Here is a 57671-nt window from a genome sequence, read left to right as displayed (position 1 = left end):
ATACTTGTCCAGACTGAATCGAGGCATCTCGCAATAACTGGCGAGAGACAGTCGACAATTCGAGATGCCGCTTCCAGGCTTTCGATCAATCCACCGACGGAGACGTCATGGTGGTTTTTGCTACCGAATACCACGATGAAGGCCTGTGGCTGCTCTGTTCGGTTCAGCTTTCCTGCGCCTTCAGCCATCTCAGAACGATGGCCTCTTCGTCATCAAGACCGGGTATCGATCGCTTCCGCTTGTTCACATCCGCCATTTCGCTGAGCAGCCGTCCTTCGGACCAGGCTTCGAAAACTTGCGGGTGGATGTAACACCTGCGGCAGATGGCGCGCGTGTTGCCCAGCCGCTCGGCAACCTTGTCGATGACGCCGTTCATCACCCGCTTCTGTTGTGCCTGGCTTTCGGGTCGTTCGATTTGCGCAAACAGTGACGCAGCATGGATGGTGCCGCCCCAGGTTCGGAAATGCTTGGAGCTGAAATCGTCCCCTGCGTTCTCCCTGATGTAGCGGTTGACGTCGTCGGAGCGGATCGGTCGCCTGCTTCCATCCTCGTCGAGATACTGGAACAGCTTCTGGCCCGGCAAATCCTGCGCCCCGCGCACGATCCTGGCAATCCGGCGATCGACGAGCTTCAGCTTCCATTCCTTGCCGGACTTGCCTTTGAAAGCGAAACGCAGGCTCGAGCCATTGACGTCGACATGGCGGTCGCGCAGCGTGGTCAGCCCAAAGCTGTTGTTGTCGCGAGCGTAGGCGGCGTTGCCGACGCGGATCATTGTGTTGTCGAGCAGCCAGACCACAGCGGCGACAAGCCGCTCCAGCGGCAGGCCGTGACGGCGCAGATCGGCATCGATCTGGCGTCGCAGCTCAGGCAGGCTTTCTGCAAAGGCAACCAGGCTCGAATATTTGACGCCGTCACGCTCCTCCGCCCACAGCGCATGATACCGATATTGCTTGCGCCCGCGCTGATCCCGGCCCGTCGCCTGGATGTGACCGTCAGCATCCGGCGAGATCCACACATCCGTCCACGCCGGCGGTATGGCGAGCGCCTTGATGCGGGTCATAGTGTCGTCGTCGACACCCTGCCCGTCAGGTCCTTTGTATGAAAATCCCTTGCCAGTCCTAAAACGGCGGATACCGGGCTCAGCGTCAGTGATGTAGGTGAGTGAGGCTCGATCGGCAGAGGCTTGCGACCCATTTTTCGGCGCCCCGTTCTTTGGTGCAGCCTCCCTGGCAGCCGATTGGCCAGACGACGACCCGGATTTGTCCAGCATATCCTCTCCGCGAGAAATTTCCCGTAGATAAGCGACGGACCGGCCGCTGGTTCCGCCATGGCTTTCACAAACATGTCAGGCTGACCGCATGAGAACCCGTCTTCCGTCTATGTTCAGCGCTTACAAATCGATGCGGCATCGCCTGCCGTCATGCTTTCTCGAGCACGACCGGAATGACGTCGACAGCTTGCTCGCCGACCTGCCCTCCGGTCGTCTTCAGGATGCCGACGATCGGCGCGACATCCGAGTAGTCGCGGCCGTGGCCGACGGTGATGTGGTCGTTGCTTGCCCGCATGCCGTTGGTCGGATCGAACTCCTGCCATCCGGTGTCGCGCCCGCACCACACCTTCACCCAGGCATGCATGGCGTCGGCCCCTTCCAGCCGCGGTTTTCCGCGCGGCGGAATGGTGCGCAGGAACCCGCTGACATAGCCGGCGGGGACGCCCAAGCCGCGCAGGCCGGCGATCATGATATGCGAAAAGTCCTGGCAGACGCCCCGCTTCAGGTCGAAGGCATCGCTTGCCCGGGTCTGCACCGTAGTCGCCTCACCATCATAGGTGAAATCGCGGTAGATACGGCTGCACAGGTCCATGGCCGTGCTGACAGCGGAGTTGCAGGCACTGCTCCGCGCGTAACCCGTGATATCAGCATCGATGCCGGCATGGTCGCTGGCGGCCAGAAAGTGATGCGGTGTATCAGGCGACAGCGACCGCACCGCATCGAGTTCCTCCCGCAGCCGGCGAATGTCGGGCGACACGTCAAGCCCGGGTTCCGGCCGCGAAACCGCAACGCGCGCGCTCATCCTGATGTCGAGCGCATCGTGAACGTCGCGAAAGGCGATTGACGTGACATTGTTGCCAAAGAAATCGGAAAAATCCGAGCGTTCGCTCGGCGCCGGCGCGAAGGACAGCGAAGCGGCGATCACGCGCTGCATGCCCGATATCGTCGGCGGCAGCACGCGCACCTGATGACGGCCGCCGCCCGCCGCCGCATCGTAATCGTAGCGCAGATTGAGCCTGATATCGTAGAGCATGCCCCGCCTTTAACCGAACCCGCCCTTAGCCGAAATAGGCCTTGGCGAGGCTGTTGTAGAGGCCGCCGATCTCATTGGCGAGGTTGTCCAGGGCCTGCGCCGTCATGTCCGAGGGCTCCTTGATGGCGATTGCCGTGTTGAGCTGTAGGATCTTTTTCGCCGCCGGCGACATGTGCCCCTCGCCGCCGACAGCAGGCAACAGCGCGATTTCCGCCTTCAGCCGCTCGAGCTGGAACAGGATGGAGCGCGGGTTGAGCGGATCCAGCACCAGGAGGTCGACCACCGTACTTCGGCCGGCCTGCACCGGATACTGCCGCCGATGGGTCATGACGCTGTCGCCGATCTCCAGCATCATGTCGAGCGCCCCGTCCGGTGCCGCAGTCCTGGTCAACCGGGCGAGCGTGCGGGCGATCTGGATGCCGCGTTCCAACCGCCGGCCGATCTCCAGGAAGCGCCAGCCGGTGAAGCGGTACATATTCTCATGCAGCAGGCCGGAAAACCCGGCGAGCTTGCGCAGGATGACCGTCATCGCCCGCGTCGCATCATCGCCCGGCGCCACCGTTGTCGCGAATTGATGAATGGTCTTCGACAGATCCTTCAGCGCCAGCCAGCCATCGGGCGAGAAGCGGTCGCGAATCTGTCCGGCGCTGTAGACGGCGCTGTCCAAGGTGCCGATCAGCCCCGGCGGGATCGCGGTTTCGACGTCTGTGCCGAACGGTTCGAGATAGTCTCTGATATCGGCAAGCAGCGGCATATCCGGGTCGGAGGCCTCGGCCAGCCGCACGTGATAGGCGCGCAGGATGCGCACCGTGTCTTCCGATCGCTCGATATAGCGGCCGAGCCATGTCAGGTTTTCCGCCGCGCGGCTGGGCAGGCTGCCCGGCAAGGTACGGGTGAAGCTGTCATGCTCCTGCGGCAGCAGCGTCTCGCGCTCCACCGGTCTGTCGCTGACCACCCAAACATCCGCCGCCTGGCCGCCGCGCTGCATGGCGATGGCCGTCGGGTCGAGCGAAAAGCCGACGCGGGCAAAACCGCCGGGCATCACCGTCCAGCCTTCCGGCGTTCGCGCCAGATAGACGCGCAGGGCTGCTGGCCGCGGCTCCAGCCAGCCGCCGACATAGACCGGCGTGGTCGAAAGCGTCACCGCTTCCTGTCCGACAAAGTCGCCGCCGTTCTGCTCGATCAGAGCTATCAGTTCGGCCCGCTCCCCGGCAACCAGCGCCGAGCCAAGCCTGGTGCAATCGTCATCCTCGAAGGCAAGCCGTGTCGACAGCGCCGGGCCGATCACCATGCGGTCGAGGTTAGCCAGCACATGGTCACGTTCTGCGTCCCGCCCGCACCACCATGTCGCGACGCTCGGCAGCAGAAGCTCCTCGTTGCGCAATTCGCGCGAAATCTTCGGCAGGAAGGCGAACAGCGCCCGCGTCTCCATCAGCCCGGAGCCGAGCGCGTTGACGGCTGAAACAGCTCCCCGGCGGATCGCCTCGACCAGCCCTGGCGTGCCGATCTGCGAATCCGGCCGCAACTCCAGCGGATCGGCGAAGGCGGCGTCGAGCCGTCGCCAAAGCACGCTGACCGGCATCAACCCCGAAACGGTGCGCACCATAAGCCGGCCGCCGGAGACGGTCAGATCCTCGCCTTCGAGCAGCATGATGCCGAGATAGCGGGCGATATAGGCATGCTCGTAATAGGTTTCGTTGAGCGGCCCCGGCGTCAGGATGGCGACACGGCCGCCTGATACTTTGGCCATGCCGTTCAGCGCGTCGCGAAAGCGACGGAAGAAGCCGGCAAGGCGGTGCACATGCATCTCGCCATAGATGTCGGACAGCGCGCGCGTGGTGGCGACGCGGTTTTCCAGCGCAAAGCCGGCACCCGACGGCGCCTGCGTGCGGTCACCCAGCACCCACCAGCGGCCGTCCGGTCCACGGCCGAGCTCGAAAGCGCAGAAATGCAGGAAATGGCCGCTGGCCGGTCCGGTGCCGACGACGGGGCGCAAATATTCCGGGCTGGCCGCGATCAGCCCCGCCGGCAGGATGCCCTTCTCGACCAGGCGGTTCGGCCCGTAGATATCGGCAATCGTTTCCTCGAACAGCTCGGCCCGCTGAACCAGGCCGGCACTGATCGCGGCCCATTCCTGCTCCTCGATCAGCAGCGGCACATGCGCCAGCGGCCATTCGCGCTCATTGGCGCCGGCCTTGTCGTAGACGCGGTAATAGACGCCGGCGTCGCGCAGATACTGGTCGGCGCGGGCGAAGCGCTGGGCGAGCTTTTCGGGCCCCAGTTCTTCCAGTGCCTCGATGAACTCCTTCCAGACCGGGCGGGGATTGCCTGATGCATCGACCATCTCGTCGACGACGCCGTCGATCGGCTGGTAGTGCTCCAGCAGGTTGTGCGGCCTGCCGCGTATTTTCTTGTGATTCCCCTTTGCCATGGCTGATCAGAGTCTTGCAGGCCGCCGCAGGTCAAGGGTCATCGGGAAATCCTCAGAGGCTTGTTCGTCGTGCAGCAGGTAGCCGGACGGCGTATGGCCGCGCGGCTCGAAGCGGGCGAGCCGCCGCGCCTCCGCTTCGTTGCCGTTGACAGGGAAGGTGTCGTAGCTGCGCCCGCCGGGATGCGCGACATGGTAGACGCAACCGCCGACCGCCCGGCCCGACCACCGATCGTAGATGTCGAAGACCAGCGGCGTGTTGACCGGCAGCGCGGGATGCAGCCCCGATGCCGGCTGCCAGGCCTTGAAGCGAACCCCTGCCACCGCGATCTCTCTGGTGTCGGTCACCTTCATCGGCACGATGCGACCGTTGCAGACGACGGCGTGACGCTCGGGGTTGAGCCCTTCCGTCTTCACCTGCAGCCGCTCGACCGAGGAATCGACGAAGCGAACGGTTCCGCCGATGGCGCCCTGCTCGCCCATGACATGCCACGGCTCCAGCGCCTGCCGCAGTTCCAGCTTGATGCCGGCATGCTGGACCTCGCCGCAGAACGGGAAGCGGAATTCGAGCTGCGCGTCGAACCATTCGGGACGGAATTCAAAGCCGTTCAGCTTGAGGTCGTCCAGCACGTCGAGAAAGTCAGCCCAGACATAGTGCGGCAGCATGAAACGGTCATGCAGCGACGTGCCCCAGCGCACGAAGCGGCCATCGAGCGGGTTCTTCCAGGCGCGGGCGATAATGGCGCGCACCAGCAATTGCTGCGCGAGGCTCATGCGCGCATTGGGCGGCATCTCGAAGCCGCGGAATTCGACCAGCCCCAACCGGCCGGTCGGCCCGTCCGGCGAAAACAGCTTGTCGATGCAGATTTCCGAGCGGTGGGTGTTCCCCGTCACGTCGGTCAGAAGATTTCGGAACAGTCGGTCGACCAACCACGGCAGCGGGGCCTGACCCTTGTCCGGATGCGGCACCTGCGCCATCGCGATCTCGAGCTCATAGAGCGAATCGTGGCGCGCCTCGTCGAAACGCGGCGCCTGGCTGGTCGGGCCGATGAACAGGCCTGAGAACAGATAGGACAGCGACGGACGGCGCTGCCATTGCAGCACTAGGCTCTTCAGCAAATCGGGGCGGCGCAGGAACGGACTGTCGTTAGGTGTCGCGCCGCCGACGACGACATGGTTGCCGCCGCCGGTGCCGGTATGGCGGCCGTCGATCATGAACTTGTCGGCACCAAGCCGCGTCTGCCGCGCCTCGTCGTAGATCGCTGTGGTCGTCGCCACGCAGTCCTGCCAATTGGCAGCCGGATGGATGTTCACTTCGATGACGCCGGGATCGGGAGCCACGCGGATGACGTTGAGGCGCGGATCATGCGGCGGGCCGTAGCCCTCGATATGCACCGGTAGGCCGATAGCCTTTGCCGCATTCTCGGCCGCCGCGACCAGTTCGAGATAGTCTTCCAGCGCCTCGACCGGCGGCATGAACACACAAAGCCGTCCATCGCGCGGCTCGACCGACAGCGCGGTGCGCCCCGCGCCGCCGATCTCGGTGATCTCCTGTTCGACACGGTCCTGCTGGCCGGTCGCGGCGGTGAAGGACACCGCCTGCTGGCGGCGCGCCATTTCGTCGGCGCCTTCAAGTTCGGCCGGTGCAGCCTCCGGCAAGGGAGCGGCTTCAGGCAAAATAGCCTCGCGCGCCGGCAATGGCCCGCGCGGCAGGGAAGGATCGACCGGCACGATGTAGGGGAACTGCGCCGGCGGCACGTAGGGAAGTGTGCCCAGCGGCAGGCGGTAGCCGACCGGTGAATCGCCCGGCACCAGAAACAGCCTGCCGCGCCGCGTTTTCCATTTCTCCGAACGCCAGCGCGGTCCGGACGCCTGGCTGTTCCAGCGCTGGACAGGCAGCACATAGCCCGACGGCTTGGTCAGGCCGCGTTCGAACACCCGCGCCATGCGGCTGCGCTCCTCGGGGTCGTCCAGCTTCGAATTGGACGGATCGACATTCTCCGGCAGCTTGCCTTCCTTGAGCAGCCACTCGGCCGGGTCCTCATAGGCTTCGCTGACCATGGTCCTGTCGATGCCGAGTTCATCGGCAATCGCCGTCAGCAGGCTTTCAGCCTGCTTCGGTCCGACATCTGCTTCGCCTGCTTCATCTGCTTCGCTGTTTTCCCGTGCGATCAGCGATGGGTCGCTCCACACCGGCTCGCCGTCGGCGCGCCAGTACAGCGAGAAGGTCCAGCGCGGCAGGCTTTCGCCCGGATACCACTTGCCCTGCCCGTAGTGCAGGAAGCCGCCGGGCGCGAAACGCTCACGCAGCCGGCGGATCAGCGCATCGGCCTTTTCGCGTTTTGTCGGGCCGACGGCGGCGGTGTTCCACTCCTCCGCCTCGAAATCGTCGATCGACACGAAGGTCGGCTCGCCACCCATGGTCAGCCGCACGTCCCCGGCTTCCAGCGCGGCGTCAACCTGGTTGCCCAGCGCATCGAGCGCCTGCCAGCTTTCGTCGGAGAACGGCTTGGTGATGCGTGGATGCTCGGCGATGCGGTCGACCCGCATGTCGAAGCCGAACTCGACATTGGCGAAGCTGGCCACGCCGGAAATGGGCGCGGCGTTGCGGAAATGCGGGGTTGCGGCGAGAGGCACATGGCTTTCGCCGGTGAGCAATCCGGAGGTTGGGTCGAAGCCGATCCAGCCGGCGCCCGGCAGGTAGACCTCGCACCAGGCATGGAGATCGGTGAAGTCGATCGCCGTGCCGGGCGGTCCGTCAAGCGCGACGAGGTCGGGCTTCAGCTGGATCAGGTAGCCGGAAACGAAGCGCGCGGCGATGCCGAGGTTCCTCAGGATCTGCACCAGCAGCCAGCTCGTATCGCGGCACGAGCCTTTCTTGGCGGCCAGCGTTTCCTCCGGCGAGAAAACGCCGGTTTCCATGCGCACGATATAGGCGATCTCGCGCTGCAGTCGCGCATTGAGGTCGACGACGAAATTGACGGTATTGGTTGGGTGGCGCACGATGGTTTGCAGGAACGCCGTCAGCAGCGGTCCGGCCGGTTCCGGCGTCCGGTAGATGGCGAGATCGTCGCTGATCTCTTCCGGGTATTCGAACGGAAAGGTCTCGGCCGACGGCTCGACGAAGAAATCGAATGGATTATAGACCGTCATGTCGGCGACGAGGTCGACCTCGATCTTCAGTTCCGTCACCGGTTCAGGAAACACGAACCGCGCCAGGAAGTTGCCGTAGGGATCCTGCTGCAGATTGACGAAGTGGTTCGACGGCCCGACCTTCAGCGAATGGCTGAGCACCTTGGTGCGGGAATGCGGCGCCGGCTGCAGCCTGATGACCTGAGGGCCGAGAACAACCGGCCGGTCATATTTGTAATGGGTCAGGTGGTAGACAGCTGCCAGAATTGCCATGGGGCCTCGAAAGTCGGCGTTTCAAACGAATTCGCCGAACCCTGACACAAATGCTGGCCATTCTCCAAGCAGAGATGTTGCGTTGCACCTAATTTAAGCAGCGTTGCCGGCCTAGGGGTCGCTTAGAAAAACGCCTGCAATCCCGTCTGCGCCCGCCCGAGGATCAGCGCATGCACGTCATGCGTGCCCTCATAGGTGTTGACTGTCTCCAGGTTCTGCGCGTGGCGCATGACATGGTAGCCGATCTGGATGCCGTTGCCGCCATGCATGTCACGGGCCTGGCGGGCAATGTCGAGCGCCTTGCCGCAATTGTTGCGCTTGACGATCGAGATCATCTCCGGCGCCATTTTGCCTTCATCCATCAGCCGCCCGACCCGCAAGCTGCCCTGCAACCCAAGCGCGATCTCGGTCTGCATGTCGGCGAGCTTCTTCTGGAACAGCTGCGTGCCGGCCAGCGGCTTGCCGAACTGCTTGCGGTCGAGGCCATATTGGCGTGCCCGGTGCCAGCAATCTTCGGCCGCGCCCATCGCGCCCCATGAGATACCGTAACGCGCCCGGTTGAGGCAGCCGAACGGCCCCTTCAAGCCCGAGACATTGGGCAGCAACGCATCTTCGCCGACCTCGACGCCTTCCATCACCACTTCGCCGGTGATCGAGGCTCGCAGCGACAGCTTGCCGCCGATCTTCGGCGCCGACAGCCCCTTCATGCCTTTTTCCAGGACGAATCCGCGAATCTCGTTGTCATGCGCGGCCGATTTCGCCCAGACGACAAACACGTCGGCGATCGGCGCGTTGGAAATCCACATTTTCGAGCCGGAGAGCTTGTAGCCGTTCGCCGTCTTCTCCGCCCGCGTCTTCATGCCGCCGGGGTCGGACCCGGCATCCGGCTCGGTCAGGCCGAAGCAGCCGATCCATTCGCCTGACGCCAGCCTCGGCAGGTATTTTTTGCGCTGCGCCTCCGAGCCATAGGCATGGATCGGATACATCACCAGCGACGACTGCACGCTCATCATCGAGCGATAGCCAGAGTCGATGCGCTCGACCTCGCGCGCCACCAGCCCATAGGTGACGTAGTTGGCGCCGAGCCCGCCATATTCTTCCGGGATGGTAATGCCGAGCAGACCCGCCTCGCCCATCTCGCGAAAGATCCCGGCATCGGTCTTTTCCTCGAGATAGGCTTCCTCGATTCTGGGGGCGAGCTTGTCGGCGGCGAATGCCGCTGCGCCGTCGCGCACCATCCGTTCGTCTTCCGAAAGCTGGTTCTCGATCAGGAAAGGATCATCCCAGACGAATGCATTCTTGTCAGCGGCCATGGCCTCGGTCTCCCAAACTCTTGCACGTCGCCCAAAGCTTGCCCTCGGGCCTGACCCGAGGGTGTTCGGCGGTCTTGGATAACGGCATGCAAATCTGAATGCCGGCTTATCGGCTTCCAGCTCGAAAAAATCAAACGAAATTGCTTCGGCGATTAATGAGCGTTAGTAATTGATCATGAACGTGCAGCGCCGCCTTTTGCCTGGTATCAGCGCCCTTGCCGCCTTCGAGGCGGTGGCCCGGTTGGGCAGCTTCACCGCCGCCGCGCAGGAGCTTGATCTCACCCAGGGCGCCGTTAGCCGGCAGATCAAGCTTCTGGAGGACCAGTTCGGCCGCCGGCTGTTCGATCGCAACAGCCGCAATGTCAGGCTGTCGACGGCAGGTGAGATTTATGCCGAAGCGGTGCGCGCCGCCCTTGGCCAGCTGCGCGATGCAGCGCTGGGATTGATGAGCAATCGGCATAGTGGCATCTTGAACCTGGCCATCCTGCCGACCTTCGGCACGCGCTGGCTGATGCCGCTCATCCCGGATTTCGTTGAAAACAACCCCGACATCACCATCAATTTCGTCACTCGCATCGGCCGCTTCGACTTCGCCCGCGAACGGCTCGATGCCGCCATCCATTTCGGCCTGCCCGACTGGCCGGATGCCGACTCGACGCTGCTGATGCGCGAGACGGTGGTGCCAGTGGTCTCGCCCGAATTTCTGGCCGGCCGGGATCTTGCCACACCTGCCGATATCGGCCGCCTGCCGCTGTTGCATATGGCGACGCGGCCCGGCGCATGGACCGAGTGGTTCGAGCATCAGGGTTTGAGCGCACCGACCGGACCGGGCATGCAGTTCGAGCAATTCGGCACCGCCGCCCAGGCCTGCATGGCCGGGCTCGGCGTGGCGCTGCTGCCGCAGGTGCTCATATCAGGCGAATTGCAGCGCGGCCAGTTGGTGCCGGCACCAGGCCGGCCGATGCAAAGCCGCAGCGCCTATTATCTCGTCGTGCCGCACGACAAGCGCGGCCATCCGCCGGTCGCCAGTTTTCGCGACTGGCTGCTGGGTCATGTGCCGCCGGAGAAATAGCTACTTACGCTTCAACGCATCGGCCAATGCGGCGCCGAATGCGCCCTGTTGCGCCGGCCGCTCCGGCTGGCGCAGCGGCGCCGGCGTGCGCGGCACCGGTCTGTTGCCGTTGTCGCGCGGCTTCGGTGTACCGCCGTCACCATCCTTGCGCATCGAAAGGCCGATGCGCTTGCGCTTGATGTCGACGTCGACGACGCGCACCTTGACCACGTCGCCGGCTTTCACCACCTCATGCGCGTCCTTGACGAAACGGTCGGCCAGTTGCGACACGTGCACAAGTCCGTCCTGGTGCACGCCGATATCGACGAAGGCGCCGAACGCGGCGACATTGGTGACGGTGCCTTCCAGCAGCATCCCCGGTTTCAAATCCTTGATGTCTTCGACGCCGTCGGCGAAGGTCGCGGTCTTGAAGCCGGGGCGCGGGTCGCGGCCGGGCTTTTCCAGTTCCGCCAGTATGTCTCGCACCGTCGGCAGGCCGAACCGCTCGTCGACGAAGACACGCGGATCGAGCGCCTTGAGAGCGGCACTGTCGCCCATCAGCGAGCGGAGGTCGCGCCCGCAGGCAGCGACGATCTTTTTCGCCACGCCATAGGCTTCCGGATGCACGGCCGAGGCATCGAGCGGTTCGGTGCCGTTGGGAATGCGCAGGAAGCCGGCGCATTGCTCGAACGCGCGGGGTCCGAGCCTCGCCACCTTCAACAGGTCACGGCGGCTGGCGAAGGGGCCCGCCGCGTCACGGTGCGCAATGATCGCCTCGGCCAGCGAGGCGCCGAGGCCCGAAACCCGCGCCAGAAGCGGCGCCGAGGCGGTGTTGAGGTCGACGCCGACGGCATTGACCGCGTCCTCGACCACCGCTTCCAGCGACCGGCCGAGCCGATACTGGTCGACGTCATGCTGATACTGGCCGACGCCAATCGACTTCGGCTCGATCTTGACCAGTTCGGCGAGCGGATCCTGCAGCCGCCGCGCGATCGACACCGCGCCGCGCAGCGACACGTCGAGGCCGGGAAATTCCGCCGCCGCCGTTGCCGAGGCGGAATAGACCGAGGCACCCGCCTCGCTGACGATCACCTTGAGCGGCTTCGGCCCGGACTCGGCAGGCATGTCGGACAGCATGTCGGCCACCAGCCTTTCCGTCTCGCGGCTGCCGGTGCCGTTGCCGATGGAAATCAACTCGACCTTATGCAGGCGGATGAGCTTCGCGAGTTCGGCTTGCGTGCCGCGCACATCGTTCTTCGGCGGAAACGGATAGACTGTCGTCGTCGCCAGCAGCTTGCCGGTGCCGTCCACCACCGCCACCTTGACGCCGGTGCGGATGCCGGGGTCGAGCCCCATCGTGGCGCGCGAGCCGGCCGGTGCGGCGAGCAGCAAATCCTTCAGATTGCGGGCGAAGACGTGGATCGCCTCCTCCTCGGCCCGCTCGCGCAGATCCCGCATCAAATCGAGCGTCAGGTGCAGCGACAGCTTTATGCGCCAGGTCCAGCCGGCCACCTCCATCAACCAGCGATCGCCCGGCAACTGGCGGCCGATGGCGTAGGCGTCGGCAATCATCCGTTCGACCGGCTTCACCGGAGACGCGTCGTCTGCATCGACCTCGATGTCGAGCGACAGCACCTCTTCGTTGCGGCCGCGCAACATCGCCAGCGCGCGATGGCTCGGCACGTTGGCCCAGCGCTCGACATGGTCGAAATAGTCGGAGAATTTCGCGCCGGCTTCCTGCTTGCCGTCGACGACGCGCGACCGCATGAAGGCCCGTTCCTTCATGTAGGTCCGCAGTCTGCCGACCAGATCGGCATTCTCGGCGAACTGCTCGGACAGGATGTCGCGCGCGCCTTCGAGCGCCGCCTTGCCGTCGGCCACCTCTTCACTGATGTAGGCCAGCGCCAGTTCGGCGGGCACCGCCGCGCGGTCGGCAAGGATAGCGTCTGCCAGCGGTCCCAAGCCACGCTCGCGCGCGATCTCCGCCTTGGTCCGGCGCTTCGGCTTGTAGGGCAGATAGATGTCTTCGAGTTCCGCCTTGGTGACGGCCGCTGCGATCTTGGTTTCAAGCTCTTCGGTCAGCTTGCCCTGCTCGCGGATCGAACCGAGAATGGTGTCGCGGCGCGCGTCGAGTTCGCGCAGATAGGCGAGCCGTTCGGCAAGCAGGCGCAACTGCGTGTCGTCCAGGCCGCCGGTGACTTCCTTGCGGTAGCGCGCCACGAACGGCACCGTCGCACCTTCGTCCAGCAGCCCGATCGCCGCCGCGGCCTGTTCGGGCCGGGCAGTGATCTCGGCTGCGATGATTGCTGCGATGCGCTCGGATGCCATGTCGTTCCTGCTGTCCTGTCGAAAAGAGCAGCGACCATAAGCTCAGAGCGTCGCTCCGCCAACCGCGGCGTCTTCAACCGCCCAATAGCTCCACAGGAAAGCTGCCATCGCGGTCAGCCTGGATCGGCTCAGACCATCCGGGTCAGTGCCTCGAAGAAAGCAATTATGTCGAGATCGAGCGGCTCGTCGACCGGCTCCGGCTGCGACGACATCTTGGCGATGACGACCTCGGCCGTCGGATTGACATAGAGCCACTGGCCGTGGATGCCAATGCCGCAGAAGGCGCCGCTTGCCGCACCCGTCTGGTACCATTTGTTGCGGTAGCGGCCTTTCGGGAAGAGGAATGCCATCGTGCCACGCTGCCAGGCCTCGGTGTCTCCGCCTGTGCTGACAGTGTCGCGCACCCAGGCTTCCGGCACGATGCGCCGGCCATTGGCCATGCCGCCCTGCCGCATCATCTCGCCGACACGCACCAGATCGCGCGGCGTCACCGAAATACCGCCGGCCGTGCGCGCGGTGCCTTCCCTATCGACCGATACCGACGCTTCGTTCGTTGCACCAAGCGGCAGCCACAATTTCTCGCGCATCAGCTCGGCGAAGCGCTGGCCAGATGCTCGCTCGAGCAGGATACCGAGCAGGTCGGAATTGGGCGAGCGGTAGCGATAGGTCCAGCCATGCGGCTCGGCAAGGCGCTGCAGCGTCAGGATGAAGTCGGTCAGGCTTTCGCTGCCGCCGCCCGGATTCCACAGCGTCGCGCGGCGATAGCGGGCAAAGGCGCTTTCCGGATCGAGATAGGCTTCTTCGAAGTCAAGGCTGACGGTCATGTCGAGCACATGCCGCACGCTGGCATCGCCATAGGCCGAGCCGGCAGCTTCCGGCAGATAGCGGGTCACCGGCGCCTGCGGATCAAAAATCCCCTCGCCTTCCAATATGCCGGCCAGAATGGCGGTCAGCGACTTGCTGATCGAGAAGATGATGTGGCGGGCGCCGAACTGCATATGCGGTGCAAACCAGTCGCCGACGATCTTGCCGGCCTTCATGATTGTCAGCGCGTCGGTATCGGAACGCGTGAGAAAGGCCGCAACGGTCTCCGGCCCGCCGGCCAGCGCGACCTTTTCGTCAAGCAGCCCACCGAAATCCTGAACCGGTATTTCGCCACCGCCCGGCACGGCTGCGACACGTGCGCTCGGCACCAACTCGCCGACATTCTGGAACGACCACCGGCTGAACGGGCTTTCGCGCCAGTTGCCGAGCAGCACCTGGTTGCGGGCGAAGCCATATCCGGTCTCGAACGCGGTCTTGCCGGTCATGGTGTTTCCTCTCGATTTTTTTAGGAAGTTAGAGACTGTTTCGAAATTCGCTCTGGCGAGTCATATGGTGGTGGTTTCGAGAACCGGCGCGCAGCGGACATTTGGGTCCGTGAGCACCGGAAGCGCAGAAAACGCCATCAGATGGCCGCCAGAGTAGAGTTTCCAAACGGTCTCTTAGGCCAGCGCGGCAGCGATCGCGTGGACGGCTTTCATCGTCGCCACCGAATAGGCGACGTCGGTGAAATCCGGATAGCTCGAAAGCTTCACCACGACCATTCTCGTGTTCCAGTCGATATGGATCAGCTGCCCGAACACGCCCCGGCACATAAGCGCGCGCGAACGCGGGTCCTCGATCCAGAACTGGTTGCGGTAGCTGCCTTCCGGCAGGCTGGGATTGAAGTCGGGCCTATGCCTGCCGGTGCGCGTTGCCTCGATCCAGTCGGCCGGCACCACGCCGCCGCCATTGTCGAGGATCAGCTGGCCGAAACGGCCATAGTCGCGCAGCGTGGCGTTGAAACCGCCGTCGGCGATGGCGTAGCCGGCGCTGTCGACGGTGAAGCAGGCGCTTTCATCCGCCCCGAGCTTTTGCCAGAGTTCCTCCGAAACCAGCTGCGCCAGCCGCTTGCCGGTTATTCGCTCCATGATGAAGGCGAGCACGTCGGTCTCGATCGAACGGTATTCGAAGGCAGCACCATGCGGCCGGCTTGTCTCCTTGAGTCGCAGGATCAATTCGAACATATGCGACGGCCACTCGAAGGCCGGATCGCTGTCCGGCGGCACCGGTTTCCAGCCGCTGGCGACATCGACCTGGCCGATGTCGGAATAGCGGTCGGTGTATTCCTCGGAAAAGCGCACGCCGGTCGTCATGTCGAGCACATGCTGCACGCTTGCGCCGGCCCAGCCGGTGGCGCCGAGTTCCGGCAGATAGGTCGTCACCGGCAGGGCCGGATCGATCAGGCCGCGCCCGGCCAGTATGCCGAATACCGAGCCCGTGACCGATTTCGCCATCGACTGCGACAAATGCAGCGTGCGCTCGCTCATGCCGTTGCAATAGCGCTCATAGGCGATCTTACCGTCCTTGAGCACGAGAAGGCCGTCCGTGTAGGTTTCGTCCAGCAGCCCGGCCAGCGTCGTCGGCTGGCCTGTGCTGTCGCTCACCGGCAGCGCGTCAAGATCGACCTCGGTCCGCTCGAACCGGCGGCGATGGCCATTGCCGCGCCAGACTTCGACGGTCGGCAGAATTTCGCGGATGTGCTGGAACGCCCAGCGGTTCCATGGCGGCCGGTCCCAGTCGAGCTTCGGCGGCACCATCTTGGGCGGTGAGCCCTGCATGATCGGCGGCACCGGTTCACTGTTGCGATAGGAGGTCATGAGATGCGTCCCGGCAATATGAAAACGGACCCGGCAGCCATGGCTGCCGGGTCCGTCAACGATGCGATCACTTCTGCAGTTCGGTCCATATCCTGGTGTAGAGTGCCTGCACGTCGGGCGCGCAGTTCAGCATGAACTTGCCCTTGTCGACGAACTCGGCGGGGATGTTGACCTCCGGCGCCGTTTTCATGTCCTCAGGCATGAAGGCTTCCGATCCCTTGATGCCGTTGGCGTAGCGCGCGAAAGATGAGATCAGCGCAGCGTTCTCGGGATCCATGATGAAGTTCTGGAACAGCTTGGCGTTTTCGACGTTCTTGGCGTCCTTCAGCACCGCGAGATTGTCCATCCAGATCGGATAGCCCTCCTTCGGATAGCCATAGACGATGTCCTTGTTCTGCAGGCGGGAGCGGAAGGATGCGCCGTTCCAGTCGACGCTGGCGGCGAAGTCGCCCTTGGCGAACTTCTCGACCGTGCCGTAGTCCATCGATATCCATTTCGGCTTTGCCGCCACCAGCGCATCGCGCACCTTCTTCAGCACCTCCTTGTCGCCGGTGCACGGCTCGCCGCCGATATATCTGATGGCGAGATGCATGACGTCGGCCATTTCGGGCACGACATTGACCTTGCCGACCAGTTCCGGCGGCGGGTCCATGAAGATGGCCGAGGTGTTGGGATCACCCTTGTAGACCGAGGTGTTGACCGTGACGCCGGTCGTGCCCCACTGCCACGGCACGGTGTATTTGCGGCCCGGATCGAAGGGAACATCGACCCATTTCGGATCCATGTTCTTGAAGTTCTCCATCTTGTTCGGCTCTGTCTCCAAGAGCAGCCCTTCCCCGATCCAGATCGGCACGAAGCTCGCCGAGGGCACCACGATATCGAAGCCGCTGCCGCCTTGCCTGATCTTGGCCAGCGCGGTGTCGTTGGAATCGTAGTCGGTGACGGTCACCTTGACCTTGTATTTTTCCTCAAATTTCTTGATGAGGTCGGGGCTGGTGTAGTTGCCCCAATTGTAGATGTTGAGTTCGCCATCGGCGCGGGCGAGACCCGCCGAGGCGAACAGCGCGGCGCTGAGTGCCGTCGCAGTCAGTTTCCACTTCATCGTTTCTCCTGTCACTCCTGATCCTTTTTCCTGCTGATGAAAAAGAAGACGGTGACGATCAATATCGAGATCAGCAGGAACACCGTCGAAATCGCGTTGATTTCCGGCGTGATAACGCGCCGGAATTGGCCGAGCATGTAAGTCGGCAATGTATCCTGGCCGCCGGACTTGACGAACTCCGTGATGACGACGTCGTCCAGCGAGATGACGAAGGCCAGCATCAGCCCGGCAAGGATGCCTGGCCAGAGCAGCGGAAAGGTGACGCGCCGAAAAGCCTTCCAGGGTGTCGCGTAGAGGTCGGCCGCCGCGATCTCCAACGACAGGTCCATGTTCTCGAGCCGCGCCCGGATCGGCAGATAGGCAAAGGGAATGCAAAAGGCCGTATGCGCGGCCATCAGGTAGCCCAGCCCCGAATAGCCGGTCCAGATCTTGATGCGCGAAAAGAAGATCAGCAGCGCCACCGCAGTGACGATTTCCGGCACCATCAGCGGCTGGTTGATGAAGGCGTATTTGAAGCCGAGGCCGGGATATGGCTTCGTCCGGGTCGTGGCGAGTGCAGCCATGGTGGCGACGATCGTGGCAATAGTCGCGGCGACCGAGGCGATCTGCAGCGACCGGATCGAGGCATCGACGACCTGGTCGTTGTTCCAGGCCTGGTAGAACCAGCGCAGCGACACGCCTTCCCAGATCGCGATCGAATTGCCGGCGTTGAAGGCATAGACGACAACCGTGACGATCGGCAGGTACAGCGCGAAAAAGCAGATCATCGCGATGGTCGTGAAGCCGGTCTGCCGGCGAATGTCGAAGCGGCTAGCCATGCGCGCCGTCCTGGCGCCCGGCGGAGCGGACATAGAAGAGCAGCGCGACCATCACGATCGCCATCAGCGAGAGCGACAGCGCCGAGCCGAGCGGCCAGTTGCGGCCTTGCCCGAATTGCAGCTCGATCAGATTGCCGAGCATCATATTCTTCGACCCGCCGAGCACGCGCGGGGTGACATAGGCGCCCAGCGCCGGGATGAAGACCAGGATCGAGCCGGCGACGATGCCGGGCTTGACCAGCGGGATGATGACCCGCCTCAGCACCTGGAACCGGTTGGCATAAAGGTCGTAACCCGCCTCGACCAGCCGGAAGTCGATCTTTTCCATACTGGCATAGAGCGGCAGCACCATCAGCGGCAGATAGACATAGGTCATGCCGACCATCAGCGCGAAATCGGTGAACATCATCTGGATCGGCTGGCTGATGATACCGAGCTTGATCAGCACCGTGTTGACGATGCCCTCGTTGCGGATCACCTCCTGGATGGCGAAGGTGCGGATCAGCAGATTGGTCCAGAACGGGATGGTGATCAGGAACAGCCAGATGTTGCGCTGTCGCGCCGGCCGGGTGGCGATGAAATAGGCCGTCGGGAAGCCAAAGAGCAGCGTGAAGATCGTCGTCAGGAACGACAGCTTGGCCGAGCGCCAGAAGATCGACAGATGCGCGTCGGCGAAGGCCAGCGTATCGTCGAAGATGTCACGCTGCATCAGCACCGACAGCCAGCCGTCCGTGGAGAATTTCCACACCACGTCGCCGTAGGGCCCCGGCGTCAGGAATGAGTAGATCACGACGATCAGCAGAGGGCCGGTCGCCGCGAGAAAGATGATGATCAGTGCCGGCGCCGACAGCAGCCAGCGATCGCGGATTTCACGGTGTTCGGCGTCCTTGGCGACTTCTTCCGCGCTCGCCATCAATCCCTCAGCACTTGTGCGGCGTCGTTGCCGATCGAAATGCCGACCTTGTCGCCCCGCTCGAAACCGCAGCCGGCGCTGCGCGTGTTCTGCTGGCGCACGGTGAAGGCCTCGCTGCTGTCCAGTCGAACATGGATATGCGTGTCCGTGCCGAAATAGACGATGTTTTCGACCGTGCCTGACAGGTCGCCCTTGCCGCTGGTCAGCTTGGCATGTTCCGGCCTGACCACCACGGTGGCATTGTCCTTCGGCTGAAAGCCCTCAGCCACGGTCGCGTCGATCGTCGCGCCGGATTTGAGCGTTGCGCGTGCCTTGCCGTTGCCCATGCCGGTGATGGCCGCCGTGAGAAAATTGGTTTCGCCGATAAAGTCGGCGACGAAGCGCTCCGCCGGCTTGTCATAGATATCCCAGGGCGTTCCGACCTGCAGGATCTTGCCCGACGACATCACCGCGATGCGGTCCGACATGGTCAGCGCTTCTTCCTGGTCGTGGGTGACGAAGATGAAGGTGATGCCGGTCTCGTGCTGCAGCCGCTTCAGCTCGATCTGCATCTCCTTGCGCAGCTTGAAGTCGAGCGCCGACAGCGGCTCGTCGAGCAGCAGCACTTTTGGCTGCGGCGCCAGAGCCCGCGCCAGCGCCACGCGCTGTTGCTGGCCGCCGGAAATCTGGCTGGTGCGGCGGTTGCTGAGCGCCTCCATCTTGACCAGCTTCAGCATCTCGGCGACCCGCGCCTTGACTTCGGCCTTGGGCTTGCCGAGCATTTCGAGGCCGAAGCCGATGTTCTCGGCCACCGTCATATGCGGGAACAGCGCATAGTTCTGGAACACGGTATTGACCGGCCGTTTGAACGGCGGCAGCGGTGCGATGTCCTGGCCATGCAGCAGGATCTCGCCGGCGCTCGGGAAATCGAAGCCGGCGATCAGCCGCAAAAGCGTCGTCTTCCCGCAGCCGGACGGACCAAGCAGCGTGAAGAACTCATTTTCGCGGATCGACACCGAAACCGTGTCGAGGGCGGCGACCTGTGACTCCCCGGTACCGAACACCTTGCGGACGCCACGAACTTCAATTGCACTTTTACCCGGTTGTTCCGGCACGATTACCCCAATCTTGTGTCCGCTCTTAAGGGCGAATCCAGTTCCCACTCGATTGTCAGCACACGGCGCATGGCTTGGCAAGCACACATCCGAATGTCGATTCAGAACGCAATTCCCGTGCCACCGTCAGACCTGATAAGTGACCTTGCCGCCGCAGATCGTCGTCACCGGCCGTACCGTATGCAGCGCTTCCGGTGCGGTCGCCTCGATGTCGCCTGAGAGCACCACGAGATCGGCCATAAAGCCTGATTTCAGGCGGCCCTTGCGATGCTCCATGAACTCGGCATAGGCGCCTGCCACCGTATAGCCCGCGAGCGATTCATGCAGCGAAAAACTCTGGTCGGGATCGCCGTCTGCCCATGGTTTGCGCAGCACTGCCGCCTGAATGCCCAGGATCGGATCGATCGGCGACACCGGCCAATCGGAGGCGAAGACGACGCGCGCGCCGGCATTCTTCAGCGTCCGCCAGGCATAGCTCAGCGACCAGCGGGCGGACCCGATGCGCGACACCGTCGGCTCCAGCGGCAAGCCCATGCTGCCCGGCGGATGCGGCGGCTGCATCGAGGCAATGGCGCCAAGCTTTGCGAAGCGCGGTATGTCGGCGGCGGTGACCACCTCGATATGCTCGACCCGGTGCCGGCTGTCGCGCCTGCCATTCGCCTTTTGCGCCGCCTCATAGCCGTCGAGCACGGCGCGCACGGCGCCGTCGCCAATCGAGTGCACCGCCATCTGCAGCCCGCGCCTGTCGACGGCCACGGCAAGGTCGATGAATTGCTGCGGCGTGAACAGCGGCTCGCCCACCCAATCCGGACGGTCCGCATAGGGCTCGACCATCACCGCCGTCCATGAATCGAGCACGCCGTCGTAGAACACCTTGACCATGCCTGACGACAGCCATTCGCCAGCGTAGCGCTCAGCCATATCAGAGGCTTTGTCGAGCATGTCGAGCGTCATGAAATTCTTATAGTGGAACGGCACCTGCACGCGGCACAGCAAGCCGCCCTCGACCTCGATCTCCGACAGGAGTTCGAGCTGGTGCAAATTGCCGTCCATGTTCTGGATCGAGGTGATGCCGTGCCTGGCACACCATTCCAGCCCGCGGCGCATGATCGCCCGGTCGGAGGCCTGCTCCGCCGGCGTCGGCTTCGGGTCCGGCTCGCCGCCGGTGGCCAGGCCGAGCCGCACGCGATCCTCGCCGGCCAGCGCGATCAGCGGCCCAAAAGCCTCGCCCTCGCGCAATTCGCCACTGGCCAGCCCGTCGTCGCCCATGACGATCTCGTTGCCGGGACCAAGCCGCTTGCCTCTAAGCAGGCCGGCCAGTTCCAGCGCCTTGGTGTTCGCCCACATTGTGTGGTGGTCGGGCGCTGCCATGACGAGGGGCCGGTCCGGCAGGATGCGGTCGAGGTGATGGCGGCTGACCCGCTCCGTCGCCGACAGGATGGTATAGTCGGCGCCTTGCGCCTGCAGGACGGATAGATCCGGCCGCTTTGCTGCATAATGGCGCACAGCATCGCAAAGCGCATCGAAACCGTGGATGCCCATCAGCTGGAGGTGATCGAGTTCGGCCGCGCCGGCGAAAAGATGCATATGCGCTTCGATGAAGCCGGGGACGACCGAGCCGCGGCCGGCATCGATGACGCGCGTGCCGGGTCCCTTGTGCTCCAGCACGGTCGCGCGATCTGCGATCGCAATGATTTCGCCGCCCTTGACGGCTATGGCTTCGGCGCGGGGAGTATCGGGATCCATTGTCAGTATGCTGGCGTTCTCGACGATCAGATCGGCCGATGGCGGCATAAGTTTCTCCCGTTTGAGCTTAGGCTAGCAGAGTCTTGGCGTCTGGCAAGCCGGCCGCTGCCACTCGCAACAGCGGTCCGGAATGCCTCTTGGCGGCGCTGAAACTCTCTGCCACAAAGCAGTCCGTCAATGACAGATGCGCAACTCGAAGAGCGAGCCGGCCGCCCAAATGAAGACTGTTTTCTCCCCTCTCCACGCCGGTCATGCCGGCAATTTCGAACTGATTTCAGGCGCCATTGTGTCGGCCTTCGAGAAGCCCTCGCGCGCCGAGTTCATCAAGGCGAGGGTGGAGAGCGAAAAGCTCGGCCCGATCCTGCCACCCGAGACCCACGACCTCGCAGCCGCCAGGAAGGTGCATACCAGCGACTACATCGATTTCCTGCCGACCGTATGGCCGCTCTGGGAAGCGTCGGGCCGAACAGGTTCGGCCATCCCCTTCACCTGGCCGACGCGCGGCTTGCGCGGCGATGTGCGCCCCCAAACCATCGATGCGCTGCTTGGCTTTTATTCCTTCGACGGCGGCGCCACCTTCGTCAAAGGCACCTGGGAGGCGATCAAGTCGTCCTATGACGTGGCGCTGACCGCGGCCGCTCTGGTCAAGGGCGGTGAGACGTCAGCCTTCGCGCTCTGCCGCCCGCCCGGCCATCACGCCGGCGCTGCCTTCATGGGCGGCTATTGCTACATCAACAATGCCGCCGTTGCCGCGCAATGGTTCCGCGACCACGGCGCCAAACACGTCTCGATCCTCGATGTCGACTACCATCATGGGAACGGCACGCAGGAGATCTTCTACAGCCGCGGCGACGTGCAGGTGCTGAACCTGCATGGCGACCCGATGACCGAATATCCGTTCTTCCTGGGCCATGCCGACGAGCGCGGCGCCGGCGCCGGCGAAGGCTTCAATGTCAACTACCCCATGCCGTTCGGCACCGCATGGGATGCCTGGAATGCTTCGCTGGAGGACGCCTGCGCAAAACTTGCGGCTTACGCTCCCGAGGTCGTTGTCGTCTCGCTCGGCGTCGACACGTTCGAGAAGGACCCGATCAGCAGGTTCAAGCTGAAAAGCGCCGACTATCCCAAGATTGGCCGTCGCATCGCCAAGCTCGGCCTGCCGACGCTGTTCGTCATGGAAGGCGGCTATGCCGTCGAGGAAATCGGCATCAACGCCGTCGGCGTGCTGACCGGATTCGAAGATCGGTAATGCATGTCGCCCAAAGGGCTGCCCCGGGCGTTCGACCCGAGAGAGCGCAGCGGTTTTGGGCAACGACATTCGTAGAAATCTAGGCCGTAGACTCATAGCGCGGAGCCAAAGCCGCATTGAGTTCTCGCCGTCGTGCGCAGCCGTGATACTCTCCATCAGTCGGCCCCACACGCCTGCCTTCCGCCATCGCACGAAGCGGCTGTAGCAGGTGGTGCGGGCCATAGCGCTCGGGCAGGTCACGCCAAGGCGCACCAGATCGCAGCACCCAGAAGATGCCGTTCAGCATGCGCCGCAATGCGCGTGGTCGGGCTGTTGGCAGCCTATAACCGGCGCAGCACGTCCTGCCATTCCGGATGACGGTCGATCTGCGCTTTTGCGAACGGACAAAGCGGAATGATATTGACCCCTTCGCGTCGTGCATCCTCGACCGCCTGGCGCACCATTTGCTCGCCGACCTTGCGGCCCCGCAAGGCTGCTGGAATTTCTGTATGGTCGATGATGATCAGTCCCTCGCCGGCGCGGCTATAAGTCATCTCGGCTTCGACGCCATCGATGACCATCCGGTAGCGCCCCTCCGATGCGCCATCCTCCCGCTCAACCTTTTCGTCGGACGATAAAGTCGCCTTCTTCGGCAGTTCGGCGTGTGGCGGCCGCACCTGCCCCGGCCGCCCTTGCATGCACTCCAGCAGATCGCGGTCCCATCCTCCGAGATCGGCAGCGGCCTCGTAGGTCGAGACGAGAAACGCCAATAGGGTCTCGTCGCCATCGGCAGCCGACTGCACGGCATCGTAGGGCAGGATGAACTCCGACAGGCCGTCATGCCAGAACGCCGCATCCGGCCGGACCGATGCGCCTCGAAAGCCGTTCGGCGTTGGATAGGCGTAAGCGTAGAAGGCGGGATAATCGATGCCGCCGCCGCCCGGCCAGAAGCCTGCCGAGGAGACCTCGCGGTCGTAGGCCTCCTGCGTCACGTGGTCCGGCAATGCCGGAATTCCGCCCGGATGGAGAGGAGCACGCCTCCCTGAGAAGCGCGTGACGGCCAGATCGAGAGCGCCCCAGAACAGGTGAACCGGGCTGGACTTGCCGAGAAAGGAGGTCCGGAACGTTTTGAAGACCCTGTCGACCGCCATCGACGCGTGATGGAAGCGTTGAACGGCGTCGCGGTCATAGGGCCGTTCGCGATGATCCTCGTTGAACGGCACCGGGTTCGGCACTTCGTTCGGTTGGCCGTTGAAGGTCGGCGTGCCGCCGAGTTCGGAAACCAGCCGGACGAAGCTGGCGTGGAACGCCGCGACCGTAGTCGGCCCGAGCGCGAAGGACGCCTTGCGGCCGTCGCCGCTCGCGCCCATCACCATGTGGTCTCGAAGGTCGAACAGGATCTCGATGCCAGGGCCGTCGGGGATCGGCGAGGATGTCAGGCCGTTAGGCGTGACATAGAAGGTCGCGTTCCAGGAATGGTTGAGCCACGGGGTATGAGCCAGCCGATACTTGCCGGCGATCTGCAAGTATAGATGCAGTGCGGAACACGTCTCGCGCCAACTGAGGTAGTCGAGGTGGGGCCACTTGTTGCTCATTTTCGCTGTCTCCATCCTGCATTCAACGGCACGCGACATCGTTCATGTCGTCCTCGACCGCCCGAGCCGCGTCCGCGCGATCATCTTATCAGCGCCGGTCAGTCCGGAAGAGGAATGTGCTCATCCCGGTCATCGACCGGGAGATCGAAGCGCCCCTTGCCCCAGTTCTGCGCGCGCCATTCGGCCTTGGCCTCCTCGATGCGCTCCCGGGACGAGGCGACGAAGTTCCACCATATATAGCGCGGTCCGCTGAGCGTTGCGCCGCCGAGCATTATCAGTTGCGCGCCTTGGCGGCCGGCCGCGACCGTGATCCTGTCGCCCGGGCGAAGACCATCATCTGAGGTGCCTCGTAATCCTGGCCGGCGATCGATATCGAGCCTTCGACGATGTAGATGCCTCGCCGAACCTCGAAACCGCCAAGGTCGCGGAAACGCGGAACGATGAGGGTTTCGATCGCGTCGAGGCCCACCTCATCGGGACAGCCTCGCCCCTCGCCGATGAGAAGGCGCATGCCCGGTCTCCGCCAATCTGCACAGCGTGAGCGGGTCGAGTGCTGCCCACCCGACGACGGCCCGAACTAGCGAGCGGCCGTCTCCGCAACTAGCCACGCAATGCGCCAAGCTGTGTCGCGGAAAGTGGAACGTGCAGGCAATAATGCCGCCGAGGCCGGTGGCCCGCAGGCGAGCGCGTCGTCTGCCAAGGCTTCGCGGATGTCAGTGCTTTAACGGTCGAGACCCCAGAGGTGGGGATTTCGTTCGAAATGCTTGATCAGCATTTCGGTGACTGTGCGTATCTTGCGTGCCGGGTGCTGCCCCGGCGGTCGGATGACATATGCACCCGCCGGCGGTGGCGGATAGCGTGACATGATCGGAACGAGCGCGCCGGAGGCCACATAGTCATAGGTGATGCAATCGGGGAGCCAGGCGATGCCGAGTCCTGCTGCTGCGGCGGCGGCGAGCGCCGTAGCGTTGTCGGCCTTGAACCTGCCCTGCGGCTGAACCGTGACGATCTTGTCGCCATCCATGAGTTGCCAGGCTTCGGTTCCCTGCATGAGGGACTGATGGGCAGCGAGCTCAGCCGGCGTCTCAGGGGAACCGTGCGCACTGATATAGTCCGGGCTGGCGACCAGTTTCCCATAGATCGGCCCGACACGTCTCGCGATCAGGTTGGAATCCTGAAGGTAGCCAACCCGGATCGCACAATCAAAACCTTCGGTGATGAGATCGACGAAGCGATCGCTGTAGGAGGCATGGATGTGGAGGTGCGGGTGGTGTCGCGCCATGTCCGCGAGCACGGGGGCGAAGTGAGTCGGGCCGAAAGAAAGCGGCATGGCAACTCTCAGGCGGCCGCGCAGCTCACCTGTCGGGAGGATCGTTTCCCTGGCTGTGTCGATCTCGGCGCTGGCTCGGGCCGCATGGTCCCTGAACGTGATCCCTGCTTCCGTAAGCGCTGCCCCGCGTGTCGTTCGTGCAAGCAGTTGGACGCCAAGCTCCGCTTCGACCCGAAAGAGTCGCCGGCTGACGATTGACTTGGAGACGCCGAGCCGGCGCGCGGCGGCCGATACGCCCCCTGCATCGGCCACTGCGACGAATGTTTGTAGATCTTCGATGTCCAATTCGGCGTTCCTCGTTTCGCGACACAGCTTGCCCGACTATGGCACTACCGCATCGCCAAAAGGAACAGCAAATTGCGTCCAGGCAACGTCGCCCGCTGGCGCATGTCTCCCGTGAACCCATTGCCTTCCATAGCGGCAGAGAAAGGAAGTTTTGATGACCCCTCGTAACGGCCTCGATTCGCTTCTTCGTCCCGAAGATTCGGTCCTCGTTCTGATCGATCACCAACCTTATCAACTCGCGAACCTGAACAGCCACGATCCGCATATGGTGGTCAACAACACGACCGCGCTGGCGAAGCTAGCAAAAGCCTTCAATGTTCCGACCATTCTCACCAGCGTGATCGCGGCGCGCGGTGGACTTCTCTTTAAGCAGATCACCGACGTATTTCCGGACCAGGAAGTCATCGATCGCACCTGGGTGAACACCTGGCAGGACGAGAATGTGGTGAACGTCGTCAAGGCGACCGGCCGCAAGCAACTGATCATCGCCGGCCTGTGGACCGAGGTCTGCGTCGCAATGCCTGTCATCCAGGCCGCCGGCGAAGGCTGGGACGTGACCGTGATCACCGACGCGTCGGGCGGGATTTCGAAGGAGTCTCACGAAGTTGCCATCCAGCGCATGGCCGCGGCCGGCGCGAACGTGATGACCGTGATGGCGCTCGCTGGCGAATGGCAACGCGATTGGGCGCGCACCGAGCACGTCGAGGAGCTGACCGAGATTCTCATCCAGCACTTCGGCGGCAGCGGCATCGCGTACCTCTGGGAACAGCAGCTGCTCAACACGCCGGTGCCGAGCGCCGCGAGCTAATCTGAATAGGGATGAAGAGCATTCAGAACGATGCGTCGCAAGGAAGTTGAACACGCATCGTGCCTCGTCATCCCACGCACTTGCCATTCAGATATAGAAGCGATGAACGGAAAAGCTGCACCCGCTGGGCCCGGCTGGCCTGAAATCATCGTTTGCCCCGTCTGCCTGACCGTACTGGCTATCGGCGGGGGTGACGGCCTGGTTCGGCTGGATCTTGACCCGGTGGTGCTCGGCTTGATTCTGACGGCGCTTTCAGGCGTTGGCGGCATGGCTGGCTTTTTCGCGGCCTTCCTGCTGCGCATCCGGTCCTGGACGGCCTTCGGCGTGCATCGCACGACCTAGCGATGGATCGTAATCGGTGCTGCGGTTGGGATGGGCGCCTTCTTCGCGAAACTGGCTCTCATGGTCCTTACAAGTGCGGCCACATGATCAAGTTCAGGATCATGGCGGAAAGTGCCTATCGGTTTGTTGAGTAGCAACGGCTGGATCACGCGCCATTCGAAGTCTGTCAGGTAATATCGGCTCATGGTGAATCAGAATCCGGCGCGATGTGAAAGCAGCCAGTCGGCAACGCCCCCAATTCAGCTATTCCGAGCTGGCCGCGCCAAACCCATAAGCGGTCATTCACAGATTTAAGGTGATGGCAGCTACGCCCCTTGGCCGCCGATCGTCTGGAGCGCGCCGCTTCCCCGGGCCCTCCCTTTTCGACAAGCCAAGTTGACGGGAAAGAGCGGATCGATCGTCATTGTCTGCTCTCCGGCGCGTAATGGAGGATGACAACACCAGACTTGAGCGTCTTCGTCTCCAGATGCTTCAGGGGTATCCGGTTCGGGCCGCCCTTGAAGAGCGGCGTGCCTCTCCCGAGAATGACGGGTTGATCCCGAGGTGATACTCGTCGATCAGGCCGTGCTCCATCAGGGTCGCCGTCAGGTCGGCGCTGCCGAACACGAAGATGTCTCCGCCGTCCCTGGTCTTCAGCTTGGAGACTTCTTCCGCGACATTGCCGTTGAAGAGCTTCGTGTTGTTCCAGTCGGCGCTTTTCAGCGTGCGCGAGAAGACCACCTTCTCGATCTTGTTCATGAAGTCCGCGATCCAGCCTTGCTCGGACGGCCAATAGGCTGCCATGAGCTCGTAGGTCACGCGGCCGAAGATCAGCGTGTCGGCCTTTTCCTGGGTCTCACGAATGTAGTTCTCGAGTTCTTCTTCGAAGACGAACCAGCTGATGTCCCTGTCCGGACCTTCGAAGAAGCCGTCGACGGTCACCATGTCCCATATGATCAGTTTTCTCATAGAACCCTCCTCTTCGTGTATCCCTTTGTGAATTCTCGGCCCCATCCCGCCAAGCGGAAGCGCATGTTGGTGATCGGCCCCGCTTCCGAGACCTGGGTCTTCTCCAGCCTGACCGGCTCCATGCCGTTCTGAATGAAGAGGCGGATGCCGACGCCGATGAAGACGAGCGCGACATGGATGAGGACCTCGTCCACCCTAATTCGGGCCGACGGGAGACCGCAGCATTTCAGCGGGATTCGACGAAGCGTTCCAGTTTGCCCAGAGTTTGCAGTCCCAGTTCCACGGCACCGAAGCCCTTCGCCTCCTGGAACTCGGCAGTCGTGCTGAACACCATGCCCAGCGTTACCTTCGTTGCCCCGTCCTGATCCTCGAACGAGGCCCAGGCGTCGGCATGTTTCGGCCCGTTCTCGCCCCAATGCAGCGTATAGCCGATCCTCTCCTCGGGCCGGACCTCGTTATAGAGATGGTGGTTCGGGAAGACCGTGCCATCAGGCGCGATCATGTCGAATACCCATTCCCCGCCCGTGCGCAGATCGATCCTTTTCGTGCGACAGGAGAAGCCTTCCGGCCCCCACCATTGCGACAGCGTTTCAGAGTTCATCCACGCGCCCCACACAATGGATCGCGGCGCCTGAATCACCCGCTGCAACACCATGGTTCGTTCAGCCGCGCCCGCGAGGTTGTCTAGTCCCGCGCCGAAGCCTTCTCGATAGCCTGCCTCCATGTCCTGCGCCAGCGAGGAAAGTTGCACCGTCACGACCAGCCGGCTGCGCTCGTGCGTTCCCGAGATATCCGCCGTCACCAGCGCGACCGATTGCGTCACGCCTTCGGATGAGATCACCTCGTAGTTCACGCTGCACAGCGCCGGCTGCAACGCCAGCCAGCCGCACTCGCAGCGGATGTCCGGATGGCCCTCTACCTTGCAGAGCGAGATCTCGCGTCCACCCACCCTGGTGTCGGCCTCCAAGAACTCCACGGTGACCGAGGGTGATGGCGCAGCCCAGATCGCCCGCGCGGCCGGCGCCGTCCATGCCTCCCACAGCACGGCCAATGGCGCGGCCACATCCCGTTCGAAGGTGAGCGTCGCAAAGCGGCCCTTCCTATCATCAGGCACCGCACGGGTCGCACCGTTTGTAGCGAGGTTCTGTGTCATTCTTCGCCTTCCTTCATCACATTCACCACAAATGCATCCAACCGGTCGAGCCGAGCCTCCCAGATGGCGCGCTGTTCATCGAGCCATGTCCGCACCGGATCCAGGGCCTCGGGCACGATGGCGCAGGTGCGTATCCGCCCGTCCTTGGACGTGGTGATCAACCCTGCCGCCTCCAGCACGGAAAGGTGCCGCATCACCGTGGGCAGCCGTAGTCCCGTGGGGCCAGCCAAATCCGTCACCCGCGCAGGTGTTTCGGCGAGCCGGGTCAGGATCGACCGGCGGGTCGGATCAGCGAGCGCATGGAAGAGCAACGAGAGAGCAGGATCATGCTTAGCCATGTCGCTAACTATCGCCGAATTTGCCGGTGGCGCAAGCGAAAACTTCGTCAAGTCGCTAAGTATTTTTTGCCCAACGCGCCGAGTTCTTGGAGCAGGCGGCTTCCGTTGCCGAGTCCGCTGGGAAGTTGCTCGCAGCGATGCGAGCACAGGCCGATGCCTGCAATCGAAGACAAATTCCTGAAGCCGCCAGTCCGCTCCCCACCAATCTCAGCCGTTCGCGTTTTATGGGTTCACGGCAGAAGGCAGCGGGGCGCGGCGGGCGGAAAGTCGGCCACCTCACCGAAGCGCTTCACGCGGCCTGCAAGAATGGCCGCTGACCTGTTCCAGCCACCGCTATCTTATTGTTGGACCATGATCTTCTTTGATAAGGCGTTCGCCCTTTGCGAAGTCATGCTCTACTTCTAGGGGACGGCATGAGGGCACCGATTCTGGAAGAACGCAGCATTTGAAGTCGGGGAAGCATCCATGATCGACGACGAGCCGGACAGCGAACGCGTCTCGGCGCTGGCGCCGTTCCGGCACGGCATTTTCCGCGCCGTATGGTCCGCCAGTCTGGTTTCGAATTTCGGCGGCTTGATCCAGGGCGTCGGCGCCGCCTGGATGATGACCACGATCGCCACCTCGTCCTATCAGGTTGCGCTGGTCCAGGCGTCGACCACCTTGCCGATCATGCTGTTTGCGCTCGTTGCCGGCGCCATCGCCGACAGCTTTAACCGGCGCAAGGTCATGCTGATTGCCCAGATCTTCATGCTGGTCGTCTCGGTTCTGCTGACCGTGTTCACCTACCTTGGCTTGATGACGCCGTGGACGCTGCTCGCCTTCGCCTTCCTGATCAACAGCGGCACCGCGCTTTACAACCCGTCCTGGCAGGCTTCTGTCGGTGACATGGTGCCGCGCGCAAAGCTGCCTGCGGCCGTCGCGCTCAACTCCTTGGGCTTCAACCTGACGCGCAGCGTCGGCCCGGCGATCGGCGGCATCATCGTTGCCGCCGCGGGTGTTGCAGCGGCCTTTGCCGCCAATGCGCTGAGCTATGTTGCGCTTATGATCGTGCTTGCCCGCTGGAAGCCAGACCTGCCGGCCTCGACACTGCCGCGAGAGACGCTGGGCGCGGCGATGGGCGCCGGCCTGCGCTACGTCGCCATGTCGCCCAATATCGGCAAGGTGCTGGTCAGGGGTGCGGCTTTCGGCTTCAGCGCCGGCGCGGTTCTGGCGCTGCTGCCGCTGGTGGCGCGCGATGTCGTCAAGGGCGATGCCTTGACCTACGGCATCATGCTCGGTGCGTTCGGCATCGGTGCCGTCGGCGGCGCGCTGATCAGCGTCCGGCTGAGGCAGATCCTGTCCAGCGAGACGATGGTGCGCATGGCATTCGCCGGCTTCGCGCTCTGCGCCTTCAATGCCGCCGTCAGCGAACACGCCTGGCAGACGTCGCTCGGGCTGCTCATCGGCGGCGCCTGCTGGGTGATCGCGCTGTCGCATTTCAACGTCACCGTGCAGATGTCGACGCCGCGCTGGGTGGTCGGCCGGGTGCTCTCGGTCTATCAGACGGCGACGTTCGGCGGCATCGCGCTCGGCAGCTGGATTTGGGGTGTCGTCGCCGATGCGAATGGCGCCGAATTCGCGCTGGTTGCGGCTGCTGTCGCGATGCTGGCGGGCGGCGCGGTTGGCCTTTTGTTGCCGTTGCCGCAGCAGGCGGTGCTCAACCTCGATCCGCTGAACCGTTTCAAGGAGCCGCATCTTGCGCTCGACCTAAAACTGCGCAGCGGCCCCATCGCCATCATGATCGAGTACATTATCCGCGAGGAGGACGTGCCGGAATTCCTAGCCACCATGGCTGAACGCGGCCGCATCCGCCGCCGTGACGGCGCCCGCAACTGGACGCTGGCGCGCGATCTCGAAAATCCCGCAATATGGATCGAGCACTATCACACGCCGACATGGCTCGAATACATCCGCCACAACAAGCGGGCCACCCATGCCGACGCTGTAATCGGCGAGCGCGTACGGGCGCTGCACAGCGGCGACGAGCCGCCGCGCGTCCGTCGCATGATCGAGCGTCCGACAACCGCCGGCACCACGATCGTCATGCCGAAAGGACCGATCGAGCATTAGGCCGTGCCGGTGTGTCCAGTTGGATGAACACATGACGCTCCAATCCATGCGCCAAGCTGATGGGTAACACCGTACACTAGTCGGCGCAGCCCCCACCCACGCCTTAGGATGCAGCGCGCAGGCTCGTACGGACGCGCCGCCTGCTTGTGGCGCGGGTCTTCTCCGCCACGACACCGGTGATCTCGACCACGCCGTTCTCATGCGGCCTGGCGTTTGTGACCTTGTGGAGACGCTCATAGGGCAACAGTTCCTTGACCCGAGCATCGAGCAACGCGACTTCGGCTCGCAGATCCTCGCATTCCTGCCTCTGGACATCGAGCTGTATCTGTTCGGATGCCTGCTGCAGGGAAAGCTGCGAAAAATTCGCGCTCACCGTCGAGAGGTGCATCTTGTCGTTTTCGTTCTCCTTTCTGAGAGCGGACAACCTTTCCTCCGCAATTTGCTTTTCGGCCACAGCGTCGCTGCATTGAGCCTTGAGATTGGCGATCTCGCTGGCGGTTTGACTGTTCTCGTTCGAGGCAACTTCCAATCGTGATTGGAGGTTGCGAATTTCAGAACGCAGGCCGCCGATCTCCGTGAAACTACGCGTACGCTCGGCTTCCCTGTCACCTTCCATGATACGGGCCGCTTCCGTCATTTCCGACAGCTTCGCTTGCGCGACATCGAGCGATTTCTGCAGCCGCATTTCCTCTTTCTCGCTCTTGCCAAGCGCAGCCAGCAGTTCCGAAAGTCGCGCCGCGTCATTGGCATGAATCGTCGAGAGTTCATCCAGCCTGTGCCGCGCCTCAGCTTCCCGTTTCAGCGCCTTGTCGAGATCGATCGACAGGCTGACATGTTTTTCCCTCAGTATCTCGTTCTCGCGTGCGCATCTGTTGGCCTCGGCCGTTCTGGCCGAAAGCGTCTTGACGAGGTCGCCGAACTCCGCTTCGCGTTCTGCGCTCGCATTGCCTGCCCTGACGAGTTCCAGCCTTGCTGCAGCCAGCGCACCGCGAAGTGCCTCCTTGTCGTCGACCAGGCCTATCTCGCGCTGCTGCAGGGCCTCGACAGCGCTTTCACGCTCGCGCTGCTTTCTGGTCGCGTCGTGGAGCTGCTCCGACAGCACTCTTTGCTGTGTGGTCAGGCTGACATTTGCCAGTTCCAGCTCGTTGGCGCGAAGAATGTCCCCGTGAAGCAGCTTCAGGAATTCGCCTGTCAGATGATGCGAGGTCGCGATTTCCGACAGTTTCGTGTTGATCTCCTCCAGATACTCCCGTGCATCGTCAAAGAGCCCATCAACGGCATTTAACGCAGCCAGTCGGGTTTGTGTATGGGAAGTCAGCCGTAATGCGATCTCGGGAGTGTCCGCATCGTCCTCAGGCTGAGAGTTGTCATTCTTTGCCGCGAGATTCTCATCCGGGACGTCATTCAACGGCGATTGGTAGTCTAAGTTCAGACACTCATCGAATGCATCCGCCAAATCGGCTTCGAGCTCCTTGAATGCTCTGTCCACCTTCTCGGCACGCTTGATCAGACTTTTGATTCTCATGACTGAACGTCCCCCCCTTCTAGCGCCACCACGGAGTCTTGATCCTCGCCTGCCGGATACGGGTTCATCCTACCTCCCCTGACGCGGTCGCCGCGTGAGACGACCGCTCTTGAACCTGCTGTCATGGTCCCGTTTACACCACCCTGAGCGCAAGAGGCCGAGTCCACGCTAGGGACAGGCTTGGCCACTGTCCTCGTCTGTTTGAATGATGCAAACTGTAACTGCCCTGATTGCCGCCGGCTTTTCGGGCAAACAACAACCTCCGGAGGAACGTCCGCCGGAGTTCAAGACCTTGGGTACCGACAGCTACTGACCGCGCATCCGCGATCATCGTCGTGCCGCTATCGGGAGAGGACGCGAATGCGGCTCTGAAACTCACCCCGATCGACATAGCATCCCCGCAGATGTCTCAGCCCGTGTTTGGGTTGAACGATTGGCGGCCGTGAAGCACCCGGCGATTGTCGAAGACCGCCATTTCGCCGGCCTTGAGGGCGGTAGACTTCAGATAGAGCGTTCGCGGATGTTGCTGGAGCTGAATGACGAAATATTCGCGACCTTGCGCGCGCGGGGCACGCACGGTTCGGTCCGCCTCGGGGCTCCCGAAGCCTACGCGCATCTCTTTGTGCCACAGGTTCTCGCCCGTTTCGCGGCGGCCAACCCCACAATGACAATCGAACTTTCTCATGCGCCGTCGTGCCAGCTCGTACCCCAGCTCAAGGCAGGTAACATCGATTTGCTGCTCTGTGTCGGGGGCCACGAGCCACGCCAGTGGCCGGTCTCCGAATTGTGGCGCGGTCCGTTGAAGTGGATCATGTCCGCACAGCATTCGGCCCATTTGCAAGACCGCTCCCGTTGGCCCTTTCTCCAGGGGACTGTCCATCGCTGCCACCATGGCTGGATGGGTGTTTGAGGCGCGGCACCGCTCTTCGCGCTCTTGAACGAGCCGGCCGGCGTTACAAAATCGTGTCTACGGCCACAACAGTCGAAGGTCAGCAGGCTGCTGCCTTGGCGGGTCTCGCCGTGGTGATCTTGCCGGAAGCAACGCTGGTGCCCGGACTGCGGGCTGTAGGGAGCGACGAGGGCCTGCCCGACCTGCCGGAGACTGCCGTCTTGTTAGTCAAGGCACGGGAGGCTCGCCAGCCCGAAACAGACACGCTTGCTACAGTGATCATGGATACATTCGAAACGATAAGGGCCGCCGCACGACGAGAACCTGTTGGGCAGCCGAAATCCTCGTAAAACAGGTAATGCCCTGCGCGACCTTATCTCTCCAGCCACGCAAACGCGCACCGGGCAGCATCGACGGGGCAGCTTCGCTGCGGCGATAAAACCCATTCTCATTCGGGGAACCGCGTTGACGTAAACGTCAACCCAAAGCTATATGCGCCAGCGACCGTGATCGCGAAATGCGCAAGACGGCGACTTCGGCCAGACCGAAGTGCCAATCTGCGACAAACGCAACGAGACGAGGAGAACGGCCATGGGCGTTCAGGAAATTGCCGACAAGATCAGTGCGCGCGTGGCGAGTGCCGGGTTCGATCGTTCGGTGAAATTCGATACCGGCGGCGACGGTGTCATTGTCATCGACGGCGCCACCATCTCGACCACCGACGCGCCGGCCGACTGCACCATAAAGCTTTCGCTCGACGACCTGGAGTCGCTGATATCAGGCGATCTCAACCCGACCATGGCGTTCATGTCCGGCAAGATAAAGGTCGAAGGCGACATGAGCGTCGCCATGGCGCTGAGCCAGTTGATCGGCTGATCCAACCAATCGGGATGGAAACAAGCCGCCGCCCGATGGGCGGCGGCTTGTTTCCGATCCGTCAGGCCGCGAGCGGCAGTCGCTGTGACTTCAGCTTGCGCCCCGTCGCCTTCAGCGTGCCCTGCGCGCCGGCGAGTACGCCTTCCACCAGCTCCAGCGCCAACAGGCGGTGCCGCTCATAAGGGCCCGGCATGGCAAGCGAGCCGGTTTTTTCCGCCGAGAACCCGAAGCGCTCATAATAGGGCGCGTCGCCGACCAAAAGGATCGCGGCGTGACCGAGACGCGCGGCTTCAGTGATCGCATGGCGCATCAGCGCCGAGCCGATGCCGGCATTCTTGATTGTGGGATCGACGGCGAGCGGGCCAAGCAAAAGGGCTGCCCGACCGCCCTCGCCCAGCACCACGTCCCAGAGCCGTACGGTGCCGGTGACGGCACCCGTCGCATCACGTGTGACAAAGGCCAGGCCTTCCGAAGGCCGGCGGCCGCGCCGCAGCTTTTCCGACGATTTTTTCCGGCGCTTCGGCCCCATGGCGCGATCGAGCAAAGCCTCGCGCGCCGAAACGTCAGCAGCGGTTTCGGCGGCGATGACGAAAGCGCCAGCAATCTCCCCCCTCGAGGGGGAGATGTCGCCAAGGGCGACAGAGGGGGTCGCCGCGCGTGAAGCGCCGGCCCCACACAGTCCGAGAGAGGTCGCGACAGCTGAGCCGACCCTCTCTGGCCGCTTTGCGGCCATCTCCCCCACAACGGGGGAAATTTGCCGGCTCACGCCGCCCTCAACAATGAAATCCAAAACGTCCATTTCCGCGATCCTTCACGAGCGGATTGTTCCACAGGCGAACCGAAGCGGGCGATCTCGTCGCCCGCACCGGGTGATCTGACCGGCTCTTGCGAGCCGTCAGATCACGTAGGATCGGAGAGGCTCAAAGCCGTTGAAGGCGACCGAGGCGTAGGTCGTCGTGTAAGCGCCGGTGCCCTCGATCAGCACCTCGTCGCCGATGGTCAGCGACAGGGGCAGCGGATACGGCGTCTTCTCGTACATCACGTCGGCCGAATCGCAGGTCGGGCCGGCGAGCACGCACGGAGCAGTCTCGGTGCCGTCATGCGCGGTCACGATCGGGTAGCGGATCGCCTCGTCCATCGTCTCGGCGAGACCGCCGAACTTGCCGATGTCGAGGAAGACCCAGCGCACATTGTCGTTGTCGGCCTTCTTCGAGATCAGCACGACTTCCGATTTGATGACGCCGGCATTGCCGACCATGCCACGGCCCGGTTCGATGATCGTCTCGGGAATCGCGTTGCCGAAATGCTTGCGCAGTGCCGAGAAGATCGCCTGGCCATAGGCCTGTGCCACCGGCACATCCCTGAGGTAACGGGTCGGGAAGCCGCCGCCCATATTGACCATCTTGAGCACAATGCCTTCCTCGGCGAGCGTCGCGAACACCTTTTTGGCGTCACCGAGGGCGCGGTCCCAAGCGGTCAGGTCGGTCTGCTGCGAGCCGACATGAAACGACACGCCATAGGCGTCGAGGCCGAGCGTCCTGGCATGGCGCAGCACGTCGACCGCCATCGCCGGCACGCAGCCGAACTTGCGCGACAGCGGCCATTCGGCGCCTTCGCCGTCGGTCAGCACGCGGCAGAACACACGGGCGCCGGGTGCAACGCGGGCGATCTTCTCGACCTCCTCGACGCAGTCCACCGCGAACAGCCGGATGCCGAGCTGATAGGCGCGCTGGATGTCGCGCTCCTTCTTGATGGTGTTGCCGAAGGAGATGCGGTCCGCCGGCGCACCGGCGTCCATCGCCATCTCGACTTCGGCAACGGAAGCGGTGTCGAAGGACGAGCCCATCGCAGCAAGCAGGCGCAGGATTTCCGGCGCCGGATTTGCTTTCACCGCATAGTAGATTTTCGAATCGGGAAGCGCCTTCTCGAAGGCGCGGAAATTGTCGCGCACGACGTCGAGATCGACGACGAGGCAAGGGCCGTTCGGACGTCGGGTGGCGAGGAAGTCAAGGATGCGCTGGGTAGCCATCGGGGTCTCTCCATCAGCGCCTTTCGGCGCGCACAAAGGCTGCGGGACGCGGGTCATCGACCTCGCGAACACGCGGTGGACAAAGGCGGGACGTCAATCCATGGAACCAGCCGGTGGAGACCCCGGAACCATGAAGCGCCGTCTCGCGGCGGTGAACCTTGGCCTTGCCCGGCCTCGGTTCGCTTTGTCTGCCTTGGCTTGGATGGGAGACCCGTCCGCACTGCCGGCAATGAAGGTGTGCCTCTTCAGTAACCCCGGTCTTTGGACGACCGGCAGAACACCAGAAAGGCCCGCACCGTCGTTGCTTCAAGGTGTCCTCGGTCTGGCGGTTGGCCGCTAAACCGACTGGAGGGGTTAGCTCCAGTTACCTTACCGATATCCTCACCATTTTGAGGATCGGCGGACACCCACAGGCACGTGCGACTTTGGGCAAGCGCGATATAAGAGCGAAGGGTTTCACAATCAATAAAAATCGTATGGCAGGTTGTAAAATTCCTGGCACCGAACAATGTTGCAACAACTGTATCCGGATATCGAACGCATGACAGGCACTCGCGGCCCCCTGAACGCTTTTCTCGACCTCGACGATATCCCGGTATCCAATGCGCAATCCGGCCTGCTTGCCGGCCTGCGGCTGGCCGTCAAGGATATCTACGACGTGGCCGGCTACCGCACCGGCTGCGGCAATCCACAGAAATACCAGGAGGCTTCACCCGCTTCGGCGACAGCGCCGGCCGTCCAGGCGCTGCTTGATTCGGGCGCGCGCTTCGTCGGCAAGACGCAAACCGACGAGTTGGCCTTCTCCCTGATGGGGCTGAACGCGCATTTTCCGTCGCCGGTCAATCCAGCAGCGCCGGACCGCATCACCGGCGGCTCGTCCTCCGGTTCCGCCGCCGCGGTCGCCGGCGGGCTGGCCGACATCGCCATCGGATCCGACACCGGCGGCTCGATCCGCGCGCCGGCAAGCTTTTGCGGCCTGATCGGCCTCAGGGTCACGCATGGCCGCATCTCGCTCGACGGCACCATGCCGCTGGCCCCCTCCCTCGATACGTTCGGGTGGTTTGCCAAGGATATGGCCACCTATGACAAGGTCGGCGCGGTGCTGCTTGGCAATGATCTGCATCGCGACGAATTGCAGAGTCCGCTCGCCCTGGATGTGCTGGACGGGCTCGTGCTCGGCCCGCGGGAGGCGGATGAATACCGCGGCATGGTCCGCCATGTCTCTTCGGTAATGGGCACGCCGCGGGTCATTGCGCCGCTCTCGCATTCCACCGACGAACTTTACTGGTGCTTCCGCACGCTGCAGGGGTACGAGGCGTGGCAAAATCATGGTGCCTGGATCTCGCAGGGTGACCGGATGCTCGGCCCCGGCGTCAAGGGGCGTTTCGAGCATGGCGCGACCATCGACGTCGCAATCGCGCAACGTGAAACGGAACGTCGCGTTTCGTTTCGTCTTGAACTTGTCGACCTGCTTGGCGATGACGGCGTCCTTGTGCTGCCGACCGTTCCGGGTGCCGCCCCGCTCAAGACCGATTCCTTCGATGATTTGCAGACCTATCGCGAACGCGCGCTAAGGCTGCTGTGCCTCTCCGGCGTGTCGGGCTTTCCGCAGATCACCCTGCCGCTGGGCCATGTCGACGGCGCCCCTTTCGGCCTCTCGCTGCTCGGACCTGAGAACAGCGACCGGCAGTTGATGGCGCTTGCCGCGCGCATCCTTTCAGCCCACCAAAGGAGCGCATGACATGGATACGCTGACCCGCATGCGCGCCTTCATCGACGTGGTCGAGGCCGAAGGTTTTTCGGCGGCAGCGCGCAAGATCGGCCGCTCCAAGGCGCTGCTGTCGAAATATGTGCGCGAGTTGGAGGACGAGCTCGGCGCGTTGCTGCTCAACCGCACCACCAGGCAGTTCTCGCTAACCGAGGCCGGCCACACCTATTACCGCCGCGCCTCGGAAATCGTCCGCGAGGTCGACAGCCTGGCCGATGCGGTGCGCGAATCCTCCGGCGACGTGCGCGGCAGGATCAAGCTGTCGGCACCGCGCACTTTTGCCGACGCACCGATCGGCCAATCGCTGATCGACTTCGCCAAACAACATCCCGACATCGTGCTCGACATTCATCTCGACGACCGCTTCGTCGATCTGGTCGAGGAAGGTTTCGATCTCGCTGTGCGCATTTCGCGGCTGGAAAGCTCCTCGCTGATCGCCAGGCGTCTGGCGCCGTTCTCGGTGCGGCTCTGCGCATCGCCCGAGCTGATTGCCAAGCACGGCATGCCGGTGCGGCCGCAGGACCTTGGCCGCGTGCCCTGCATCATCGACACCAATGGCCGCTGGCTGACCAACTGGCCGTTCAAGGGCGACAGCGGCGACACGGTAACCGTTTCGGTCTCCGGTCCGATCGAGGTCAACAGTCCGATGGCGGCAAGGGCCGCCGCCGTGGCGGGATTGGGATTTTCCATCCTGCCGGATTTCATCGCCGCGCCCGACATCGAAAGTGGCCGGCTAGTGACCGCGCTGAATGACCGCATCCTGCCGGGTGGCGGCATCTTCGCCGTCTATCCGCACCGACGCTATTTGCCTGCGAAAGTTCGCGTCTTTGTCGATTTCCTGGTGCAGTGGTTCAAGACGATTGACAATGCATGAGCTTTTAGCCGCCGGGAGTCCCATTTTCGCCCCCTTTCTGGTAACTCTCGATATTTACCCAAGCTGATGGAATCGCGACCGAGAATGCACCTGAAACGGCAAGCAATCATGATGGCTTCGGCCATGGCGGCGACATTTGCCACGGTCGGGCCAGCAAATGTGCATCCCCACGTCTTCGCCGAGGCTCGCCTCGAAGTGATCCTCAGCCCGGATCACCAAAGTGTGAAGGCCTTGCGCCATGTCTGGCGCTTCGACGATTTGTTTTCGAGCACGGTGATGATGGAGTTCGATAAGAATTCCGACCTGAAGCTCGACGACAAGGAGCTGAAGGAAGTCGCCGACACCGTCCATGCTTCGCTGGCGGAGTTCAATTACTTCCAACTCGTCACCGTCGACGGCAAGGACGAGGCGATGAACCCGCCGCCGCAGCTGATGGCAAATTTCGACAACGACCAGCTCATCATCCTGTTCGAATCCGACCCGAAGGCGCCGACCAGGCTGGCCGGCAAGATCGATATCGGCGTCTATGACCCGACCTTCTACACGGCGATCGATTTCACCGAGGACGCGAATCTGCAGGTCGCCGGCTTGCCGTCGACATGCACGAGCAAGGTCGTTCGTCCCAACCCCGACGAGGCGCTCGCCGAGAACCAGAAGACCCTGACGGACGCCTTCTTCAACGATCCGACAGGCACCGATATGAGCAAGATCTTTGCGACCAAGCTCGAACTGAACTGTCAGCCAGAAGGATAATCCGGTGACGAAACCGTCCCTGCGTTTGGCTTTCGGCCTTTTGGCAGCCGCCCTTGTGATGACGCACGTCCTCGGCTCCGCCCACGCACAGAGCTCGCTCGGCATCGGCACCAATGACGGGATAGCTCCCACCACCGGGCCGTTCGCCCATATCCTGATGTGGATCAATCTGCGTCAGCAGGAATTCTACCGCGCGCTTGCCGGCGCGATGAAGGCAATGCGCGAGGATGGCGGCAAGCTGTGGTTGCTTATCGGCCTGTCCTTCGCCTACGGCATTTTCCATGCCGCCGGCCCCGGTCACGGCAAGGCGGTGATCTCGTCCTACATGGTGGCGAACGAAGTCGCGCTCAAGCGCGGTATCATGCTGTCCTTCGTCTCGGCCCTGCTGCAGGCGCTGACGGCGATCCTGGTAATGATGCTCGCCTACTTCGTCCTGCGCGGCACCACCATATCGATGACCGACGCGGCATGGTTCCTCGAAGTCATGAGTTTTGTCTTCGTCACCCTGTTCGGCGCCTGGCTTTTGTGGCGCAAGGCCGGCCCCGCTATCCTTCGCCTGTTCGGCGCGAACCCTGCCTACAGCCTGTCGGCGGCCCATGCCGGCCATTCGCAAACAGGCCACTCACATTCCGCCGATGCTCATTCGGCGCATTCCCATGCGCTTCACGCACATGGCCATGATGGCCACAACCATGATCATGGCGCACACGACCATCACCATGACCATGGCGGGCACGATCATCATCACCATGCGGGCGAGGTCTGCGAGACGTGCGGACATTCACACGCGCCCGACCCGGCGCTGCTTTCCGGCGACCGCTTCGACTGGCGCACCGCCTGGTCGGCGGTGGCTGCGGTCGGTATCCGCCCCTGCTCGGGCGCGTTGATCGTGCTGAGCTTTGCCATGCTCAACGGGCTGTGGTTCGGCGGCATCCTGTCGGTGCTGGCGATGGCGCTCGGCACCGCGATCACGGTCTCGATCTTGGCGACGCTGGCGGTGACGGCCAAGAACTGGGCAGTCTATTTCGCCGGTGACGGCCGCATGGGTAACCGCATCCATTCGATCGTCGAGATCGGCGGCGCAGCCTTCGTGTTTTTGTTCGGGTTGCTGCTGTTGTCGGCCAGCCTGACTGGCGGATAGCGCCTCGATCGGACGCGCAGCCTCCAAACTGAACCAGGAATTGTCGACCTCGGCGCCGCCCCTCATCGCCCTGCCGGCAACGCCGGCCATTGGCGAAATCACCGATGAGAGCGCCCCTCGCCCCGTTTACGGGGAGAGGATGCCGGCAGGCAGGTGAGGGGCAGCGCCGAGATCGGCAATTTGTGTGTCGCCGCTGGCCCGAATATCGACACCTAACCCGCGATCTTCCCATCCAGCTCGTCCTCGATATGGGCGCGGATGATGTCGTCGAAGCTGGTTTCGGCGGCAAAGCCAAGCTCCCTCGACCGCCGCGCCTCGAACCGTGTCGGCCAGCCCTTGACGATCGCCCAGATCGTATCGTCGGGCTCCTCGCGGATCAGTTTCACCGCCTTGGCGCCGGCAATGCGTTCCAAGGCCTCGATCTGCTCGCCGACCGTGACGGCGACGCCGGGCATCGTCAGATTGCGGCGCGGCCCGACGGCGCTGCCGTCGATCCCTGCTGCGTGGATCAAAAAATTCACCGCCGAGCGCGGGCTGGCGTGGGTGTGCACGACAGAGCGCGGCACCGGCAATATTGCTTCCTGGCCGCTCAACGGCTCGCGGATGATGCCGGAGAAGAAGCCCGAAGCCGCCTTGTTGGGCTTGCCCGGCCTGACGCAGATGGTCGGCAGCCTGATGCCGATGCCGTCGAAGAAGCCGCGCCGCGTATAATCGGCGAGCAATGCTTCGCCCATCAGCTTCTGCGTGCCGTAGGAGGTTAGCGGCGTCGGGTGGAATTCGTCGGGGATGATGTCCGGAAACGGTGCGCCGAACACGGCGATCGACGAGGTGAAGACGACGCGCGGCGCAAACCCCGCCAGCCTTATGGCATCGAACAGCGCCCTTGTGCCGTCGAGATTGACGCGATAGCCGAGATCGAAATTGGCTTCCGCCTCGCCCGACACGACGCCGGCGAGATGGAAGATCACGTCGGGGCGCGACGCGACCAGCCGTTCCATCCCGCCCGCCGCGGCGAGATCGCCTGTATGGATGGTGACGCCGACGCCTTCCAGCGCCGGCGCCTGCGGCGGCACGATATCGTGAAGGTCGAGCGCGGCGATCTTCCGGCCGCTGAGCGTTCCGTCCTTCGCCAGCCGGGCGATGAGCTTGCGGCCGACCATGCCTGCCGCGCCGGTAATCAAAATACGCATATCAATGATCCTTTTTGCGCTGGCTGCGGCCACGCAGCCAAAACACGACGAAAATGGCCACCATGAAGACAGCGGCAATTACAGCGGCAAGAATGGTCGAGACACGGCCGGCCGCCAGCATCACGGTTGGCAAATAGTAGGCGGCGATGCCGAACAGCAGCAGCACCCAGAGGGCGCCTATCGCCGCGTTGCGCGTGTCGCGATCCATCACGCGGCCCTGACGCGGCGGGAATTCATCAAGTTCGTTATCAATGCCATGGAACTCCCGGTATCAGTGATAGTGGCCATGATGCGGAGCCGCATCGTGCGCATGGTCGTGCTCGCCATCGTGGCCATCATGGCTGTCGGCGCAATGGCCGAATTCCGGTTCTACGGTGGCGTGGGCAATGCCATGCTCGGCGGCAAGCCGCTTCTTGATGGCGCTGACCGCCTTGTGGGCATCTACGCCATCGTAGAGGCAAGCATGCAAGGTCGCCATGTTGCTTGACCCGTCGAGCGACCAGACATGCATGTGATGCACCTCGCGCACGCCCTTGACTGTCGCTTCTATGTCCCTGGCGATCAGGTCGCGATCGAGGCTCGCCGGCACGCCTTCGAGCAGGACATGGGCTGCTTCGCGCATCAGCGACCAGGCCGTGGACAGGATCAGCAGCGAGACGAGGACGGACAGGATCGGATCGATAGGCGTCCAGCCCGTTGCCAGGATGACCAGCGCAGCTATGATCGCCGCCGCCGAGCCAAGCAGGTCGCCGAGCACGTGCAGGATGGCACCGCGCATGTTCAGGCTGTCGCGGTCGCCGCCATGCAGCACGAAGAAGGAGCCGATATTGACCAGCAGACCGGCGATCGCGACGACCAGCATCGGCCCGCCGAGCACGGGCGCAGGCGTCAGCAGGCGTTCCCAAGCCTCATAGATGATCCACAGCGCAATGACGAAGATGGCGATGCCGTTGGTATAGGCGACCAGCGTTTTGACCCGGCCGAAACCATAGGTGAGGCGAACGGTGGCCGGCCGGCCGGCCAGATGAAAAGCATACCAGGCGAGACCGAGCGCGATACAGTCGGCGAGCATGTGGCCGGCATCCGCCAGCAGCGCCAGCGATCCGGTGAAGAGACCGCCAAGCGTTTCCACGACCATGAAGCCGGCGGTCAGGCAGGCTGCGATCAGCACCCGTTTCTTGTCGGTCGAGCCGTGCACATGACCGGCGCCGTCGCTGTGGTCATGCCCTTGCGAACCATGGTCATGCGCCATCTGCAAACTCCTGTTAGAGCCTGATCCATCCCGGCAGAATCAGGATGGAGGCTCAATCTCGTTTGACCATGATCTTGCCCGAATCCGGCCTCCACTTTTCGGGATCATGATCCGTCTTGTTTGACCATGATCTTATCCGAAAACCGGCCTCCACTTTTCGGGATCGTGGTCAGGCGCCGAACTCGGCGCGGAAATACTCGAGCCGTCGCTTCTGGCGACCGTCGCCATCGAAATTGGCCGGATCGAGCCATGCCTCATAGGCTCTGCGCAGTGCCGGCCACTCCTTGTCGATGATCGCGTACCACGCGGTATCGCGGTTTTCGCCCTTGACCACAAGATGCTGGCGGAAAATGCCCTCGAACTTGAAGCCGAAACGCTCGGCCGCGCGCTTCGACGGCTCGTTGCGGTTGTTGCATTTCCATTCGTAGCGGCGATAGCCAAGCTCATCGAAAATGTATTTCATGAACAGGAACTGCGCTTCCGTCGCCGCCGGCTTGCGCGAGATCAGCGGCCCCCAATAGATGTTGCCGATCTCGATCACGCCATGGGCCGGATCGATTCGCATCAGCGTCTGGCGTCCGGCGACCTTGCCGCTGGCCTTGTCGATGACCGCGAAGAACAGCGGGTCCTCGCTGGCTTCGGCCTTGTCCAGCCATGGCTGGAAGGCGGCGCGGGTCTGCGGTGGATAGTCGAACAGCCAGGCGAAACGACCATCGACGTCAGGCACCGACGACGCCTCGAACAGGCCGTCGCCGTGCTTTTCGGCGTTGAGCGGTTCCAGCCTGGCATAGCGCCCCTCCAGGACTTTGCGTTCGGGCCGCGGGCGCGGTTGCCAATTCTTGAGGTTTTCCGACACCCAAAGCTCCAATCCGTTTGACTTTTGCGAAAGGACGCTCACAAAAACGCTCGCTCGGTGAAAGAACCACACGGACGGGAAAAATGCTCCACACGATTTCGGCCTTCGATCGTCTCGGCGAGGAAAACGCCTTCGCGGTGCTGGCTCGTGCCACCGCGCTCGCCCATCAGGGCCGCGATATCGTCAATCTCGGCATCGGCCAGCCCGACTTCAAGACGCCGCAGCACATCGTCGAGGCCGCGATCAAGGCGCTGCGCGACGGCCACCACGGCTATACGCCGGCTAACGGCCTGCTGGCGACACGAGAAGCGGTGGTGCGCCGCGCGCTGACCACCACCGGCGTCGAGGTTTCGCCCGAGGCGGTGATGATCCTGCCCGGCGGCAAGCCGACCATGTTTGCCGCGATCCTGATGTTCGGTGAACCGGGCGCCGAGATCCTCTATCCCGATCCCGGCTTTCCCATCTATCGCTCGATGATCGAGTTCACCGGTGCTGCTCCGGTACCGGTGCCGATGCGCGAGGAGAACGGCTTTGCCTTCTCGGCGCAGGAGACGCTGGCGCTGATCACGCCGAAGACCAGGCTGCTGATCTTAAACTCGCCGGCCAACCCGACCGGCGGGGTCACCCCCCGCGCCGAGATCGAGAAGCTGGTCAATGGGCTGGAAGCGCACCCTGATGTCGCCATCCTCTCCGACGAGATCTACGACGTGATGACCTATGACGGCGAGACGCATTGCTCGCTGCTCAACTTTCCCGAGATCCGCGACCGGCTGATCGTGCTCAATGGCTGGTCGAAGACCTGGGCGATGACCGGCTGGCGCATGGGCTGGTCGATCTGGCCGAACGGCGACAAGGGCGCCCACCTCTACGATAAGGTGCGCAAGCTCGCGGTCAATTGCTGGTCATGCGTCAACGCGCCGAGCCAGTATGCCGGTATCGCGGCCATCGACGGTCCGCAGGACGACGTCGACAAGATGATGCGCGCCTTCGACCGCCGTAGGAAGATCGTGGTCGAAGGGCTGAACGCCTTGCCGGGCGTTTCCTGCATCACACCGAAGGGCGCGTTCTATGCCTTCCCCAATGTCTCAAAAACCGGCTGGAAGGCCAAGAAGCTGGCGTCTGCCCTGCTTGAGGATGCCGGCGTAGCGCTGATCGGCGGACCCGATTTCGGCATCCTGGGCGAAGGCTATATCAGGTTGTCCTACGCCAATTCCGAAGAGAACATCCTGCGCGCGCTGGAGCGGATCGAGGCGTTTCTGGGCAAGTGAGAACAAGCGCATTACCCCGAAATCGGAATCGATTTTCGCGGAGGCGCAAATCAAAGTGCTACGGCGTCCTTTGCGCCCGATAGAACGCGCGGCACTGTCTCAACGAGGAGATCGCTGTCGTCGGCGATAGAATTCACGACCGAAGAAAGGTGACGTCAGATGTTTTATGCCATCCTCGCCTATCACGTTGAGGAAGTGATCACTGCGCTGACTCCGGACGAGGATGCGGCGCTGATGACCGACCTGCTCCAGATAAACGAACGGCTATACCGCGAAGGCACGCTTGGCCCGGCGGCGCGGCTCGGGGCGACCCAAGACGCCTGTACCTTGCGCGGGCCGGGCGCCGGAATGGTCATTGACGGACCCTTCGCCGAGACCAAGGAACAATTGTTGGGGCTCTACGTCGTCGACTGCGCCACGCGCGATGCCGCGATCGCGATTGCGCGCGACCTTCGCCGCGTCAATCCGACCGCCGTCTACGAAATCCGCCCCATTTCGCTGTATCTTCCCGGCGTGCCGCTTTCGGTTATGCAGTCCTAGCCAAAATTGATCGCGGCCCGGCCGGGTCCCCGCTGCTGCGCAGCGTCCAGGCGTTCGCCGGCCTTCATCGTGCCACTGGCACGATGAATTCGCTTACGCGAACCAACCGCTCACCCTCGCCCGACATACGGCATCTTCGTCGCCATCACTGTCATGAACAGCACATTGGCGTCGAGCGGCAGGCTGGCCATATGGACGACGGCATCGGCGACCTGCTGGACATCCATCACCGCTTCGGCGGCGATAGAGCCATTGGCTTGCGGTACCCCGACCGTCATCGCCTGCGCCATGTCGGTCAAGGCGTTGCCGATGTCGATCTGGCCGCAGGCGATGTCATAAGGCCGGCCGTCCAGCGCCAGCGTCTTGGTCAGCCCGGTAATAGCGTGCTTGGTCGCGGTATAGGGCACTGAGCCCGGACGCGGCGCGTAGGCAGACACCGAGCCGTTGTTGATGATGCGGCCACCCATCGGCTGTTGCCTGCGCATGGCGCCGAAGGCGGCGCGGGCGCACAGGAACGAGCCGGTGAGATTGACCCCGACAACTTCGTTCCACACCTCGACGGGAATCTCGTCGATCAATGTCGACTTGTAGCTTGTGCCGGCATTGTTGAAGAGCAGGTCGACACGGCCGAAGGCCGCCGCCACCGTCTCGAACATCTCGTCGACCTGATCGGCCTTGCTGATGTCGCAGGCGACCGCCAGCGCCTTGGCTTGTGTAGATCCGGCATCGGCGATCGCCTTGTTCAGCACCGGCTTGCGGCGTCCGCAGAACACCGTGTTCCAGCCGGCCCTGAGCAGCGCCGTAGCGACGGCTTTGCCGATGCCGGTGCCGGCGCCAGTGACGATGGCTGTTTTGTAGTCTGTCATAACTGTCCTCCTGCAGCGCCGCGTGTCCGCAAAGGACGCCATAGCACCTTGATATCGAGCAATTTGATTTTGTGCATGATCGCTTCCAAAAATCGATTCCGATTTCGGCTCATGCGCTAACGGCATCGACAAAAGGGCGGCCATTGGCGGCCGCCCTGATCTGAACCGGCTTGGGAGGAGGAAAGCCGATCCGACTACCTAAAATCATGCGCTTCCTAGGTAAACGAGACATTAACGCGAGAGCGGTGCCCGGATTCCCGCTCTCCGCGGCCCGGAAGCCTACCAGCGCGAACCGGCGGTTGCCTTTCCCGACGCCGGCACCCCTGACTCCGGCACCTCTGGCGCCGGCACTTTTGCCGCCGACACCGTCGCCTCGACATGGTCGAGCAGTGCATCGGGCAAGCTGAGGCGGCCGGCGAGCAGATCGAGATAGCCGCGTTCGGCACGTGTATCCGGATCGATGGCGAGGCGCGAGGCGGTGTAGAGCTCGAGCTTCTGCGCGTCGGTTTGGGCGCCGGCGACCAGCGTATCCAGGTCGAGCGGCGTCTCCAGTTCCGACATCAGGAATTTCTCCGCGTCGGAGTCGATGCCCGCGAGGCTGAGCTTGCCTGCGATCTTTTGCCGTTCGTCGTCATCGATATGGCCGTCGGCCTTCGCCGCCGAAATCATAGCGCGCACCAGCGTCAGCGTGAATTCGTCCTCGCCTTGCGGCGCCTGCGAGGGATGGAAGCTGGTGTCGGCGGGCGGCGGCAGCAATTCCGGTTCGCCGGCAACTTGCGTTTCAGCCGGCGCCTTGCCGTTCTTGTAGTTCTGGTAGGCCTTGTAGGCGAGGCCGCCGACCACGGCCAGGCCGCCGAGCTTCACCGCAGTGCCGGTGATCTGACGGCCAGCGCCGGTTCCGAGCAGCACCGCGGCCAGCGCGCCGGCCGCCAGCGGATTGTCCTTGGCCATCTGCACGGCCTGACCCCCTTTGTCGCGGACGGTCGACCCCGTTCCGGGAATTTGCGAGCCGAGCAGATCGTCGAGGAGCTTCTTGGGATCGAACATCAATGCCTCCAGAATTGGCCCGGCCGAACGTGGACGGGCAGGTTTTCGGACGTTGAAGAGGTAGGCCCCGCACATTGACATTACAATGACGGATGAGCGCTTTGCCAATGATGGCGAAAACAAGTGATGTCAGGATCTGCAGTGTCGGCCCGAAAATCGGAATCGATTTTCGGAAAGCACGATGCGTAGATTCGATGCGTAGATTCAAAGTGTTAGAGCGTACTTCGTGCGTCCAAGTGCGTCCAAGCGGACGCACGTCGTTCTAACGTCCGACGTGCGGAGCCCTGCCTTGCGCTTCTGCAAGCTCGACCTGGCGCTGACGCTCGGCGTAGCGCGCGCGATCCTCGTCGGAACGGGCATCGAAGCAATGCGGACATGAGATGCCGGCGGCGTATTTCGGCGATAACAGGTCCTGCCCGATCAGCGGATGCCGGCAGGCGCGGCACAGTTCCGCCTCACCCTCGACCAGCCCGTGCGACACCGAGACGCGCTCGTCGAAGACGAAGCACTCGCCCTGCCACAGGCTCTGTTCGGCGGGCACCTCTTGCAGATATTTCAGGATACCGCCCTTGAGATGGAACACATCCTTGAAGCCGAGCGACTTCACATAGGCCGTTGCCTTCTCGCAGCGTATGCCGCCGGTGCAGAACATGGCCACCTTCCGGCCGACGAGCTCGGCTTGGTGCTGCTCGACCCAGGCCGGGAATTCGCGAAAGCTCGCCGTAGCGGGATCGACCGCGCCCTTGAAGGTGCCGATCGATACCTCGTAGGCATTGCGCGTGTCGATGACGATCGTGTCCGCATCCGAGATCAACGCGTTCCAGTCGGCCGGTGCGACATAGGTGCCGGCGCTTGCCGTCGGATCGATATCCCTAACGCCCATGGTGACGATCTCGCGCTTCAGCCGCACCTTCATGCGGTGGAACGGCATCTGCGTGGCGCTGCTGTACTTGACCTCGAGACCGGCGAGACCTTCGATGGATCCGAGATGATCGATGAGCGCGGCGATGTCAGCTTCGCTGCCGGCGACCGTGCCGTTGATGCCCTCATGCGCCAGAAGCAGCGTGCCCTTGATACCGCGTCCGCAGCAGAAGGCGGCGAGCGGCGCGCGCAATGCCTCGAAGTCGTCGAGACGGGCAAACCTATAGAGCGCGGCAACGCGGAAAGGTTGATTGGGCAGTGTCATCGCCGAAGCCACTAAACGCTCATGAAAGCCGATTCAAGGCTGACGCGTGGAACTGCCTCTTCTTGTTGTCCGGGCTGCCGGAATTGCCGGCAGTGCGTGACATCGCGACACGCTTGGTTTCGTGGACAGAAAAACGGCCTTCTGCTAACCGGTTGAACGGATCAATACCGGAGAGACGACAAATGCCCAGCAAGACCGAAAAGCTTCTGTCGCTCCTCAACGGCCAACCGGTTATCCCGGTGCTGAAGGTCGCCAACGTCGCCGATGCCGTGCCGCTGGCGCGTGCCCTGGCGCGCGGCGGCCTGCCGGCGATCGAGATCACGCTGCGGACAGCTGACGCGCTGGAGGCGATCCGGCTTGTGGCAAGCGAAGTCGAGGACGCCATCGTCGGCGCCGGCACCATTCTGGACGCCCGCCAGTTCGGCGAGGCGGCAGCAGCCGGCTCTAAGTTCATCGTCAGCCCCGGCATCACCTGCGAGCTTCTGGCGGCGGCGAAGGACAGCGACGTTCCCTTGCTGCCCGGCGCCATCACGCCGGGTGAGATCATGGCCGCCCGCGAGGCAGGCTTGCGTTTCCTGAAATTCTTCCCAGCGGAACAGTCGGGCGGCATTGCGTCGCTCAAGGCATTCGCCTCGCCGCTCGCCGATGTGCAATTCTGCCCGACCGGCGGCATCACCGGCAAGAACGCCGCCGACTATCTGAGCTTGCCCAACGTCATCTGCGTCGGCGGCTCCTGGGTGGCGCCGGACGATTTGGTCAAGGCCGGCAGGTGGGACGAAATCGAGGCGTTGGCGCGCGCGGCGAGCAAGCTCGGGCGGTAGAGAAACTCTTATCCCCAAGTGGACTGGCAGCATCGCGGCGTGTTTGTTTGCGAACAGCAAAAAGCCGCGCGGGTTACCCGGCGCGGCTTTGTATTGCTGGTCGATCCGCTACTTGGTCTGGAAGCGGGCGACCGACAGGAACTTGACGGCATTGCCGGTGAACCGGTTGGCTTCGGCCAGTTGATCGTTCGACTGGAAGCCGGCGGTGTAGACCTCGGTCGGCGGCGTGTGCACGATATTGTAGGCATAGCGCGGTGCCGTCGTCGCGCTGGAGACGGTGGCGACATTCTCGTCGCTGTTCAACGCCCAGCGCGCCGCCTGAGGCTCGGCGGCGACGACTACGGACTTGGGACCAGGCTTCAGGTCACGGGCGGTTGCCCTGGCTGCCTTGCGGGTGGTCTTCACACCCGCACCGATCGCTGCGGCCGGATCGGAGCCCGGCGGGCGGGCAAAGACAGCCTCGCGCGGCGATGCAGCGTTGATGTTCGCCGGATCGCTGAGGACCGAACTCGGCTGGGACAGCGAAGCGACCTGGTACTCGTCGGTTGCGCTGACCCGCTCGAGGACGGCCTTGACCGCATCGGGTTGGGCCGCGTCGGACTGGACCTGGTCGGGCTGGACCTGGGCGGGCTGCACCAAGTCGGGCCGAGCCGAGGGCAGCACCGAGAACGCATCGGTAGCGGTCTTGCCGTGGCCGGCCGTATCCGCGAGCGCCAAAAGCACAGCCTTGTCCTGCGGCGCAAGGTCGGCCGCTGCAAGGTCGGCCGGCAGCGAGTGATCGGGACGCCAGGTCGGCAACGGAATGTCGTTGGCTGCAACCTGCGCCGCATCGGCGACAGTGGACGGTTCGGCCATGCCGAAGGGAGCCGGCGCTTGTTCGGTGGTGGCGGTGGCATCCGCCACGCCGAACGGAACGTTTTCGGGCGGCTGAGCGCCGACATCGGTCTTCGGACGCGGGGCGAAATCAGGCAGCGGCACGCTGCGCGCCGGCAGCGCCGCAATGATCGTTTCCGGCGTGTCCTCCTCCGGTTCCGGAGCAGGCACATCGGGGATTTGCGGAATCTCGGCGCGTTTCGCATCCTGAGGCGACACGATGGCAATGCCCGGAAGCTTGCTGCTCTTGGCGGCCGGCGCCGGCTTCGCGTTCGCCAGCTTCACGTTCGCCGGCTTCACGTTGGTTGACTTCGGCGTTGGCGCGGCTGCGACATCGGCGCTGTCATCCGCCTCGTCCTCACCGCCGCCGAAGAAAGCCGCCAGCAGACCACCGGATCTTTTGGAACCGCCACCTGCGCTGGCCAGTTCGATGGCGGGAGCGCCGGCGCCCTTGCGCGCCTTGTAGGAGGCGAGCGCCTGTGAATAGCCGGGCAGCGGCTTGCCGTCGCTCGGCACATGCAGCGTCTTGCCATTGGGGAACACACGCGCCAATTCTTGGCGGCTGATGCCCGGCCAATGGCGCACATTGCCGACATCCATGTGGACAAAGGGCGAGCCGGATCTCGGATAATAGCCGACACCGCCGCCCTGCATCCGCAGACCGATGTCGCGAAGTTTCTTCAGCGGCACGCCGGGAATGTAGAAGTCCATGGCCTTGCCGAGCATATGCTGGCTTTTCTTGGCGACGCCCCTGCTGCGGCTGCGCAGCATCGAGTTGGTGGACGACGAGCGATAACCGCACACGACCTGGATAAAGTCGGTGGCGCCGCTCTGCCGGTAAGCCTCCCAGACCAGGTCCAGCAGGCGCGGATCCATCTTGGTCGGCTCGTTGCGGCGCCAGTCGCGCAGGATGACGTTGATCTTTTTCAAACCCGCCTGGTCGTAGCGGCCGCCGCGCTTGAAGACGATCTCCGCCTTCTCTTTGGTGTGGAGGTTATAGAGTTTCAGCGAACGCGTCTGGGCGCTGGCGCCGGTCGCAGCCGCTGTAAGGAAGCCAAAGGCGAGGACCACCGCTGCCAGCCATCTCGGCCAGACGCTCATGTGATAATGCCGCCCGTTTGTGTGTCGTTCGACTTTGTTCAAATCAAAAGGCCTTGCAGGCTGCCGTTTGTCCCCGGATTTGACCAACGGATGCGGTGGTGTTCGCATCCGAATATCGATCCTAATGGTTAATCATCGCTTATTGAAGCCGAAATGCGGTAACACCGTGGCGATATCCCGTCAAAAATATTGCGCAGGGTTTCTTGGTAAACTGCTGGTTTAGATCATGTTTCGGCCTTTGCCATGAACACGATCTGTTACCGGCCGCCTCAATGCGTGAACACCGCCGCAAGCGCGTCGCCCGACGCACGTCACGCCCGATCGATGACTGTCGATTGTCCTGATGCCAGGCTGACAAGCTGGTCCGCACTTGCTTTGTCAGGAAGCAAGCCGGTCGATACGGCCTGTTTCCGGATCGATGCCGTATTCCTTGAGCTTCCTGTAGAGCGTGGAGCGGCCGATGCCGAGGCGGCGGGCAACTTCGCTCATCTGGCCGTTGTAATGGTCGATGGCGAGCTTGATCATTTCGAGTTCGACATCGGCCAGCGCCCGCACATTGCCGCGTTCGTCGAGTGCCCGCAGCGTGCCGAAGCGGGGCTGCGGCCAGGCCGGCGGATCGCGCTCGGTCGCAGCGATGCCGTTATTGGCCGGCGCGTCCTCGCCAGGCGGCTCGATGACCAAAGGCGAGGCGGGCAACGCGCCATCCGCATCGAGGTTGACGGTGCCCTCGACCTGCGCCCGTATCTGCGGAAACTCCTCTTCGGTCAGCACATCGCCTTCACAAAGCACTGAGGCCCGGAAGACGGCGTTTTCCAGCTGCCGGATGTTTCCCGGCCAGTCGTAGGCCTGCAGCATGGCGAGCGCCGCAGCCGAAATGCCGTGCAGGCGGTGACGTGGATCGGTGGGCGCAACCTTCTCCAGGAAGTGCTCGACCAAATACGGGATGTCGTCGCGACGATCGCGCAGCGACGGCACGAAGATCGGATAGACGTTCAGGCGATAGAACAGATCCTCGCGGAACTTGCCGTCCTTGACCTGCTGCAGAAGATTGCGGTGTGTCGCCGAGATCAGCCTGATGTCGACCCTGACGGTCGAACGCCCGCCGACCGGATCGACCTCACCGTCCTGCACGGCGCGCAGCAGCTTGACCTGCACGTCGAGCGGCAGGTCGCCGATCTCGTCGAGGAAGAGCGTGCCCGAATGCGCCTCGACGAACTTGCCCGTGTGTTTTTCGGTGGCGCCGGTGAACGAGCCCTTCTCATGGCCGAACAGGATCGATTCGACCAGATTGTCGGGGATGGCGCCGCAATTGACGGTAACGAAGGGTTTTGAGCGGCGGTCGCCGCTGCCCTGGATGGCGCGCGCCACCAACTCCTTGCCGACACCGGATTCGCCCTCGATAAGGATCGGGATGTTGGACGCGGCCGCCTTCTGGCCGAGACGGATCACCCGATCCATCGCCGGGCTGTGGGTGATCATGTCCTTGAAGGTCAGATGGCCGCCGCGCCGTCGCGACGTGCGCTTCACTTCGCCCTCGACCGCCTCGACCTTGAGCGCATTGCCGATCGATGCCTGCAGCCTGTCGGGAGAGGCCGGCTTCACGACGAAGTCGAAAGCGCCGTGACGCATGGCCGAAACGACCGTCTCGATGCCGCCCTGGGCGGTTTGTACGATGACCGGAACTTGGATGCCCCGCTCACGCATCGCCTTCAGCACGCCGATACCGTCAAGGCCCGGCATGACGAGGTCGAGGATGACCACCGACACGTCGCGCGCATTGGGCCCGTCGAGGGCGTCGAGACCGGCCTCGCCGCCATCCGTGATGATCGCGCTGTGGCCGAATTTCGTCACGGCCGCCTCGAGCAGCCTGCGCTGCACGGGATCGTCATCGACTATGAGTATGGAACCTGTCATGACTGGTTCAACGATGCTCGCCCAATATGCCCACCCAAGGGCAATCCACCCTATGGATCATCCTGGCACAGGGTTCTAAATAAGGTTTCAAAAAACCCGGTGAACGAATTCCTTAGGATTTGACCGGCTTTCTAATCCCCCTCTTGAATCTTTGAGTCTGACCGCTTGGGTCCTGCAATCTGGAAAGTATCGGCAATGCGCATGGTTTTTGGTCGGCAGCTTGCGGCGGCGGCGTCCGGTCAGGGCGCGGCGGAGCTTGGCAATCTGCCGGAATGGGATCTCGTCGATCTCTATTCGGGCATGGATGACCCCGAGCTGAAGCGCGACATCGCCAGGGCGGCGGCCGATGCCATCAGCTTCGAGAGCCGCTGGAAAGGCACGCTCGCCGCCGAGGCGGAGCGTGCCGACAGCGGCAGGCTGGGCGAGGCGCTTGCCGCCTATGAGGGACTGGAGGAACTGATCGGCCGGATCGTCTCCTATGCCGGACTGATCTATGCCGGCAACACCGCGGATCCGCAGCGCGCCAAGCTCTATGGTGACATTCAGGAGAAGATGACCGACGCCAGCGCGCATCTTCTGTTTTTCGCGCTCGAACTGAACCTCATCGACGATGCCGCGATCGAAACCGCGCTTGCTGCCGATCCCGCCTTTGCTCACTACCGGCCGTGGGTGCTCGATCTGCGCATGGACAAACCCTACCAGCTCGAGGATCGGGTCGAGCAGCTTTTCCACGAGAAGTCGATTACCGGACGCGGCGCCTGGAACCGCCTGTTCGACGAGACGATGACCGATCTGCGCTTCGACATCGATGGCGAGGAGCTTACCCTGGAGCCGGCGCTGAACCGCCTCCAGCATGCCGATGGCGAGGTGCGGCGCCGGGCCTCTGAAGCGCTGGCCGCAACCTTCCGCAAGAATCTGCGCACGTTCACGCTGGTCACCAACACACTGGCCAAGGACAAGGAGATTTCCGACCGCTGGCGCGGCTTCGAGGACATCGCCGATTCGCGCCATCTCGCCAACCGCGTCGAGCGCAGCGTGGTGGATGCGTTGGCCTCAGCCGTTCGCGACGCTTACCCGCGCCTGTCGCACCGCTACTATGCGATGAAGGCGCGCTGGCTCGGCGTGGAGGTGATGAACCACTGGGACCGCAACGCGCCGTTGCCAGAAACCCCGCAAGCGATCATCGGCTGGGACGAGGCCAAGAACACGGTGCTTTCCGCCTATCAGCGCTTTTCACCTGACATGGCGGAGATCGCCCGGGTTTTCTTCGACCGCAACTGGATCGACGCGCCGGTCAGGCCGGGCAAGTCGCCGGGCGCCTTCGCGCATCCGACTGTGCCGTCGGCGCATCCCTATGTTCTGCTCAACTACATGGGCAAGCCGCGCGACGTGATGACGCTGGCGCATGAGCTTGGCCACGGCGTGCATCAGGTTCTGGCCGCAGGCCAGGGCGCGCTGATGGCTTCGACGCCGCTGACGCTGGCCGAGACGGCATCCGTCTTCGGCGAGATGCTGACCTTCCGCTCGCTGCTGGACCAGACCACGGACAAGCGCGAGCGCAAGGCCATGCTCGCCCAGAAGGTCGAGGACATGATCAACACGGTCGTGCGCCAGATCGCTTTCTACGAGTTCGAGCGCAAGGTGCATGCCGAGCGCAAGAACGGCGAACTGACATCCGACAGGCTCGGCCAGTTCTGGCTGGAAGTGCAGGCGGAAAGCCTCGGGCCGGCGATCAAGCTGCGCGAAGGTTACGAGGTCTTCTGGACCTATATTCCACACTTCATCCATTCGCCCTTCTACGTCTACGCCTATGCTTTCGGCGACTGCCTGGTGAATTCGCTCTATGCGGTCTATCAAAATGCGGAGCGTGGCTTTCAGGAGAAATATTTTGCCATGCTGCGCGCCGGCGGCACCAAGCATCATTCCGAGCTCCTGGCACCCTTCGGTCTTGACGCCACCGATCCTGCCTTCTGGCAGATCGGACTTGGCGTGATCGGCGGGCTGATCGACGAGCTCGAAGCTTTGGACAATTGACGCACAGCGCTGAACATCCGGGGCTGACAGAACAGTTTAGCCGCTATGCATATTGAGGCCGTTCTATTCTTGCCCTAAATATCTGTTCTTAAATAACTCTCCGTGGAATTTTTCCGTTAGCTTTCCGGAAGCTGTATGATAGCGTCCCGCCTCAAGCTCAGTCTGGCGCGGGGCTCAGGCCAGGAAAAAATCTTCGGCCGGTCACGGCGCTTCGGCGAGTGCGACAGCGGCCGTTGGCCATGGCAGGAAAAGCCGGTCGCCGACAGCTCGATCTAAGCCGGCTGTTCCGCGAACAGCGGAGCCACCATTGAATGGTCCTTGTGCCAAGGTCACCACTCCAGGCCGTGGCAGATGGATCGGACTGGAGAGAGAGACAATGGGCACTTTTTTCTACATGCTCCTGGCGTTCCTGGTAGGTGTGTTGGTTGGCTGGTTCATCTGGGGACGCCTGCGTGGCGAGCTCGACAGCCTGCGCGGTGACATGGACCGCACGCGCAGCGAGCGCGACAGGCTGCGCGCCGACGCCGACCGCCTGACCGGCGAGCTGGAAGTATGCCGCGGCGCCCGCGCCGACCTGGAGCGCCAGTTGACCGAGGCACAAGGCGCCAAGACCGGCGCGACAAAGGCAGCAATCCCGGCACCGTCGGCATTGATGTCGACATCCGCGCCGGCCAAGCCCACGCCGGCCAAGTCCGCGCCAGCAAAGACTGCGCCGGCCAAGTCGACACCGGCCAAGACCGCGTCCAAGAAACCGGCGGCCGCCAAGGCGGCAGCCGGGCCAAAAGCCAGTGCGTCGAAAGCGGCCGCGTCGGAAACGAGCGCCACAGCCAGGAAGGCTGCGCCGGCGGCAAAGAAGGCCACCGCCGGCACGGCAACAGCGGCGGCAGCAGCTGATAAGACCGACAGTCTGCGTCGCTTGATCGGCATCGGCCCGGTCAACGAGCGGAAGCTGCACGGCCTGGGGGTTAGAACCTACGCTCAGATCGCCGCCTGGACGGCGGCGGATATCAAGCGGATCGAAGACGTTCTCCAGTTCGACGGCCGCATCGAGCGTGAGCGCTGGATCGAGCAGGCGAAACTGCTTGCCGCCGGCGACGAGAAGGAATTCGCGCGCCGCTTCCCGACCGCGGGGACCGCGAGCAACACCTGAATTGCCTGCCAGCATCGAGCACTAGCGGCGCCTTGAGGTGCCGCCAGTTTGCTTTTGCACCAAGCCTGCCTTTGCGTCCTGAGACGCCGCGCTCTCGATTGCGCCCGATCGAGCCCCCATATAGAGCGATAGCTGGCGTCATCGACCGCAGCATCCGAGTCCCATGTCCCTGCCCTCTGCAATTTTCCGGAATGACGAGCGCGCCCATCAGCTCGTTTTCGACCGCCCGGCCGGCATCATCGTGGCGCACGAGGCAGAGGATTTCCTGCCGGCGCTGGAAATTGCGCAGGCCGCGCATGACGCCGGCAAATGGCTGGCCGGCTATTTCTCCTACGAGGCCGGCTACCTGCTCGAACCGAAGCTCGTTCCGCTGCTGCCGGGCGGACGCCGCGCCCCGCTC

48 protein-coding genes and 4 pseudogenes (1 of these 52 running past the window's edge) are annotated in these 57671 nt (G+C 63.2%); 17 read left to right on the top strand and 35 right to left on the bottom strand.

Features of this window, described 5'->3' with window-relative positions:
• Positions 1-163: 163 nt before the first annotated feature.
• From AC0L14_RS10845 to AC0L14_RS10825, 5 genes are all read right to left on the bottom strand, one after another.
• On the bottom strand, positions 164-1270 hold the full coding sequence (locus tag AC0L14_RS10845) for a DNA topoisomerase IB (protein WP_473749457.1): 1107 nt from the start codon (positions 1268-1270) through the stop codon (positions 164-166).
• Between the two features lie 148 nt (positions 1271-1418).
• On the bottom strand, positions 1419-2303 hold the full coding sequence (locus AC0L14_RS10840) for a transglutaminase family protein (RefSeq protein ID WP_473749455.1): 885 nt from the start codon (positions 2301-2303) through the stop codon (positions 1419-1421).
• A gap of 25 nt (positions 2304-2328) precedes the next feature.
• Positions 2329-4734, bottom strand: coding sequence for a circularly permuted type 2 ATP-grasp protein (locus AC0L14_RS10835; protein WP_473749454.1), 2406 nt, complete (start codon positions 4732-4734; stop codon positions 2329-2331).
• Between the two features lie 6 nt (positions 4735-4740).
• Positions 4741-8136 (bottom strand): transglutaminase family protein, encoded by a 3396-nt coding sequence (locus AC0L14_RS10830; RefSeq protein WP_473749452.1) that lies wholly within the window; start codon positions 8134-8136, stop codon positions 4741-4743.
• A gap of 122 nt (positions 8137-8258) precedes the next feature.
• Positions 8259-9449 (bottom strand): acyl-CoA dehydrogenase, encoded by a 1191-nt coding sequence (locus AC0L14_RS10825; protein WP_473486467.1) that lies wholly within the window; start codon positions 9447-9449, stop codon positions 8259-8261.
• Between the two features lie 175 nt (positions 9450-9624).
• Between AC0L14_RS10825 and AC0L14_RS10820 the strand changes: the two genes are divergently transcribed.
• A complete protein-coding gene (locus AC0L14_RS10820; RefSeq protein WP_473749450.1) occupies positions 9625-10521 on the top strand; it encodes a LysR family transcriptional regulator in 897 nt (298 codons plus the stop codon).
• Here the strand turns inward: AC0L14_RS10820 and AC0L14_RS10815 are convergent, their stop codons facing one another.
• The 8 genes from AC0L14_RS10815 to AC0L14_RS10780 form a co-directional block, all read right to left on the bottom strand.
• Entirely contained in the window at positions 10522-12828 is a 2307-nt protein-coding gene (locus AC0L14_RS10815; RefSeq protein ID WP_473749449.1) for a Tex family protein, read from the bottom strand.
• Between the two features lie 128 nt (positions 12829-12956).
• Positions 12957-14138, bottom strand: coding sequence for a serine hydrolase domain-containing protein (locus AC0L14_RS10810; protein WP_473749447.1), 1182 nt, complete (start codon positions 14136-14138; stop codon positions 12957-12959).
• A 174-nt stretch (positions 14139-14312) separates the two neighbouring features.
• Positions 14313-15509 carry a serine hydrolase domain-containing protein gene (locus AC0L14_RS10805; RefSeq protein ID WP_473749445.1) on the bottom strand — a complete coding sequence of 399 codons (1197 nt, stop codon included), beginning with the start codon at positions 15507-15509 and terminating at the stop codon, positions 14313-14315.
• Between the two features lie 67 nt (positions 15510-15576).
• Positions 15577-16611, bottom strand: a complete 1035-nt coding sequence (locus tag AC0L14_RS10800) for an ABC transporter substrate-binding protein (protein WP_473749444.1) — start codon at positions 16609-16611, stop codon at positions 15577-15579.
• Positions 16612-16622: 11 nt separating this feature from the next.
• On the bottom strand, positions 16623-17429 hold the full coding sequence (locus AC0L14_RS10795; RefSeq protein WP_473486461.1) for an ABC transporter permease: 807 nt from the start codon (positions 17427-17429) through the stop codon (positions 16623-16625).
• Positions 17422-18342: an ABC transporter permease gene (locus tag AC0L14_RS10790; RefSeq protein WP_473749441.1), complete on the bottom strand. Its 921-nt coding sequence runs from the start codon at positions 18340-18342 to the stop codon at positions 17422-17424. The genes AC0L14_RS10795 and AC0L14_RS10790 overlap by 8 nt, the downstream gene beginning before the upstream one ends.
• A complete protein-coding gene (locus AC0L14_RS10785; RefSeq protein ID WP_473749440.1) occupies positions 18342-19436 on the bottom strand; it encodes an ABC transporter ATP-binding protein in 1095 nt (364 codons plus the stop codon). The genes AC0L14_RS10790 and AC0L14_RS10785 overlap by 1 nt, the downstream gene beginning before the upstream one ends.
• A 126-nt stretch (positions 19437-19562) precedes the next feature.
• Positions 19563-21230, bottom strand: a complete 1668-nt coding sequence (locus tag AC0L14_RS10780) for an amidohydrolase (protein ID WP_473749439.1) — start codon at positions 21228-21230, stop codon at positions 19563-19565.
• Positions 21231-21399: 169 nt separating this feature from the next.
• On the opposite strand from AC0L14_RS10780, the gene AC0L14_RS10775 reads away from it, so the two are divergent.
• Positions 21400-22431, top strand: coding sequence for a histone deacetylase family protein (locus tag AC0L14_RS10775; RefSeq protein ID WP_473749437.1), 1032 nt, complete (start codon positions 21400-21402; stop codon positions 22429-22431).
• Between the two features lie 123 nt (positions 22432-22554).
• Here AC0L14_RS10775 and AC0L14_RS10770 read toward each other — a convergent pair.
• The 4 genes and pseudogenes from AC0L14_RS10770 to AC0L14_RS10755 form a co-directional block, all read right to left on the bottom strand.
• Positions 22555-22723: pseudogene (locus tag AC0L14_RS10770) on the bottom strand (transposase); the annotation flags it as partial.
• 28 nt (positions 22724-22751) lie between these two features.
• Positions 22752-24005 carry a DUF5996 family protein gene (locus AC0L14_RS10765; protein WP_473749436.1) on the bottom strand — a complete coding sequence of 418 codons (1254 nt, stop codon included), beginning with the start codon at positions 24003-24005 and terminating at the stop codon, positions 22752-22754.
• Between the two features lie 98 nt (positions 24006-24103).
• Positions 24104-24405, bottom strand: a pseudogene (locus AC0L14_RS10760) (pirin-like C-terminal cupin domain-containing protein); the annotation flags it as partial.
• Between the two features lie 321 nt (positions 24406-24726).
• Positions 24727-25620, bottom strand: coding sequence for a LysR family transcriptional regulator (locus AC0L14_RS10755; protein ID WP_473527161.1), 894 nt, complete (start codon positions 25618-25620; stop codon positions 24727-24729).
• 154 nt (positions 25621-25774) lie between these two features.
• On the opposite strand from AC0L14_RS10755, the gene AC0L14_RS10750 reads away from it, so the two are divergent.
• Both AC0L14_RS10750 and AC0L14_RS10745 read left to right on the top strand, forming a co-directional pair.
• The gene (locus AC0L14_RS10750) at positions 25775-26428 is read left to right on the top strand and encodes a hydrolase (RefSeq protein WP_473549350.1); all 654 of its coding nucleotides are present in this window, start codon (positions 25775-25777) and stop codon (positions 26426-26428) included.
• A 30-nt stretch (positions 26429-26458) separates the two neighbouring features.
• A complete protein-coding gene (locus tag AC0L14_RS10745; RefSeq protein WP_473749435.1) occupies positions 26459-26770 on the top strand; it encodes a hypothetical protein in 312 nt (103 codons plus the stop codon).
• 98 nt (positions 26771-26868) lie between these two features.
• On the opposite strand, the pseudogene AC0L14_RS10740 reads toward AC0L14_RS10745, so the two are convergent.
• From AC0L14_RS10740 to AC0L14_RS10720, 5 genes and pseudogenes are all read right to left on the bottom strand, one after another.
• Positions 26869-26955: pseudogene (locus tag AC0L14_RS10740) on the bottom strand (IS5/IS1182 family transposase); the annotation flags it as partial.
• Between the two features lie 215 nt (positions 26956-27170).
• Positions 27171-27718: pseudogene (locus tag AC0L14_RS10735) on the bottom strand (dihydrofolate reductase family protein).
• Positions 27715-27912, bottom strand: a complete 198-nt coding sequence (locus AC0L14_RS10730) for a hypothetical protein (RefSeq protein WP_473749434.1) — start codon at positions 27910-27912, stop codon at positions 27715-27717. The pseudogene AC0L14_RS10735 and the gene AC0L14_RS10730 overlap by 4 nt, the downstream one beginning before the upstream one ends.
• Positions 27913-27944: 32 nt before the next feature.
• Positions 27945-28871: an SRPBCC family protein gene (locus AC0L14_RS10725; protein ID WP_473749433.1), complete on the bottom strand. Its 927-nt coding sequence runs from the start codon at positions 28869-28871 to the stop codon at positions 27945-27947.
• Complete coding sequence (locus tag AC0L14_RS10720) at positions 28868-29209, bottom strand: ArsR/SmtB family transcription factor (protein WP_473749432.1); 342 nt, start codon at positions 29207-29209, stop codon at positions 28868-28870. The genes AC0L14_RS10725 and AC0L14_RS10720 overlap by 4 nt, the downstream gene beginning before the upstream one ends.
• A gap of 465 nt (positions 29210-29674) precedes the next feature.
• Between AC0L14_RS10720 and AC0L14_RS10715 the strand changes: the two genes are divergently transcribed.
• Positions 29675-31318, top strand: a complete 1644-nt coding sequence (locus tag AC0L14_RS10715; RefSeq protein WP_473749431.1) for an MFS transporter — start codon at positions 29675-29677, stop codon at positions 31316-31318.
• Between the two features lie 103 nt (positions 31319-31421).
• Here the strand turns inward: AC0L14_RS10715 and AC0L14_RS10710 are convergent, their stop codons facing one another.
• A complete protein-coding gene (locus tag AC0L14_RS10710; RefSeq protein WP_473749430.1) occupies positions 31422-32843 on the bottom strand; it encodes a coiled-coil domain-containing protein in 1422 nt (473 codons plus the stop codon).
• Between the two features lie 520 nt (positions 32844-33363).
• On the opposite strand from AC0L14_RS10710, the gene AC0L14_RS10705 reads away from it, so the two are divergent.
• Together AC0L14_RS10705 and AC0L14_RS10700 are read left to right on the top strand one after the other, a co-directional pair.
• Positions 33364-33753: a LysR substrate-binding domain-containing protein gene (locus AC0L14_RS10705; RefSeq protein WP_473749537.1), complete on the top strand. Its 390-nt coding sequence runs from the start codon at positions 33364-33366 to the stop codon at positions 33751-33753.
• Positions 33754-34323: 570 nt separating this feature from the next.
• A complete protein-coding gene (locus AC0L14_RS10700) occupies positions 34324-34608 on the top strand; it encodes an SCP2 sterol-binding domain-containing protein (RefSeq protein WP_095492699.1) in 285 nt (94 codons plus the stop codon).
• 61 nt (positions 34609-34669) lie between these two features.
• Here the strand turns inward: AC0L14_RS10700 and AC0L14_RS10695 are convergent, their stop codons facing one another.
• Entirely contained in the window at positions 34670-35233 is a 564-nt protein-coding gene (locus AC0L14_RS10695) for a GNAT family N-acetyltransferase (protein WP_473639777.1), read from the bottom strand.
• Positions 35234-35503: 270 nt separating this feature from the next.
• Positions 35504-36637, bottom strand: a complete 1134-nt coding sequence (gene odc2 / locus AC0L14_RS10690) for an ornithine/lysine decarboxylase (RefSeq protein WP_473486448.1) — start codon at positions 36635-36637, stop codon at positions 35504-35506.
• A gap of 541 nt (positions 36638-37178) precedes the next feature.
• On the opposite strand from odc2, the gene AC0L14_RS10685 reads away from it, so the two are divergent.
• From AC0L14_RS10685 to AC0L14_RS10670, 4 genes are all read left to right on the top strand, one after another.
• A complete protein-coding gene (locus AC0L14_RS10685; RefSeq protein ID WP_473527152.1) occupies positions 37179-38378 on the top strand; it encodes an amidase in 1200 nt (399 codons plus the stop codon).
• A 1-nt stretch (position 38379) separates the two neighbouring features.
• Positions 38380-39279, top strand: a complete 900-nt coding sequence (locus tag AC0L14_RS10680) for a LysR family transcriptional regulator (protein WP_473486446.1) — start codon at positions 38380-38382, stop codon at positions 39277-39279.
• 84 nt (positions 39280-39363) lie between these two features.
• Positions 39364-40032, top strand: coding sequence for a DUF1007 family protein (locus AC0L14_RS10675; protein ID WP_473749428.1), 669 nt, complete (start codon positions 39364-39366; stop codon positions 40030-40032).
• Between the two features lie 4 nt (positions 40033-40036).
• Positions 40037-41173 (top strand): nickel/cobalt transporter, encoded by a 1137-nt coding sequence (locus AC0L14_RS10670; RefSeq protein ID WP_473527151.1) that lies wholly within the window; start codon positions 40037-40039, stop codon positions 41171-41173.
• A gap of 212 nt (positions 41174-41385) precedes the next feature.
• On the opposite strand, the gene denD is transcribed toward AC0L14_RS10670, so the two are convergent.
• The 4 genes from denD to AC0L14_RS10650 form a co-directional block, all read right to left on the bottom strand.
• Positions 41386-42363 (bottom strand): D-erythronate dehydrogenase, encoded by a 978-nt coding sequence (denD, locus tag AC0L14_RS10665; protein ID WP_473486443.1) that lies wholly within the window; start codon positions 42361-42363, stop codon positions 41386-41388.
• A gap of 1 nt (position 42364) precedes the next feature.
• Complete coding sequence (locus tag AC0L14_RS10660; RefSeq protein ID WP_123149641.1) at positions 42365-42571, bottom strand: hypothetical protein; 207 nt, start codon at positions 42569-42571, stop codon at positions 42365-42367.
• 63 nt (positions 42572-42634) lie between these two features.
• Positions 42635-43615, bottom strand: coding sequence for a cation diffusion facilitator family transporter (locus tag AC0L14_RS10655; RefSeq protein WP_473749426.1), 981 nt, complete (start codon positions 43613-43615; stop codon positions 42635-42637).
• A 169-nt stretch (positions 43616-43784) separates the two neighbouring features.
• On the bottom strand, positions 43785-44471 hold the full coding sequence (locus AC0L14_RS10650) for a GNAT family N-acetyltransferase (protein ID WP_473486441.1): 687 nt from the start codon (positions 44469-44471) through the stop codon (positions 43785-43787).
• A gap of 83 nt (positions 44472-44554) precedes the next feature.
• On the opposite strand from AC0L14_RS10650, the gene AC0L14_RS10645 reads away from it, so the two are divergent.
• Both AC0L14_RS10645 and AC0L14_RS10640 read left to right on the top strand, forming a co-directional pair.
• Entirely contained in the window at positions 44555-45739 is a 1185-nt protein-coding gene (locus AC0L14_RS10645; RefSeq protein WP_473486440.1) for a pyridoxal phosphate-dependent aminotransferase, read from the top strand.
• Positions 45740-45898: 159 nt separating this feature from the next.
• The gene (locus AC0L14_RS10640) at positions 45899-46279 is read left to right on the top strand and encodes a YciI family protein (protein ID WP_473486439.1); all 381 of its coding nucleotides are present in this window, start codon (positions 45899-45901) and stop codon (positions 46277-46279) included.
• Between the two features lie 110 nt (positions 46280-46389).
• On the opposite strand, the gene AC0L14_RS10635 is transcribed toward AC0L14_RS10640, so the two are convergent.
• The 3 genes from AC0L14_RS10635 to trhO all read right to left on the bottom strand — a co-directional run bounded on the left by AC0L14_RS10635 (position 46390) and on the right by trhO (position 49378).
• Positions 46390-47145 carry an SDR family oxidoreductase gene (locus AC0L14_RS10635; protein ID WP_473486438.1) on the bottom strand — a complete coding sequence of 252 codons (756 nt, stop codon included), beginning with the start codon at positions 47143-47145 and terminating at the stop codon, positions 46390-46392.
• 279 nt (positions 47146-47424) lie between these two features.
• Complete coding sequence (locus tag AC0L14_RS10630; protein WP_473527148.1) at positions 47425-48192, bottom strand: tellurite resistance TerB family protein; 768 nt, start codon at positions 48190-48192, stop codon at positions 47425-47427.
• A gap of 262 nt (positions 48193-48454) precedes the next feature.
• Positions 48455-49378 carry an oxygen-dependent tRNA uridine(34) hydroxylase TrhO gene (gene trhO, locus AC0L14_RS10625; protein WP_473749424.1) on the bottom strand — a complete coding sequence of 308 codons (924 nt, stop codon included), beginning with the start codon at positions 49376-49378 and terminating at the stop codon, positions 48455-48457.
• 182 nt (positions 49379-49560) lie between these two features.
• Here trhO and AC0L14_RS10620 point away from each other — a divergent pair, with 182 nt between their 5' ends.
• The gene (locus AC0L14_RS10620; protein ID WP_473486435.1) at positions 49561-50199 is read left to right on the top strand and encodes a 2-dehydro-3-deoxy-phosphogluconate aldolase; all 639 of its coding nucleotides are present in this window, start codon (positions 49561-49563) and stop codon (positions 50197-50199) included.
• Positions 50200-50307: 108 nt separating this feature from the next.
• Here the strand turns inward: AC0L14_RS10620 and mepK are convergent, their stop codons facing one another.
• Positions 50308-52173 (bottom strand): peptidoglycan L,D-endopeptidase MepK, encoded by a 1866-nt coding sequence (gene mepK, locus AC0L14_RS10615; RefSeq protein ID WP_473749422.1) that lies wholly within the window; start codon positions 52171-52173, stop codon positions 50308-50310.
• A gap of 378 nt (positions 52174-52551) precedes the next feature.
• Positions 52552-54087 (bottom strand): sigma-54-dependent transcriptional regulator, encoded by a 1536-nt coding sequence (locus tag AC0L14_RS10610; protein WP_473486433.1) that lies wholly within the window; start codon positions 54085-54087, stop codon positions 52552-52554.
• Between the two features lie 195 nt (positions 54088-54282).
• Here AC0L14_RS10610 and AC0L14_RS10605 point away from each other — a divergent pair, with 195 nt between their 5' ends.
• Complete coding sequence (locus AC0L14_RS10605; RefSeq protein ID WP_473749421.1) at positions 54283-56121, top strand: M3 family oligoendopeptidase; 1839 nt, start codon at positions 54283-54285, stop codon at positions 56119-56121.
• A gap of 390 nt (positions 56122-56511) precedes the next feature.
• Here AC0L14_RS10605 and AC0L14_RS10600 read toward each other — a convergent pair whose 3' ends face one another.
• On the bottom strand, positions 56512-57048 hold the full coding sequence (locus AC0L14_RS10600; protein WP_473486431.1) for a pentapeptide repeat-containing protein: 537 nt from the start codon (positions 57046-57048) through the stop codon (positions 56512-56514).
• Here AC0L14_RS10600 and AC0L14_RS10595 point away from each other — a divergent pair.
• Together AC0L14_RS10595 and AC0L14_RS10590 are read left to right on the top strand one after the other, a co-directional pair.
• Positions 57038-57271, top strand: coding sequence for a hypothetical protein (locus AC0L14_RS10595; protein WP_374120339.1), 234 nt, complete (start codon positions 57038-57040; stop codon positions 57269-57271). The two genes, AC0L14_RS10600 and AC0L14_RS10595, sit on opposite strands and share 11 nt — an antisense overlap.
• 163 nt (positions 57272-57434) lie before the next feature.
• Positions 57435-57671, top strand: partial view of an aminodeoxychorismate synthase component I gene (locus AC0L14_RS10590; RefSeq protein WP_473749420.1) — the start only. Its footprint extends 909 nt past the window's final position; the window shows 237 of its 1146 coding nt (coding positions 1-237); it begins with the start codon at positions 57435-57437; its stop codon lies beyond the right edge, outside the window.

It is taken from the genome of Mesorhizobium sp. WSM4841 (assembly GCF_055811515.1).
Note: the sequence above shows the minus strand (reverse complement) of the source record. Positions and strands in the feature narration are given on the sequence as shown.

Bases quoted from the DNA above. Each gene is read 5' to 3' on its own strand.
- AC0L14_RS10805 (WP_473749445.1), bottom strand. From the start codon at position 15,509: ATGACCTCCTATCGCAACAGTGAACCGGTGCCGCCGATCATGCAGGGC.
- AC0L14_RS10750 (WP_473549350.1), top strand. From the start codon at position 25,775: ATGACCCCTCGTAACGGCCTCGATTCGCTTCTTCGTCCCGAAGATTCG.
- AC0L14_RS10635 (WP_473486438.1), bottom strand. From the start codon at position 47,145: ATGACAGACTACAAAACAGCCATCGTCACTGGCGCCGGCACCGGCATC.
- denD (WP_473486443.1), bottom strand. From the start codon at position 42,363: ATGCGTATTTTGATTACCGGCGCGGCAGGCATGGTCGGCCGCAAGCTC.
- AC0L14_RS10725 (WP_473749433.1), bottom strand. From the start codon at position 28,871: ATGACACAGAACCTCGCTACAAACGGTGCGACCCGTGCGGTGCCTGAT.
- AC0L14_RS10835 (WP_473749454.1), bottom strand. From the start codon at position 4,734: ATGGCAAAGGGGAATCACAAGAAAATACGCGGCAGGCCGCACAACCTG.
- AC0L14_RS10720 (WP_473749432.1), bottom strand. From the start codon at position 29,209: ATGGCTAAGCATGATCCTGCTCTCTCGTTGCTCTTCCATGCGCTCGCT.
- AC0L14_RS10775 (WP_473749437.1), top strand. From the start codon at position 21,400: ATGAAGACTGTTTTCTCCCCTCTCCACGCCGGTCATGCCGGCAATTTC.
- mepK (WP_473749422.1), bottom strand. From the start codon at position 52,173: ATGAGCGTCTGGCCGAGATGGCTGGCAGCGGTGGTCCTCGCCTTTGGC.
- AC0L14_RS10675 (WP_473749428.1), top strand. From the start codon at position 39,364: ATGCACCTGAAACGGCAAGCAATCATGATGGCTTCGGCCATGGCGGCG.
- AC0L14_RS10655 (WP_473749426.1), bottom strand. From the start codon at position 43,615: ATGGCGCATGACCATGGTTCGCAAGGGCATGACCACAGCGACGGCGCC.
- AC0L14_RS10745 (WP_473749435.1), top strand. From the start codon at position 26,459: ATGCGTCGCAAGGAAGTTGAACACGCATCGTGCCTCGTCATCCCACGC.
- AC0L14_RS10790 (WP_473749441.1), bottom strand. From the start codon at position 18,342: ATGGCGAGCGCGGAAGAAGTCGCCAAGGACGCCGAACACCGTGAAATC.
- AC0L14_RS10705 (WP_473749537.1), top strand. From the start codon at position 33,364: ATGTTGCTGGAGCTGAATGACGAAATATTCGCGACCTTGCGCGCGCGG.
- AC0L14_RS10645 (WP_473486440.1), top strand. From the start codon at position 44,555: ATGCTCCACACGATTTCGGCCTTCGATCGTCTCGGCGAGGAAAACGCC.
- AC0L14_RS10620 (WP_473486435.1), top strand. From the start codon at position 49,561: ATGCCCAGCAAGACCGAAAAGCTTCTGTCGCTCCTCAACGGCCAACCG.
- AC0L14_RS10845 (WP_473749457.1), bottom strand. From the start codon at position 1,270: ATGCTGGACAAATCCGGGTCGTCGTCTGGCCAATCGGCTGCCAGGGAG.
- AC0L14_RS10780 (WP_473749439.1), bottom strand. From the start codon at position 21,230: ATGCCGCCATCGGCCGATCTGATCGTCGAGAACGCCAGCATACTGACA.
- AC0L14_RS10600 (WP_473486431.1), bottom strand. From the start codon at position 57,048: ATGCCGATCAAGCGACGCAGACTGTCGGTCTTATCAGCTGCTGCCGCC.
- AC0L14_RS10680 (WP_473486446.1), top strand. From the start codon at position 38,380: ATGGATACGCTGACCCGCATGCGCGCCTTCATCGACGTGGTCGAGGCC.
- AC0L14_RS10715 (WP_473749431.1), top strand. From the start codon at position 29,675: ATGATCGACGACGAGCCGGACAGCGAACGCGTCTCGGCGCTGGCGCCG.
- AC0L14_RS10630 (WP_473527148.1), bottom strand. From the start codon at position 48,192: ATGTTCGATCCCAAGAAGCTCCTCGACGATCTGCTCGGCTCGCAAATT.
- AC0L14_RS10830 (WP_473749452.1), bottom strand. From the start codon at position 8,136: ATGGCAATTCTGGCAGCTGTCTACCACCTGACCCATTACAAATATGAC.
- AC0L14_RS10810 (WP_473749447.1), bottom strand. From the start codon at position 14,138: ATGACCGGCAAGACCGCGTTCGAGACCGGATATGGCTTCGCCCGCAAC.
- AC0L14_RS10610 (WP_473486433.1), bottom strand. From the start codon at position 54,087: ATGACAGGTTCCATACTCATAGTCGATGACGATCCCGTGCAGCGCAGG.
- AC0L14_RS10840 (WP_473749455.1), bottom strand. From the start codon at position 2,303: ATGCTCTACGATATCAGGCTCAATCTGCGCTACGATTACGATGCGGCG.
- AC0L14_RS10820 (WP_473749450.1), top strand. From the start codon at position 9,625: ATGAACGTGCAGCGCCGCCTTTTGCCTGGTATCAGCGCCCTTGCCGCC.
- AC0L14_RS10825 (WP_473486467.1), bottom strand. From the start codon at position 9,449: ATGGCCGCTGACAAGAATGCATTCGTCTGGGATGATCCTTTCCTGATC.
- AC0L14_RS10815 (WP_473749449.1), bottom strand. From the start codon at position 12,828: ATGGCATCCGAGCGCATCGCAGCAATCATCGCAGCCGAGATCACTGCC.
- AC0L14_RS10765 (WP_473749436.1), bottom strand. From the start codon at position 24,005: ATGAGCAACAAGTGGCCCCACCTCGACTACCTCAGTTGGCGCGAGACG.
- AC0L14_RS10710 (WP_473749430.1), bottom strand. From the start codon at position 32,843: ATGAGAATCAAAAGTCTGATCAAGCGTGCCGAGAAGGTGGACAGAGCA.
- AC0L14_RS10800 (WP_473749444.1), bottom strand. From the start codon at position 16,611: ATGAAGTGGAAACTGACTGCGACGGCACTCAGCGCCGCGCTGTTCGCC.
- AC0L14_RS10605 (WP_473749421.1), top strand. From the start codon at position 54,283: ATGCGCATGGTTTTTGGTCGGCAGCTTGCGGCGGCGGCGTCCGGTCAG.
- AC0L14_RS10660 (WP_123149641.1), bottom strand. From the start codon at position 42,571: ATGGATCGCGACACGCGCAACGCGGCGATAGGCGCCCTCTGGGTGCTG.
- AC0L14_RS10685 (WP_473527152.1), top strand. From the start codon at position 37,179: ATGACAGGCACTCGCGGCCCCCTGAACGCTTTTCTCGACCTCGACGAT.
- trhO (WP_473749424.1), bottom strand. From the start codon at position 49,378: ATGACACTGCCCAATCAACCTTTCCGCGTTGCCGCGCTCTATAGGTTT.
- odc2 (WP_473486448.1), bottom strand. From the start codon at position 36,637: ATGGCTACCCAGCGCATCCTTGACTTCCTCGCCACCCGACGTCCGAAC.
- AC0L14_RS10795 (WP_473486461.1), bottom strand. From the start codon at position 17,429: ATGGCTAGCCGCTTCGACATTCGCCGGCAGACCGGCTTCACGACCATC.
- AC0L14_RS10700 (WP_095492699.1), top strand. From the start codon at position 34,324: ATGGGCGTTCAGGAAATTGCCGACAAGATCAGTGCGCGCGTGGCGAGT.
- AC0L14_RS10640 (WP_473486439.1), top strand. From the start codon at position 45,899: ATGTTTTATGCCATCCTCGCCTATCACGTTGAGGAAGTGATCACTGCG.